Genomic DNA, 57,209 nt, shown 5'->3' with positions numbered 1-57,209 from the left:
TCTCTTCGCGGGACAGCTTCCCGACCACCAGGGCCGAACTCAGCAACGCGTCCTCGCGGGAGAGCAGTTCGCGGGCGCGGGTCACGTTGAGAAGGGAGCGGGCCTGCTTGTCCATCGCCACGCTGTCGATTCCGTCGAGGGAACCCAGCAGGGAGTAGCAGGGGTCGACGAGCCGGTTGTACAGGCCGAGGGCCTGGGAGCGGGTCACCGTTCCGTCCTCGACGCTGCGGCGCAGGGAGTTGATGCCGTCGAAGGCGTCCAGGACGGCGGTGAGGCGCTCGGCGTCGCCCTCGTCCAGCCCGTCGCGGACGTCTGGGTCCTTGGCGTTCTTGCGGATCTCGGCGACGGCGGCGTCGGTGGCGCTCCGCGTTTCCCTCAGTGCGGACAGCGCGTCCGAGGCCCGGCGGTCGGCAAGATAGACGAGGGCCTGGCGGCGTTCCTGCTGCAGGACGCGGACGGCGTCCTCGGTGGAGTAGCCGATCTTCTCGACGAGGGACGACACCGTGAACAGCTGGGCCACACCTCGCCCCGTGAGTACCGTGGCGAAGCCCCAGATCGCAGTCAGGGACACCAGCGGCACGAGAAGCAGCGCCACCATCTTCCGGCGGACGGACTTCCCGCGAAAGCGCATGGCCTCCCCCAGCTCAAACCCCCATGACCCAGGGGGCACACATGTGCGTCAACAATTGGCGCGAGCCTACTACCGACGCACAAGTAACTCGAAGAGCCGTCCGGAACCTGAACTTCCGCACCCGCGACGAGACGTGGGGAGTTGTCCGGCCATTGCGGGAGATTGCCTCCCGTGATCCCGCGCCGCCGTCGAGGAGGGATCCGGCCGGTCTCCCAGGCCAGTTGGCCAGAAATTTATCTTCCTCGGGAATCTTCGGGACGCGCCGTTCGTCCTTCTCTATGGGAAATGGGGGCGGAATGGGCCACAGGAGCCGCATCCAGCCCCCGGGCGGCGTAAAACAGCGCAAGCCGGGCAACCACTGGGGAGCCGCGTCTTCGGACACGGGCACACGGTCTGCTGGCGGTGGGGAGTGACACGGTGATGGGCACGGCGGAGCGGCGCGAGGCGCCCGAGGACGGGGCAGCGGCGCATGTGACGGCGCGGCGCGGCCCCGAAGCGCTGGATCGCGACATTCCGGCGGGGGTACGTCTGGCGACGGGCAACCGCGATGCCGCAGTGGACGCGAGTGCGGTGGCCACGGAGCAGCACGACGTTTCGGTCGGCTCCGGCGGCAAGGCGGCGACGGCCGGGAGCGTGGCCGGGGCAGCCCGCGGCAGGACTGCCCCGGAGTGGTCGGCATACCGGCCGTTGTGGGTCGAGGAGCCCGCCCGGCGGCGCCGGATGCCGGACCCGGTACGGACGGCGTCGGTGCGGGCGGTGCTGATCATCGCGGTGACGCTGATACAGGCGATGGTGGCCTTCCTGTGCACCTTGGCGGGGTCGTGGCTGGCGTTCCCGATGGTGATCAGCAGTGTGGTCAGCACGGTGGTGGCCACCTGGGGGGCTCTCGACGTCTGGGTGACCCGCCAAGTGTGGAAACAGCGCAATGGCGTGATCTCGACGCCGAGCAGCACTGCACGCGCCCTGCGACGCGAGCGGCGTCGGGCCCGACGGCAGACACGGCAGGCCGAGCGCACCCAGGAGCGAATACGCCGGCGGGGCGGCGGAGCCGGCCAGCTGTCGCACTCGTGAGCGTGATGGAACGACCCAGCACCGGAGCCTGAGGAACGGCCCCGAGCAGCCTTACCCAGCCAAGTTCGGGCCGGATCAGGCGCCGAGCCAGGCCCTCGCCGGATGCCAGGCGCCGGAGCCAGGCCGAGTGCCGGTTCCTGGCCGACCCGGGGCGCCGGGTTCCGTTGCTCGGTCCCGCATCGGCGAGCGCGCGACCATCCCGGACGGCCTGCCCTGGTTGGAGTCAGACCACGGCCCGGCCGGGTCCGGTCCGTCCCGCGGACCAGTTCGTGCCGCGCTCGCATGAATGCGCGGGGGCGGTCTACGGAGAGGACGGCGGTCGTCCTGCCGTCGCGTTCGTACATGGCGAGGAACCCGTCCTCGGCCGGTGCGCCGTCGGCGAGTTCGCCATCGGTGATGCGGACCGTGTCTCCGTCCTTGCGTCGGCCCGCGAACTGGATGCGCGCTCCGTCCTGGTCCGACCAGAAGTAGGGCAGGGATCGGGCGGTCTCGGCGCTGCGACCGGCGAGCAGGTTGGCCACGGCGATCCGGGGCTGTTCCGTCACAGAGGTCCAGTGCTCGGCGCGGGAGCCACCGACACGGGCGACATCCCCCACGGCGACGACCTGAGGCAATGCCATGACACAGCCGTCGTCGCACAGGACACCGCCCTGCAAGGCAAGCGTCGAGCCCGTCAGCCAGGCGGTGTTGGGAGTGGCGCCGATGCCGACGATCACAACGTCGGCGGGGAGGGTACGGCCGTCGGCGAGTTCCACACCGGTGGCACCGATCGTGCCGCGCAGTTCGGCGACCGAGGTGCCCGTGACCAGTTTCACCCCGCCACGGCGGTGTAGGGCGGCGCACACGGCGGCCATTTCGGCGCCCAGTTGGGGCACGAGCGGAAGCGGAGCGGCCTCGACAACAGGGACAGTGTGGCCGAGGGCGAGGAGGACGCGGTTTCGGCCCCCTATGAAACCGCCGCCCATGACGACGACTTGGAGCGGGCTACGGGTGAGGTCCGCGCGCAGGGCGCGGGCGTCGTCGAGCGGGCGGAGGGTGTGCACGCCGGCGAGGCCGTGAGCCGGGAGGCGGCGGGCCGAGGCGCCGGTGGCGATGACGACGCCGTCGGTGGAGACGCTGCGGCCGTTGTCGAGGAGGACAGTGCGGCTGCGCGGGTCGAGCCCGCGGGCGCGAGCGCCGAGGAGCCACGCGGCGTCGAGTTCGGCGGTCTCCTCGGCGTCGGTGAGAGCGAGTTGGTCCTCGTCGGCCCGTCCGGTGAGGAAGTCCTTGGAGAGAGGAGGTCGGTCGTAGGGGCGGTGGGGTTCGTCGCCGATGATCACCAGTCGCCCGTCGAAGCCCTGGGCACGCGGCTCACGGGCGGCGTACAGACCGGAGAGAGGCTCCGACGACGGTCACGGTCCTCATGCGGTACGGCTGTTCTCGGGCACGGCAGAGACGGGGCGAGCAAGGGAGGGGTTATGGCCTCGGCTCCACGAGAGCCGGGGTGTGCGGTGCGGCGCGCGGCGGCTTCCCCGGAGCCGGGCACCGGGAAGGGCAGAGGTCGGCGGGAGCCGCGGGCCGGGAGCTCGCGCAGGGCGGGCTCGGCAGAGCGGCAGCCACACAGGACAGCCGAGGGCGGCTCACCGGATCTGCGGCCAGGCAGGTCACTCGGGCGCGACTCACCAGAGCCGCGGGCCGACGCCCCCCCCTGGGCCGACGCACCGCAACTGCCCCCAGCCAACTCACCTCGGCCCGACTCGCCACCGCCACCGCCACCGCCACCGCCACCGCCACCGCCACCGCCACCGCCACCGCCACCGCCACCGCCACCGCCACCGCCACCGCCACCGCCACCGAGAGGATCGCGGCCGTCTCGGTGGGCCGGAGCGCGATTGCCGACCTGAGCCGCTCGGTCCCACCGATCGGCGGGCCGGCAATCCGGTCGGTCCACGCGATCGCGTGGGTCGGCGCGGTCAGGGTGGCCAGTGGCGTGGTCGGCCGCCGGGGTTGCTCGCGCCTCACCGGAAGCGGTGCCATCGACGGAGTGAGCCCGGTCGGTGTGGTCGCGAGGGCCAGCCCCCGGGCCGTCGGTCACGGCCTCCATACGGCGCTGCCCCCTCCGCGGCAAGGTGGACGTGGAGGGCGCCGCGCCGGGGTCGCGAGGGCCCCACTAGGCCCTCGGCGTGTGGCGTTCATGCGGCGGCTCCCCATGCGCAAGGCCATCAGCGGCGTTCACTCGGCGGCCCCCTCCCCTGCAGCAAAGCGGACGCACATGACGCCGCGGCATGGTCGCCAGGGCCGCCACAACGCCATCAGTCACGGCGTTCACGCAGCCCCCCACCCCAAGAGCGTCACCAGCGGCGTTCACGCGGCGGCCCCCTCCTCCACGGCGAGGGGACATGGATGACGCCGTCGTCGACGGTGACCCGGTGTGTGCGGACGGGGTGCGGGCCGGGAGGCAGGTCGTCTCGCCCGTACGGAGGTCGAATGAGGCGGCGTGCAGCGGGCATTCGACCGGACAGCCCTCCAGCCAGCCCTCGGAGAGGGGGGCGTCCTGATGGGTGCAGGTGTCGTCGATGGCGTACAGCCGGCCGTCGTCGGTATGGAACACGGCGACGGGCGGTGTCGTCCCGACGCGGACGGACTCGCCCTCGGGGAGGTCTTCGATGCTGCAGACGGGAATCACGGGCCCCCTCTCGGTCCGGGACGCTCGGTCCGGACCTGTGTGGTGCAGGCGGATCGGAGCGTTCGAAGGCCGGACCGGCGTCGGTCCGGCGAGCAAGGCGGTGACGAGTGCCGGACCGGCGTTGCTCCGGCAGTCGAGGAGTTCCGGACCTTCGAGGGCTCTGGTGGTCAGGGACCGGTTCTTCGTTGGCCCGGGCTGTTCGGCCCCCTTCCGGGGACCGGATCGGCCCCCTTTCGGGGACCGGACGCTTCGGCAACATGATGTTTCACATGGCGCACGATCGAGCACTCTGCGCAACAGAATCCAGTGCGGGACCCCCGTCGCCTCAATGGTTTCCCGCAAATGCGGCCCAAACCGGGCCCCAGCTGGTGAGAGTTGAGCCTTGACCCGCACGCAGAAGCAGTCCGAGCACCCCGCCTCCGTGGTCCTGGGCAAGGAGCCGGTGTGCGTCGACGGCGCCACGGCGGGTTACGCGACCAGCGCGTCGTACGGCTACACACTGGGCCGCTGCGTCGCGTACGCCTGGCTTCCCACCCTGGCCAACGGCACCGGCGTGCACATCGAGTACTTCGGTGAGAAGGTGCCGACGACGGTCGCCGAAGAGCCGCTCTTCGCCCCGAAGATGACCCGCATCCGCCGATAGGAAAGGCACAGGAGAGGCACATGTCCCCCACCTACGACGTGATCGTCATCGGCCTCGGCGGCATGGGCAGCGCCGCCGCCCACCATCTCTGCGCGCGCGGCGCCCGCGTGCTCGGCCTGGAGAAGTTCGGCCCGGTGCACAACCGTGGCTCCAGTCACGGCGGTTCACGCATCACCCGGCAGTCGTACTTCGAGGACCCGGCGTACGTCCCGCTGCTGCTGCGCGCCTACGAGTTGTACGACGAGCTGGAGCGGGCCACCGGCCGGGACATCGCCACCCTCTGCGGCGGCGTCATGGTCGGCCGTCCCGATACGCCGGTCGTCTCCGGCTCGCTGCGCTCGGCCCGGCAATGGGACCTGCCGCACGAGATGCTGGACGCGAAGGAGATCCGCCGCCGCTTCCCGACGCTGGCGCCGCAGGACGACGAGGTGGCGCTGTACGAGCGGAAGGCCGGTTTCCTGCGGCCCGAGAACACCGTCGCCGCGCACCTTCAGCTGGCCACCCGGCACGGCGCCGAACTTCACTTCGACGAGCCGATGACACGCTGGGAACCGTACCGGGACGGAGTTCGCGTCCACACCGCCGAGAACACCTACACCGCCGGCCAGTTGGTGATCTGCCCGGGCGCGTGGGCTCCGCAGTTGCTGACCGACCTCGGGGTGCCGTTCACCATTGAGCGGCAGGCCATGTACTGGTTCCAGCCGAAGCACGGTATTGATCCGTTCCGCCCCGAGAATCAACCCATCTACATCTGGGACGACGCGGCCGGCATCGAGGTGTACGGCTTCCCGGCCATCGACGGCCCCGGTCTTGGTGCCAAGGTCGCCTTCTTCCGCAGGGGCCAGGTCACCACTCCGGAGACCATCGACCGGACGGTCCACGAGGACGAGATCCGGGCTATGGCGGACCACATGTCCGGCTGCGTCCCGGACCTGCCCGGCGCCTTCCTCAAGGCCGCGACCTGCATGTACTCCCTTACCCCCGACGAGCACTTCGTCATCGCCCGCCACCCCGCGCACCCGGAATCGGTCACCGTGGCCTGCGGGTTCTCCGGGCACGGCTTCAAGTTCGTGCCCGTCGTCGGCGAGATCCTCGCCGACCTCGCCCTGACCGGCACCACAGAGCACCCGATCGCCCTGTTCGACCCTGCCCGCCTCGCTGCCGCGCCCGCGTGCGGAGCACGTACGTGACGACGACACCCGTTCCGGAGACTTCGCTCTCCGTGGCCCACCAGATCTCCCCCCAGCCTCATCGCGGCGCTGCCGGGCCGCTACTACACCGACCCCGAGATCTTCCGGCAGGAGCAGGAACACCTCTTCGAGGCGATGTGGTTCTGCGCCGTCCGCAGCACCCAACTTGATCGGTGGCTTCAAGCAGTCCGGCTTCGGACGCGAGCTCGGGCCCTCGGGCCCTCGGGGCTCTCCGAGTACCGCGAGACGAAGCACATCTGGCGCAACACCAATCCCGCTCCGCAAGGGTGGTTCGCCTGACTCCCGGGTAGCAGCACGCTCACCACCGGTCCTTGATCGGCGGTACCCGTCCGAGCCGCTTCAATCCCTTCCCCGGCACACGAGGAGTCCACCCATGTCAACAACGGAGCAGCCAACCAGTCCACACAGTCATGACGACGTCGAACTCGCCGAGTTCGGCTACAAACCCGAACTCAAGCGCAGCCTCGGCAACTTCCACACCTTCGCCGCCGGGATCAGCTACATCTCGATCCTGACCGGCACCTTCCAGCTGTTCTACTTCGGCTACGGCAGCGGCGGCCCCGCCTACTGGTGGTCGTGGCCGATGGTGTTCGTCGGCCAGTTCATGGTCGCCCTGTGCTTCGCTGAGCTGGCCGCCCGCTATCCCGTCGCCGGCTCGGTCTACAACTGGTCGAAGAAGATAGGCAATCCGCATCTGGGCTGGCTCGCCGGCTGGATGATGTTGATCGCGTCCATAGTGTCCATATCGGCCGTGGCGCTGGCCTATCAGTTGACACTCCCTCAGATCTCGTCGGTCTTCCAGATCGTGGGGGACGGCACCGGCAAGTACGACGTGGCGACCAACGCGGTCATCCTGGCCGCGGTGTTGATCCTCTTCACCACCTTGGTGAACGCTTTCGGCGTCAAGTTGATGGCGAGGATCAACACGGCGGGCGTGTTCATCGAGTTGATCGCCACTGTCGTATTGATCGTCCTGTTCGCCGTCCACATCACCCGCGGCCCGCAGGTGGTCATGGAGACGAACGGCACCGGCACGGGCTACGGCGCCGGATACCTGGGCGCGTTCCTGGTGGCGTCGTTGGCTTCCGCGTACGTCATGTACGGCTTCGACACGGCGTCCTCCCTCGGCGAGGAGTGCCTTGACCCGTCCCGCAACGCGCCGCGCGCCATCATCCGCGCGATCGTGGCCTCCTTCATCCTCGGTGGCCTGATCCTGCTGCTCGCGCTGATGAGCGTCTCCAGCCTGAAGGGCGAGAAGCTCTCCACCGACGGCCTGCAGTACGTCGTGCTCGACGTGCTCGGCCCGACGGCCGGCAAGGTGATGCTGTGGTGTGTGCTTATCGCGGTCACGGTGTGCGCCCTGGCGGTCCACACGGCGGCGATCCGGCTGGCGTTCGCGATGGCCCGGGACAACAACCTGCCAGCGTCCTCGCTGCTGGCCCGGGTGAGCCCGCGCTTCCAGACGCCGGTGCTGCCGACCGTGATCATCGGGATCCTGGCCCTGGCGATCCTGGTGGTCAACATCCGTCAGCCTCAGATCTTCACCGTCGTCACCAGCATCGGCATCATCATGATCTACCTCGCCTACCTCGGTGTCACCGCCCCGATGCTGGTGGCGCGGCTGCGCGGCAAGTGGCAACCCGCGGGCGACGGCAAGTTCTCGCTGGGCCGGTGGGGACTGCTGGTCAACATCCTCGCCGTGGTGTGGGGCGCGGGCATGACGCTCAACCTGATCTGGCCGCGCGCCTCGGTCTACAACGCGACGGCTCCGTACCACTGGTATCTGCAGTGGGGCGCGGTGCTGTTCGTCGCCGTCATCGCGGGCGGCGGCTTCGCCTACTACTGGTTCGTCCAGCGGCACCGCACGGGCGTCCTCGCCGAGCACAGCCTGCGGGGCACGGACACACCGGCCAAGGAGGTCGACTCGCGATGAGCATCGACGAGTTCGACTGTGTCGTGGTCGGCGGCGGCACGGCGGGCAACGTCGTGGCGGCCCGGCCGACGGAAGATCCATCGGTCAGGGTGTGCGTGCTGGAGGCGGGGCCGAGCGACGACGACAACGTCCTCAGACTCGAACGCTGGGTGGGTCTGCTGGAGTCCGGTTACGACTGGGACTACCCGGTCGAACCACATGTCACCGGCAACAGCTTCATTCGTCCCGCCCGCGCCAAGGTGCTGGGCGGCTGCTCCTCTCACAACTCCTGCTCCTCTCACGACTCCTGCATCGCCTTCTGGGCCCCGGCCGAGGACCTCGACGACTGGGCGGGCGCGGGCTGTACGGGCTGGAGCGCCGCCGACCTCTTCCCGCTCTACCGGCGGCGGTCATGGACAAACGGCCGAACCTGGAGGTCCGTACGGGCGTACGCGCCAAGAAGCTCGTCCTCGACGGGCGGCGCTGCGTGGGCGCCGAGTATCTGGACACGGACCTGATCCACACAGGGACGGTGCGGGCCCGGCGCGCGGTGATCGTCTCGTGCGGGGCGATCGACTCGCCGAAGCTGCTGATGCTGATGCTGATGCTGTCGGGCATCGGCCCCGCCGAGCATCTGCGTGAAGTCGGCGCCGAGGTCGTCGTCGAGGCGGGAGGCGTGGGCGAGAACCTCCAGGACCACCCCGAGGGCGTGATCATGTGGGAGGCCCGGCAGTCGACGACCACCACGTCCAGCCAGTGCGGGGAGGCCGGCATCTTCTACACCCCGAACCCGGCCTCGACCGGCCGGACCTGATGTTCCACTACGGCTCGGTGCCGTTCGACATGAACACCGCGCACGAGCATGACGTGCGGGTGATGACGTACGGGCTCAAGCTGGTGCGGAAGATCGCCTCGCAACCCGCGCTGAGCGGCTGGGCGGGCGCCGAGCTGGCCCCGGCCCGGAAGTGCGGACCGACGACGAACTGCTCGACTACATCGACAAGACCCACAACACCGTCCACCACCCGTCCTGCACCGTGAAGATGGGCGCGGACGACGACCCCTCCGCCCCGCTCGACGCGCGGCTGCGGGTCAAAGGGATCGAGGGGTCGAGGGGGTCAGGGTCGCGGACGGCTCGGTCATGCCGGATCTGGTAACCGTCAACCCGTGCGTCACCACGATGATGATCGGCGAGAAGTGCGCGAACTTGTTGAAGGAGGAGGATGCGTAGCCGCACCAGGGAGACGGGGAACTGCGCGACCGGCCACCAGCCGGCCCGCAGTTCCCCACCGGCCGCGCCGCTACGGTACATTCACCGCCGGGCGCTTGAACATCCGGGTCGCGGTGATCTCACTGTGCACGGCCTCCCCGGCGGAAGCCTCGCGCGGCAGTCCCGGGCGGAGGTGTTCCTCCACGCTGATGTACTTCAGCCCCGCCCGCAGGTCGGCGTCATTGCGCAGCCGGATGACCAGGGGAAACTCGGCCAGCGCGGTCGTGTCGAACAGGCCCGTGGTGTACAGGAGCTGGACGCCGAGTGCGTCCGACACGGCGCGCTGCAGCTCCAGCAGGTAGGTCGCGTTGGCGCGCCCGATCGGGTTGTCCAGGAACAGCGTGCCGGCGTGCCGGTGCTTGTCCCGACCCCGGTCGTTCGACCGCAGAGCCGCCATCGTGCAGTACAACGCGATGGCCGCCGTCAGCAGCTGACCGCCGGAGAACACGTCGCCCATCTGCCCGACGGGCACGCGCTCCGCGCGCAGTACGGCATCCGGCTTGAGGATCTCGACGGCGACGCCCTTGGGCTGGAGCGCCGCGGCGACACCACGCAGCAGCAGGGACATACCGTCCCGGCGCAGGTCCGAGTTCTTCTTCACGGCCGCCCGGGTCGCCTCGTCGATCACCTCGCCCAGCCGTTCGGTGAGCGTGGCCTGGTCGGGCTCCTCGAAGCGGATGCGCAGGAACTCCTGCCCGGACCACTCGCCGAGCCCCTCGGGCAGCCGGGAGAGCCGCTGGGCGGAGCGCAGGGTGGCCAGCGCCGACTCGACCAGGCCCCGGAGCCGGTCCACGATCGAGTCCCGGTTCCGCTCCAACTGCGCGAGCTCGTCGGTGAGCACGCGGAGCCGGGGCGCGAAGGCGTCCGCCCACTTCTGCGCGTGCTCGGGCAGCGTGGACGCGGGCAGTTCGCGGATCTGCTGGCGAGCGGGGGTGCGGACCTGCTCGTAGCGTGTGGAGTTGGCGTGCCGTACGAGCACGTCACTCGCCTCGCGTACGGCGCCCTCGGCGGCGGAGAGGTCGGCGGCGCAGCCCCGCAGCGAACGGCGGGCCTCCGCAGCGGACTGCCGGGCCTCGTCCAGGCTGCCGGGGTGCGGCTCTGGCTCCCCCTGCTCGTCCTCCGAGGTGTGCTCGCGCAGCAGGTCGCGCAACATCGCGGCGATCTCGTCGAAGCCGCCCGCCGCGTCCTCGGCGGCGCGGTGCGCTTCGAGGAGCTCCGCGTGCGCCTCGCGGGACTGCGTCAACGCCTCGGTGCGGGAGGCGAGTTCGGCGGTGGCCGTGCGCAGCAGTGCCTGCGCGTGCTCGGCGTCGCGCGGCTGGAGTTCCTCGGACAGCTCGGTGTGTGTCTCCCCGTCCTCGGGCGCGTGCCGCTCGGCCTCGCCGCGCAGCCGGCCGAGCTGCTCGCTCGCGCTGGACATACGGGTCTCCAGGAGCTGGACCAGCTCCTCCGCACGTGAGGCGGCCGCCTGCCGGGAGGGGCCGTCGGAGCCGTCGGGCGACTGGAGGAGCTGTTCGGCCCGGGTCCGGACCTTGTTGCTCAGCCGGTCCAGCTCCGCGAGCGCCGCGCTCTCGTCGCTCTCCGCGCGGGCCTGCTCGGCCCGCAGGTCGGCGCCGACGCCGACCTTCTCGTACACCTGGGAGGCCGCCCGGTACGCCTCACGGAGCGCGGGCAGAGACGCCTTCGGGGCGTCCGCGTCGGTGTCCGGTACGTCGTCGGGGGCGCCCGCGATCTCCGAGCGCTCGGCACGCAGGGCACGCGCGGTACGGCGCGCGTCGTCGGCGGCGCGCTGGGCGGCGCGGCGGTCCTCGTCGGCGGCCCGGGCGCGCTCCAGGCAGGCCTGGGCGCGGGCCTCGGACTCGGTGGCCTCGTCGGCGAGTTCGCGCAGCTTGACCTGCCAGCCGGCCCGCTCGCGCAGCCGGAAGGCCAGCCCGGCCAGGGCGTCCGCGGCACGCCGGGCCTTCTGCGCGGCCTCCTGTCGCTCGTCGCGGACCTGGGCGGCCTCGGCGGCGGCTTCGTCGGCCTCGGCCCGCACGGTCCGCGCCTCGGCCAGTTCGGCCTCGGACTCCTCGGCGAACGCGCGCGCTTCCCGGGCCGACTGGGCCAGCTCGACCAGCCGCCCGGCCGGGCAGCCGGTCCGCCACGAGGCGAGCCGCGCCGCCAGCTCCCGGTCCTTGCCGAGCCGCGCGGCGAGGGCACGGATCTCCTCGTCCCGCTCGGTCGCCCGGGCGCGCAGCGCCTGCCGCTCCTCGTCGGCGGCGTGCTCGTCGTGCATGGCGGGGTTCGGCGGTACGAGAAAGACGTCACCGTTCTGGGCATCCGGCGCCGGTGTCGGGGCCAGCAGGGCGGCGGCCGTACCCACGGCCACAGCCGACCGGGGCAGCAGCGCGGCATCACTCAGCACCTCGCGGGCACGCGCGTGCGTGTCCGGGTCGGTGATGATCACGCCGTCGACCAGTTCGGGCCGGGCGGCCAGCACACGCGCGTGGTCGGTGGGGTCGACGGCCTGGGCGAGGTAGCGCCAGCCCGGCAGGGCGGGGATGCCCTGCTCGCCGAGGAACTCCACGGTGGCCAGCACGTCCGGGCCGGGCGGCAGCAGCCCGCCGTCACCGAGCGCGCCGAGGATCCGGGAGTCGTCGGCAGCTGCCGTACGCAGCTCGAAGAGATGACGCTCGGCGCCGGAGACGGCGTCGTCGAGCAGTTCGCGCAACTCGTCGGCGAACCGGTCCAGGTCCTCCGGCGTGAGGGCGCCTTCGGCGAGGGCGCTCGGGGTGAGCGTCGGTGCACCGTCGCGCGCGGCCGTGATGCCCTTGCCGTCGTCACCCGTGCGAGGAGCGGGAACGGTCCCGCGCCTGGCGCCGGACTCGCCGGACAGGCCGAGCAGTTCCGTGAGCCGCTCCTCCGCCGCCAAGCTCTCGGCGAGACGGTGCTCCGCCTCGTACGACCGCTCCGCCGCCGTGGCAGCATCCGCCGCGCGGGCCGCCGTCAGCTCCGCGCGGGACTCGGCCGAGGCCGCCTCGCGCGCGTGCTCCGAGGCTCGCCGGGAGGCCTCGCGCGCGGTGTCCCAGGCGGCGACGGCCGTCTTCTCGGCGTCGCTCGCGGCGAGGGCCGCGCGGGCCGGGTCGGCGTCGGGTGCGCTGTCGTCGAGCCAGCCGGCGCGCACGGCCTCGGCGGTCTCCTGCTCGACCTCGGACAGCCGCTGCCGCAGATGCCCGATCTCACTACGGGCCCGCTGCGCCTCGGTGGCCGCGGCGGTGGAGTCCCGGTACGCGGCCTCGCCGACCTCCTGGAGCGCGGCGGACCGCTCCTCCCCCTCGTTGGCCAGGGCCTCGGCGCTCTCCGCGGCCGCGTGCAGGGCCCGTACGAGATCGACGGCGGCCTTGGCTCGGGCGGCCAGCGCGGGGGCCGCGTCCCGCTCGGCCTCCTGGATCGCGGTGGCCACGCGCGCGACGCGGTCGGCGGCGGCACGGTGCCGCAGGACGGCCTCGGCGGCCTGCCAGGCGGAGTGCAGGGTGCGCGCGTCGGCGAGCTCGCGCTTCTGCGCGGCCGCCGACTTCTCCGCCGCCGCGAGCGCCAACGAAGCGTGCCGATAGGCGAGTTCGGCGGCGATCAGAGCGCTGCGCTCCCGCGCCGCCTCGGTGTGGGTCACGGCGTACGCGGCGGCGGTGACCCGCTGGGCGAGGTCCGCGGCGCGCACCCGCTCCCGGACACCCCGCGCGGTGAGCCGCCGGGCCAGGGTCCGGGTCCGCCGCTCGGCACCGGCATGGATGTCACGCGCACGCGCACGTGCCTCGGCGGCTTCGACGATCCGCCCGAGCAGGTCCACGGACCCGGCGGTGAAGTCCCGTTCGGCGATCAGCTCGGCGCGTCGGCCCAGCTTGTTGCCGAAACCACTGACCAGGTCGGCGAGGCCATCGGTGTCCCGGGTGTCCGTGACGGCCCGCAGCAGCAGGTCGGTGAAGTCGGAGTCCTTCTTGACCGCGAAGAGGCCGGCGGCTTCGCCCTCGTCGGCGTTCATCTCCCGCTGGTAGCGGAAGAGTTCGGGGTCGAGGCCGAGGTCGCCGAGGTGCTCGATCCACCGGTCGTGGATCTCCTCCCAGTGCACCTCCAGATGCGGATACGCCTTGCCCGCCTCCGTGAGGGCGTCCCGGAAGCCCTTCATGGTGCGGCGGCGCCCCTGCGCGCCCGACTGGCCCTCGACGGGCGGTCGTACGGCGGTGGACTCGGCGACGGGCAGGTTGTCCAGGCTCAGCCCGGGACCCGGGCGGAAGGAGTACCAGGCCTCGGCGAACTTCCGCGGGTCGTTGGAGACCTGGCGCCCGCGCCACTCGCTGACCTTGCCGACCACGACGCACTCGCCGGTGAGCGTGTGCTGCCATTCCAGCGCGACATGCCCGCAGTCGTCGGCGAGCAGGAACTTCCGCAGCACACCGGAGCTGGCGCCGCCGAGGGTGTTGCGGTGGCCCGGCAGCATCACGGAGAAGATCAGCTTGAGCAGGACCGACTTGCCGCCGCCGTTCTCCAGGAAGAGCACCCCGGCGGGCGCGGGCCGGCGCGGCGGCCCGACGGGCTCCTCCTCGAAGAACTCCGCCTGCGTCGGCGCGGGGTCGGGCACGGGCTCGCCCACTCCGCGCAGGTCCAGCACGGTGTCGGCGTAGCGCGCACCGGCCGGTCCGATGGAGTAGAGACGGACCCGGGACAGCTCGTACATGGCGGACTCTCGTAAGTCTTCGGCTGAGTCTTTGTCAGATCAGGGACGTTCGGGGCTTCAGGGCGGGCTTCAGGCGGAGTGGAACGGCAGCCCGGCGTCGGCCACCAGCTCCAGGTCGTCCGTGTCCTCGGCGGGCAGCAGGCTCGGCGTACCGTCGGTGACCGGGACCACGCCCAGCTCCAGCAGCTCGGCCATGGCGGCGGTGCCCGCCATGTCACGTACCTGGAGTTGGTAGCGGGCCGTGGTGCGGTACGTGCCGCCGCTGTCGTCGCCGGTGCGCTGCAGGAAGCCGGAGTCGGTGAGGAAGGCGGCCGCCTTGCCGACGATGCCGGTGGTCGAACCGGCCAGTCTGCGCGCGTCCTTGGTGGCGCCGGTCGCGCTGCGTCTCACCCAGATCCGCCAGGCGGCCTCGAGGCCGGGCGCGTCCGTCGCCGGATCGGTGTTCTCGCCCTGCTCCTCGGCCCGCTCCTCCAGCCGTCGGCAGGCCTGGCGTACGAAGGCGTCGACGCCGTTGACCGTCACGCGCCCGATGTAGCCGTCGTCGGCCAGGTCCTCGGGCCGCGGGAACGCCATGGCGGCGATGGCCAGATGGGCCAGCCCGTGCAGGAAGCGGTCGCTGCCGTCGGCGGACGTACGACGCGCGTAGTCACCCATGCGGACGGCGAACACGGAGTCCTCGGCGGCCGTCACGGCCATCCCCGCGCGCGGGGACACCTCCAGCACGACCAGTCCCAGGCCGGCGGCCACCGCGTCCGCGAGCCGGGCGAACGGGGGGTCCTCCCGGTATCGCCGCAGCAGCTCCGTGTACTCCTGGTCCCGTGCGGGCTGCAACTTCGGCTGCAGCCCGAAGGCGACCAGCCGAGCCGCGTCGGCGGCGTCGGCCGGGGTGACGGCGGCGGTCGCCGACGGGGTGGGGACCTCCGTGTCACTCCACTCGACGTGCTCGCTCACGGTCGGGGCTCCTTGCTGCGCTGTCGCTCACTCATGCTGCTTCCGTCCTGTCCGCCGCCATCCCCGCCGCGTCCAGCAGAGCCGTCCCCACGATCAGGTCGGCCCCACCGAACTCGGGGTCGTCCAGCTCCGTCCCGTCGTCCACGGCGAACAGCAGCTTCTGCTCGCCCTGCCGATAGGCGGTACCGACCGGCGGGCTGGCCGCGTGGACGGCCAACAAGGCCACCAGGTACGGCAGCTCGGGATCCTGGCGCCGAGCCTGGACCAACAGCCCGGACAGCCGTCGCGGCGCATCCGCCGGCAGGTCCAGCAGCTCCATGGCCGCGGCCAGCTGCTCCTCGCTGAACCGGCTGTCGTCCGGCGTCGCGATGAGGTCGGGCTCGGGCATCTCGGCGCCGAGGTGCTCCCGCTCCACGGGCGGCGTCAGCAGTATGTCGACGAGATCGCCGACCCGCACGGACACCGGCGTACGCATGCCCGTGCCGCGTGCGAAGAAGGCGTCCGTGACCCGGACGGACTGCTCCAGGGGCAGCGGCAGGACAGGGGCCAGGAGGTGTCCGTACAGGTCTGTCCCCGACGTCGTCATGGGTGTCGCGAAGGCCTGCCGGTCCTGCTCGGCGCGGAACAGCGGTCCGGCCTCCAGGAGCCGGGACTGCAACTGCGTGTGCCGTCGGATGCAGTCCTTGACGATGTCGACGAGCTCGGCGGCGCGGCGCTTGTGCTCCGGGTCCTCGGTCTCGTCGCGCGCTTTGCGGATGTTGGTGAGGATCGCGTTCTCATGGCGGTACCGGTCGGCGACGTGGTCGAGCGCCTCGGCGATCATGTCCGGTACGGCGTTCAGCCAGTCGACCGCCCGGACGTTGCGCCGGGTCGCGTCCAGGGCCCGGCGGAGCGTCTCCGAGTACTGCACGGTCCGGTAGCGGGCCTGCTCGGCGGCCAGCTGCGCGTCGGCGAGCCGACCGCGGTTGATCAGCACCTCCAGCTTGACCTCGGCGGCGATCTGCGCGCTGGTGACGTCGGTGTCGAGGGCGCCGACCAGGACGTTGACCGCCTCGTCGGTCGTACGGAGATACACCGTGCCGCCCGGCCCCGGCACCTCCTCGATCAGCTTGAAGTCGTAGTCACGGCGGACGTAGCTGCCGTCCGGCGCGAACGTGCCGTACACGGCCCGGAAGCCGCGGTCCACACTGCCGACATTGATCAGGTTCTCCAGGACCCAGTGGGCCACCCGCTCGTGTTCGGCGACGGGGCGCTGCGGGGCCTGGGCGGCGATGCGCGGGATGAGGCGGGCGACGATCTGGTCGTGGTCGGCGCCCGTGTCGAAGTCCATGTTCAGTGTGACCAGGTCGATGGCGGCGAGCGCCACCTCCGCCATGCCGTACACCGAGTACTCGCCCGCGAGGTTGGCCTTGCGCGCGTCGAGGTCGTGCAGCGGCGCGGTGCAGGCGAGCGCGCGCAGCCGCCGCGCCAGCCCCTCGTCGGCGGCCGGGCCCGGAGCAGGGCGCGGCCCCGCGCTGAGCTGGGGCGGAACACGGTCCGTCGATGCAGGCGAAGTCACGGTGCACAGACTAGGTCCTAGGTCTGACAACGACCCAAACGAACGCGTACCGCCGGGAGCCGGAAGCGCAGGTCGGCCCGGTCATGCCCCTACGGGGCGCTCACTCGCCGCCGGTAGACCTCCACGACCCGTTCCAGCGAATCGTCGAGATAGACCGCGAGCAGCTTCTCGGCCTCGGCCTTGTCACCCGCCTCCAAGGCCCGGAGGATCTCCCGGTTGCGCGCGAGGTAGGGCTCGTGCAGCCGGTGTGGATCGTCCACCACATGGAAGGCCAGCCTCAGCTCCGCGAAGACGCTGCGCATCAACTCGTCCGTGCGGGCGCTCCCGGCGAGGGAGACCAGCTCCCGATGGAAGTGGATGTTGGCCGTCCCCAGCCCTTTCCAGTCACCTTCGCGCACCGCGCGCTGCCCTTCGGCGACGGCTGCGGCGGGCCCCTCCAGGGGGTACGGCGGTGCGCCGAGCCCGCGGACGACGGCGCACTCGACCAGACGCCGGGTGCGGTAGATGTCCTCGACGTCCTCCACCGCGAGGACCCGTACGAACACGCCCCGGTTCAGCTCGTGCACCAGCAGCCGTTCATGGGTGAGCAGCCGGAACGCCTCGCGCAGTGTGTTGCGGGACACACCGAGCGCCCCTCCGATGCTGTCCTCCGACAGCCGGGTGCCGGGCGGGAAGAAGCCCTCGGCGATGCGGCTCCTGAGGATGTCCGAGACCCGCTCCGCCGTGCTCGTACGCCCCAGGAGGGCACGGTCGTCGGCCAGTCCGCCCAGCTGCTCTGCCATGCCCGGAATTCAACCGCAGACACGAGAACGAAACAACACGGGTATTGAAGGATCGTTCAACGATCCTCTACCTTGCTGCTCACGGTCCCTGCTCACCGTTCAGCACCCCTGCTCACCGTTCAGCTCAGTTCCGCACCCTCCGTCCCCTCTCTGCGAGGTGCCCATGAGCACGACCCCTCCACCGCAGGCTCTGACAGACGCCCACCCCACCACTGCCGAACGCGCCGACGACGACGGCGCGTTCGGCTGGCTGCGCGCCCTGGGGCCGCGCGGCCGCCGCGCCTTCGCGGGCGCTTTCGGCGGCTATGCCCTGGATTCATACGACTACTTCACCCTGCCGCTGAGCATGGTGGCGCTGGCCGCGTACTTCGGCCTGGACAGCGGCCAGACCGGCCTGTTCACCACCGTCACGCTCGTGGTCTCCGCGATCGGCGGCGCCCTCGCGGGCGTGCTGGCCGACCGGATCGGCCGGGTCAAGGCGCTGATGATCACGGTCATCACGTACGCGGTCTTCACCGTCGCCTGCGGTTTCGCGCCCAACTACGAGACGCTGCTGGTCTTCCGCGCCCTCCAGGGCCTCGGCTTCGGCGGCGAGTGGGCGGTCGGCGCGATCCTGGTCGCCGAGTACGCGAGCGCCAAGCACCGTGGCCGCACGCTCGGCGCGATCCAGAGCTCGTGGGCCGTCGGCTGGGCACTGGCCGCGATCATGTACACGCTGGTCTTCTCGTTCGTCGACGACGACCTCGCGTGGCGCGTGATGTTCTGGACCGGCGCGCTTCCCGCGCTGCTCGTCATCTGGATGCGGCGCCGGGTGCACGACGCCCCGGAGGCGGTCGCCGTACGCGAACGAAGCGCGGAGAAGGGCTCGTTCGCGGCCATCTTCAAGCCCGGCCTGCTGCGGACGACGATCTTCGCGGGCCTGCTCTCCACCGGCGTCCAGGGCGGCTACTACACCCTCGCCACCTGGGTGCCGACCTATCTCAAGACCGAGCGCGACCTGTCGGTCGTGGGCACCGGCGGCTATCTGACGTTCCTGATCTCGGGCGCCTTCATCGGCTATCTGACCGGCGGTTACCTCACCGACCGGCTGGGCCGGCGGCGCAACATCTGGCTGTTCGCGCTGCTGTCGGCCGTCTGCATCCTGGCGTACGCGAACATCCCGGACGGCGCCAACACCCTGCTCCTGGTGCTCGGTTTCCCGCTCGGGTTCTGCATGTCGGCGATCTTCAGCGGCTTCGGGTCCTACCTGAGCGAGCTCTACCCGACGGCGGTGCGCGGCACGGGACAGGGCTTCACCTACAACACCGGCCGCGCGGTGGGCGCCGTCTTCCCCACCACGGTCGGCTTCCTGGCCGACAGCTGGGGCGTGGGCGGCGCGCTGGTCTTCGGCGCGATCGGCTACGGCATCGCCGCGCTCGCCCTGCTGGGGCTGCCGGAGACGCGCGGGAAGGAGCTGGTGTGAACCGTACGGAACACCTGGCGCTCACCCTCGTGACCGAAGACCGCCCGCTCACCCTCGTCGACGAGCACGCGCACGCGTGGAGCCCGCAAACGGCACGCACCCGCTTCCGGGAGGGCCTCACGGGCCCCACGGCCGGGGTCGCGGCGGGCCACACCCAGGTCAACCTGATCTCGGTGCCCGCCGACTGGGCGTACGACATGCTGCTGTTCTGCCAGCGCAACCCCAAGCCCTGTCCCGTCCTCGACGTCACGGACGCCGGTTCCTGGACCACCGTCCTCGCCGAAGACGCCGACCTGCGCACCGATCTGCCGCGCTACCGGGTGTGGCGGGACGGCGAGTTGGTGGACGAGCCGACGGACGTGCGCGCGCACTGGCGCGACGACCTGGTGTCGTTCCTGATCGGCTGCAGCTTCACCTTCGAGTGGGCGCTGGCCGAGGCGGGAGTGCCGATCCGCCATGTCGAGCAGGGCCGCAACGTCCCGATGTACGTGACCAGCCGTCAGTGCCGCCCGGCGGGGCGGTTGCACGGCCCGATGGTGGTGTCCATGCGCCCGGTGCCGCCGGTCCACGTGGCGGCGGCGCTGAGGGAGACCGGCCTCCTCCCCGCGGTGCACGGCAGTCCCGTGCACTGCGGTGACCCGTCGGCCCTGGGCATCGCGGACCTCGGCCGCCCCGACTTCGGCGATCCGGTGGACGCCGAGCCGGACGACATCCCCATGTTCTGGGCGTGCGGGGTGACCCCGCAGGCCGCGGTGATGGCCTCGCGCCCGCCGTTCGCCATCACCCACGCGCCAGGCCAGATGTTCCTGACAGACGCCCGCGACGAGCAGTACCGCATCGTCGCCTGACAGAGGAAAGCACGTAACCCATGACCTCGATTGATCTCAACGCCGACCTCGGCGAGGGCTTCGGCCGCTGGCAGCTCACCGACGACGAACGGCTGCTGTCCGTGGTCACCAGCGCCAACGTGGCCTGCGGCTTCCACGCCGGGGACGCGGCCACCATGCGGCGCGTCTGCGAGCAGGCGGCCGAGCGCGGCGTACGGATCGGCGCCCAGGTCTCCTACCGGGACCTGGCGGGGTTCGGGCGGCGCGCGATGGACGTGCCGCCCGCCGAGCTGGCGGCCGAAGTGGCCTACCAGATCGGCGCCCTGGAGGTCTTCGCGCGGGCGGCGGGCACGCGCGTGTCGTACGTCAAGCCGCACGGCGCGCTCTACAACCGTGTCGTGCACGACGAGGAGCAGGCCGGCGCGGTCGTCGACGGGGTGCTCCTCGCGGACGCCGCGCTGCCCGTGCTCGGCCTGCCGGGCTCGCGGCTGCTGGAGCTGGCCGCGAAGGCCGGACTTCCGGCCGTCACGGAGGCCTTCGCCGACCGCGCGTACACCGAGCTGGGCACGCTCGTGCCGCGCGGCCAGGACGGCGCCGTGGTCACCGACCCGGAGGCCGTCGTGGAGCGCTCGGTGGGCCTGGCCCGCTCGGGCGTGGTCACCTCGCACACCGGAGTTCCCGTCGGGGTACGCGCGCGTTCCCTGTGCCTGCACGGGGACACGCCCGGCGCCGTCGAGCTGGCCCGCCGGGTCCGGGCGCGGCTGGAGGAGTCGGGTGTCCGGGTGGAGGCCTTCGTATGAGGGCGCTGCCGGTCGGCGACGACGCCCTGCTCGTCGAGGTGTCCTCGGGCGAGGAGGCCCGGGCGCTGCACGCGGAGTTCCTCCGGCGCCGTACGGAGGGGTCGTTGTCGGTCCGCGAGATCGTCCCCGCCGCCCGGACGGTCCTGCTCGACGGCCTCACCGACCCGGTCCGCCTGGCCCGCGAACTGACCACCGCCGATGTGCCGCCCGCTCCCCCACGCGCGCGTGCGGCCGTCGAACTCCCGGTGCGCTACGACGGCCCGGACCTGGCCGAGGTCGCCGCGCACTGGGGCGTCACCCCGCGCGAGGTGGCGCGCATCCACGCGGGCACCGAATTCAGCGTCGCCTTCTGCGGTTTCGCCCCCGGGTTCGGCTATCTCACCGGCCTGCCGCCGCGCTACGACGTGCCGCGCCGGGCCACTCCGCGCACGGCCGTCCCCGCCGGTGCGGTGGCGCTGGCGGGCCCGTACACGGGCGTGTACCCGCGTTCGTCGCCGGGCGGCTGGCAGCTGATCGGCACCACGGACGCGGTGTTGTGGGACCACACACGCGTGCCGGCCGCGCTGCTGTCACCGGGCACGCGCGTGCGCTTCGTTCCGGTGGGCAGTTCGGCGGGGAGCTCATGACCGACCGCGCGCTCTCCGTCGTTCGCGCCGGCGCGCTCACCACCGTGCAGGACCTCGGCCGTCCCGGGCACGCCCACCTCGGTGTGCCCCGCTCGGGAGCGCTGGACGGGCCCGCGGCAGCGCTCGTCAACCGCTTGGTCGGCAACGCCCCGGAGGCGGCCGTACTGGAGACCACGCTCAACGGCTGTGCGGTGCGGCCCCGTTCGACGGTGACCGTGGCGATCGGCGGCGCGCCCTGCCGCGTCACGGTGGACGGACGCCCGGTCGCCTGGGGCGCTCCGGTGCGCGTCCCCTCCGGTGCGCTCCTGGACGTCGGCGCGGCCACGTCGGGCGTACGGAGCTATCTGGCCGTCTCCGGGGGCATCACCGTCGAGCCGGTCCTCGGCAGCCGCTCCACGGACCTGCTGTCCGGTCTCGGGCCACCGCCCCTCACCGACGGCACAGTGCTGCCCCTCGGCCGGTCGACGCAGTTCCACGCGTGCGTGGACGTCGCCCCGCAGGCGGCGCCGCCCGTCGAACTCGTCCTGCGCGTGACACCCGGCCCGCGCGACGACTGGTTCACGCCGGCGGCCGTGCGCGCCTTCACCTCCCGCACGTACCGCGTCTCCCCCGCGAGCAACCGCATCGGGCTGCGCACCGAGGGTCCCGCCCTGGAACGGGCGATCACCCGTGAACTCCCCAGCGAGGGCGTGGTCCTGGGCGCGGTCCAGGTCCCGCCCGACGGCCGCCCTGTCGTGTTCCTGGCCGACCACCCGACGACCGGCGGCTACCCGGTGATCGCCGTCGTCCGAGCGGCCGACCTCCCGGCCGCCGCCCAGGCGGTACCGGGCACGCCGGTCCGGTTCGTGGCGGTGCGCCGACGCTGACGTCCGTCACGCGCGCGTGCCGCTACGCCGCCTCCGGTTCGGGCTGCTGCTTCGGGACCGAGCGCTGCCCTGGCAGCCACAGTCCCTCCGGCAGCGGAAGCTGACCCGGCACCGACAACCCCTCCGGCAGACACCGGTGCTCCGGGACCGACCGGTACTCCGGGACCGACCGGTACTCCGGCACGGATCGGTGCTCCGGCATGGATCCGTGCTCCGGCAGCGACCGATACTCCAGTACCGGCTCGGGCACCAGCTCCGGCCCCGGCAACGAGGCCAGCGCCATCGACACCGCCTTTGCCGCGCGCAGATCGAGTCGGCCGCACGTGCCCTTCGCGCGGTGCCGCATCTCCGTGGCGGCGAGGCGCAGCAGCTGAGGCAGCAGGTCATTGCAGCGCCGGATCACCCAGGCGGTGCCCGCGGTGGCCAGCCACAGCAGGCTCGCCGACTTGGTGGGCGGCGGGAACTCGGGCTCGGCGGCGGGCGCGGTCCCGGTCGTCACGCCGGCGTCCGCCAGCATCTCGTGGAACCGTATGGCCAGTTGCCGGTGCCCCCGCTCCCCGGGGTGCAGCCGGTCCGCGCTCCACATCGCCCGGTCGTCGACCCAGTCGCCCTCGGCCGCGTGCAGGTGCAGGGCGCCGTACCGCTCGGAGAGCGCGTGCACCACGGTGTTGACCGCCCGCTGCCGCCGGGCGAGCGGGCTGCCCAGCACTCCGGGCAGTCCGAGCATCGAGCCGGGGTCGGGCAGGCACGCGGTGAGCACGGCGGTGCCCTGCCGGGTGAGGGCGGCGTAGACCTTGTCGAGGCGTTCGGCGATGTGGTGGATGTCGAACGTGCGGCGCAGGGTGTCGTTGACGCCGACGAGGACGGAGGCGACGTCCGGGCGCAGGGCCAGCGCGGCGGGCAGCTGGGTCTCCAGCACGTCCCGCGTCTGGGCCCCGCTGACCGCCAGGTTGGTGAACTCGGCGGGCGGTTCGGACAGTCCGCCGGCGAGCAGCGCGGCCCAGCCGCGCCACCCGTTCCCCACGGGATCGCCCACCCCCTCGGTCAGCGAGTCCCCGAGGGCGACGAACCGGAGCGGTCTCATGCCGCGCCCTCCGCACGCGAGAAGGGACGCACCGGCACGGCCGCGTCGTGCGCGGCGAGGAAGGCGTCCACCGCCGTGCCCCACCCGAAGCACTCCGCACGCGCGCGTGCCGCCTCCCGGCGCTCGCGCTCGGGACGGTCGAGCAGCATCTCCACGGCGTCCGCGAAGGCGTCACCGTTGTCCGCGGCGGTGGCCCCGGCGGCACCGATCACCTCCGGCAGCGCGGACGACGCGCTCGCCACGACGGGCGTACCGCAGGCCATGGCCTCCAGTGCGGCGAGCCCGAACGTCTCGGCGGGCCCGGGTGCCAGGCAGATGTCGGCGGAGGCCTGGAGCGCGCCTAGCAGGCTGCGGTCGGCGACATGACCGAGGAAGGTCACCGGCAGGTCGCGCTCCTGCGCCCGCTGTTCGAGCCGCGCCCGCAGGGGGCCGTTTCCGGCCACCACGAGCACCGCCCGCACACCGCGTGCGCGCAGCGACTCCAGGGCGTCCAGCGCGGTGCCGGGCCGCTTCTCCACGGAGAGCCGGGAGCACATCACGAGCAGCTTCTCGTCGGCACGCGCGTGTGTCTCGCGCAGCGCCGCGTCACGCAGGGTGGGACGGCGGTTCATCAGGTCGACGCCCAGCGGAGCCCGTACGACGTTGCGGGCGCCGATCCGCACGAACTCCCGCTCGGCGAACTCGGTGGTGCACACGACCTTCGCGTACGTGTGGGCCGTACGGACGTTGAGGGCGTCCGCGGCACGCCGGGACAGGTTCTCCGACAGCCCCCAGGTGCGCAGCACGCCGTCGGCGGTCTCGTGGGAGACCATCACGGCGGGGACCCGGGCACGGCGGGCCCACCTGCCGGTCCAGCGCAGCGTCGTACGGTCGGAGACCTCCAGGCGGTCGGGGGCGAGCTCCTCCAGGAGGGCCGCGACCCGCCGCTTGTCGATGAGCACCCGGTAGCCGCCGGTGCCGGGCAGCATCGGGCCGGGCAGGGTGATCACGCGGCCCTGCTCGGTCTCGCAGTCGCTGTACTTCTCGCCCGGCACGACGAGGACGGGATCGTGGCCCGCCAGCTTGAAGCCCTTGCCCAGCTCCCGCAGCGCGGTGCGCAGCCCTCCGGAGGCGGGGGCGACGAAGTTCGCCAGCCGGACGATGCGCAGCGAGGTGTTCATACCGTTGCGAGGCGCCGTGTTCATACCGCCACCGCCGGCCTCCGTGCCTTGAGCACGGCCTCGTAGTGGTCGATGAGCTGGTCGCCGATGGCCGCCCAGGTGCGTCCCTCGACCGTGGCACGCGCGGCGGCCCCGTACGCGGCACGCAGCGCGGGATCGGCCGCCAGGACCCGCACGGCGTTCCGTACGGCGTCGGCGTCGCGCGGGGGCACCAGGAGCCCGGTGCGGCCGTGGTCGACCAGGTCCAGCGGACCGCCGGCGGCGGGCGCGACGACGGGCACGCCGCTCGCCATGGCCTCCTGCACGGTCTGGCAGAAGGTCTCGAAGGGACCGGTGTGGGCGAAGACGTCGAACGAGGCGAAGATCCGGGCGAGGTCGTCCCCGCCACGGCGGCCCAGGAAGACCGCGCCGGGCAGCGCCTCGGTGAGCGCCGGCTGGCTCGGCCCGTCGCCGACGATCACGACCTTCACGCCGTCCAGACCGCACACGCCGGAGAGCAGCTCGATGTGCTTCTCGGGGGCGAGCCGCCCGACGTAGCCGACGATGAGCTCGCCGTTCGGGGCGAGTTCGCGGCGCAGGGCCTCGTCGCGGAGTTCGGGTCGGAAGCGTGCGGTGTCCACGCCCCGGGCCCACAGCTTGAGCCGGGGCACCTCGTGGGTCTCGAGATCGCGCAGGGACGCGCTGGACGGGACGAGGGTGAGGTCGGCGGCGGAGTGGACGGACCGTATGCGCCGCCAGGCCGCGGCCTCGCCGGCGCCCATGTAGGTGCGGGCGTATCCGGCCAGGTCGGTCTGGTAGACGGCGACGGCGGGGATGCCGAGCCGGGCGGCGGCGGCCATGCCTCGGACGCCGAGGACGAAGGGGCTGGCCAGGTGCACGATGTCGGGCTGGTGCTGGATCAGCGCTGCGGCGAGGCGCCGGCTGGGGAGCGCGACCCTGACCTGGGGATAGCCGGGGAGCGGGAGGGAGGGGACATGGACGACGGGGCAGGGCGCCAGCGAGGCGGCTGCCTTGTTCCCGGGAGCGGGGGCCGGGGCGACGACGATGGGGGCGTGACCGCGGTCGACGAGGTGTCGGGCGGTCTGGAGCGCGCAGTGGGCCACGCCGTTCACATCGGGGGGAAAGGATTCGGTCACGATGACGACACGCATACCGGTGTTGTCGCCGTGCTGGACGTGGCCGCGTCAAAGTGGATCTTTCCGAACGACAAACGTCCCATGAGCGTTCCGCTGCGCCCCCGAGCGGGTCAGGCCACGTCCATGCGCACCTGACCCGCAGGTCACCCGGAGTTCACCCGGCGAGCGGATCTCCGCGAGATTCACAGGGCGGACACATGCCCGCCCGATGATCAGTCGGCGGTCGCGTCGGGCCCGATCCGGCTGCGTACGGCCGTCTGGACCTCGTCCTCCTCGGCGGGGTCGGCGGCGAGCCGGCGCAGTCGCTCGACCACACGCGCGTCACCGGTCTCGGCGTGCCGGGCGGCGATCTCGCGGGTGGACTCCTCGCAGTCCCAGAGGCATTCGACGGCGAAGCCGGACGCGAAGGAGGGGTCGGTCGCGGCCAGGGCACGGGCGGTGCGGCCGCGCAGATGCGAGGAGGCGGTCTCGCGGTAGATATGGCGCAGTACGGGGGCGGCGCAGGCGATGCCGAGCCGTCCGGTGCCGTCGACGAGGGTCCACAGGGTCGGCGCGTCGGGGCCTTCGCCGCGTACGGCCTCTCGTAGGGCGGCGAGGACGAGGTCCTTGTCCCCGGCTCCGCCCCGGCAGGCGAGCATGCGTCCGGCGGCGGCGCCCAGCGGGTCGGGCCGTCGGGCCCAGCCACGCGCCCGGTCGACGGCGGCGATGCTGCGCATCCGTTCGAAGGCGTCGAGGGCGGCCTCCACGACGGGCGCCGGTCCGGCGATCACGGCCGCCTCGATCAGGTCGAGGGCGTCCGGATCATTGCTGTCGGCGAGGTAGCGCAGGGCGGTGCAGCGGGCTCCGTCGGTGCCGTCCTTGGCGGCGGCGACGATCTCGGGCCGGTCCTCGGGGCCCGCGACGGCGCTGAGGCACCGAGCGGCGGGCACATGGAGCGCGGCTCCGCGCTCGATGCCCTGCTGGGCCCACTCGAAGACCGCCTGCACGCTCCACCCCGGACGGGGCCCGGTAGGTCGCATCTGCCGCTGCCAGCGGTCGAAACAGCCGGTCTCCTGAGCGGCACGCACGCGTGTGGCGATCGATTCACGCGGATCCTCGGCCCACAGCCGCCACGGCCGTGGCTCAAAAGCATCGCGTACGACGACGGCCAGCTCGGCCTCGCCCTCGGGATCGGCCGGGAAACGCGCCAGGACGGGCGCGGCGAGGGCACGCAGGCCCGCGTCGTCGTCCCTGAGTGCCAGCTCGTCCAGGGCCCAGGCCCAGTTGGAGCCCGTGGCGGCATACCTGCGCAGCAGCTCCAGGGCGTCCCGCCTGCCGTAGGAGGCGAGGTGGCCGAGGACGGCCAGGGCCAGCCCCGTGCGTGACTCCTCGGTGTCGAGGGCGTCCTCGACGTCGAAGAGGTGGGCCTCGATCTCGTCCAGCTCGCCGTTCAGGTCGAGGTAGAGACGGGCGTAGTACAGGGAGCGGTTCTCCACCTGCCAGTCGTGGCGGGGGTCCCGCAGCACACAGTGGTTCAGCGCCGCGAGCGCCTCGGCGCGTGGGGCGGTGAGCGCGTGCAGTGTGCCGTCGCCGCGGCCCCGCTGGAGCAGGCCGAGCAGCGTACCGCTGGGCGCTATGACCGGTTCGAACATGGGAAACAGCCTCACATCAAGCGTCGACGCAACCGGGGATCTTGCTTCACCTGGCCGCGTGACAACACGTCGGGGCGCCCGCCGTTTCCTGCTTGCTGTAGACCATCTTCCTCTGCCTCTCGTCAGTGGCCCTCGCGGACCGCATCACGGCCCGCGCGGTGCGGCAACACCTGCCCAGCCATCGCGTCCGTGAATCACGACGTCATGATGACTCGGCACTTACATCTGCCGCGACCGAAATTTCGGCGGCCCGGTACCGCCTCCCCCGTTTTCCGTGTTTTCGCTGGTCAGAAAGGGCTGCTCAGTTCACGCCGAACAGTTCGAGCAGTTCCCTCTTGTCGAACATGCGGGCGGTGTCGACGGCTGACGGAGTGCCCGCGGCCGGGTCGGCGCCGGCCTCCAGCAGTGCCTTGATCACTTCCGTCTCACCCTTGAAGACGGCACCGGCGAGTGGCGTCTGGCCCAGGTCGTTGACACGGCCGGCCTCGGCACCCCGGGCGAGCAGGGCCCGCACCGTGCCGGCGTGGCCGTGGTAGGCGGCGAGCATCACGAGGGAGTCGCCGCGGTCGTTGGTGAGGTCGGCCGGGACACCCGCGTCGACATACGCCACGAGCGCCTCGGTCTGCCCCTGCCGGGCCAGATCGAAGATCTTGGTCGCCAGCTCCACGACCTCGGGGTCGGGGGCTTCAGTCATCGGCCGGACCGCCTCTCACTACGAACACGGGGACTGCGGGAACTGCGGGGAGCACGGGTTCGGCCGACGAGCGGTGTCGGCCGTACGAGTGATTCGCCAGGGTACTGGCTCGCGCCGTACATGACCCGATGCGTCCGAGGCAAAGATCATCGCAGACACGGCCGGACGCAACAGTCCTGCTCATCCGCATCGCGACACTCCGCCACTCGAAGGAAATCCGCCGAATTTCACCCAGTTGCACCTTTTATCGTATGGATACATCCTGTGAGCCTGGAAGTACTCATGGTGACTGTCCCCACCAACCAGGAGCGCTCACATGATCCTCTCCATCTCAGGCGTCGTTCTGCTCGGCATCGTCGTCTTCATCTTCTTCCGCAAGGACGGGCTGAAGGCGTCCCACGCCCTGATCTCGGCCCTGTTCGGCTTCTACCTGGCAAGCACGGCCATCGCCCCGAGCATCAAGGCCGGCGGCGAGAGCCTGGCAAGCCTCCTGGGCGGCATCCAGTTCTGACGCCGTCCCTCCCGCCCGTACGCACCACCAGGAGACAGCAGTGGCCCGCCGCCCCCTCCCCCGCATCCTGAGCACAGGCAGCGCGCAGATCGCCCGGAACCGGGAGCTGGCCCGGGCGCAGATCGCCCGAAGCCGGGAGTTGGCCCGGACGGCGGCCGACAGCGCCTCCGACGTCCTCCACCCGTTGATCACGATCACCCGCGGACTGCGCCGGCTGGCCTCGGCCGGGCGGCGCAGGTGGGCCGAGACCCCCAAGGACAGGCGCGGACCGCTGCTGTTCCTGGTGGCTTCGGTGATCCTGGTCGTGGCACTGGTGCCGTACGGGCCGCTGCTCGCCGTCATCACCCTGATGGCGGCGGCAGCCTGGCAGGGCCGCGACCGGGCGCCGTCGACACCCGACGGGCCCGACGAGTCGCAGACGGAGCGGCTGAGGTCGCTGTACGAGGCGCTGGTCCCGTACTTCTCCGCCGCCGATGACCCGGCACCGCTCTACGCCCACGGCGGCGAGTGGGAGAAGGCCTTCCCGGAGTACGAGTTCGACGGCACGGGACGCGTCAGCAGTCTCCTGATCCGCTACCCGGCCTACTTCACCGACGGCGAGGCCCAGGCCCGCGCGCGGATCGAGCATCTGCTGACCGCGAAGTCCGGCCGTGGCCGCGAGTACCACTTCACGTGGGACGAGGAGGGCAACGAGCTCACGGTCACCGTGCTCGCCCCGCTGCCCACCGGCATCGCCGCCCAGCGCTTCGTCACGAGCCCCGGCGAAACGGTCCTCGGCTTCACCGACCCCACCCAGGTCCAGCGCACGCTCCCCCTCACCTACGGCGACCAGCAGCGCGACGTTCCGCCGGTCGTCTGGCGCACCGGCATCCGCTCCACCGAGCCCCACCTGCTGGCCGTCGGCCAGCCCGGCAGTGGCACCTCGACCCTGCTGCGCTCGATCGCCCTGCAGGCCCTGCAGTACGGCGACATCGTCATCGTCGAGGGCGGCAGCACCGGCGAGTACGCCTGTCTGATCGGGCGGGACGGCGTCCTGGCCGTCGAGTGCGGGCTGGCCGGCGCGCTGGCGAGCCTGGAGTGGGCGGCCACCGAGACGGAGCGGCGCCTGATCGCCACGAACCGGGCCCGCCAGACGGGCAACCCTCCGCCTGAGGACACCAAGCGCCCGCTGTGGATCCTGCTGGACCGCCCGACCGTGTTCTCCCACCTGGCCGCCGCGGACGACCGCAAGGATCCGCAGTCCCTGCTCCAAGTGCCCCTGCGGCACGGCCGCGCGGCCAACGTCACGGTGGTCGTGGCCGAGCAGTGGGACGCCCTGGACGCGCTGAGCGACGCCGTACGGCAGCACACACGCGCGCGTGTCGTGCTCGGCCCCGCGACGGCGCAGCAACTGGAGACCGTGCTGGGCGCGCCCCCGCACACCACCCCGGTCGCCGACGTCCCACCCGGCCGCGGCTACGCCCGCCTGGGCACGGGCCAGGTCCATCGCCTCCAGGTCCCGGCGACCCCGGACCCGTACGACGACGCCACCAGCGAGGCCCACCGACAGGCGGTGCTGGACCTGTTGCCGGCGCGGACGACGCCGGTGGAGGCGGAATCGCTGGGCCGGCTGGAGAAGGCGGAACAGGAACCGGAGCCGGTACCGGCGGAAGCCGTGGTGGCGGAGACGTCGTAGTCGCCCGTGCCGCCGCTCACGCCACGAACGGCCGCGCCGACTCCCCTGCCCCGCTCCCCCCGCTCTCCACCAACCGCGCCGCCGCAGCCAACCTCACGGCGGCCTCCTCGGCCACCGCGCCCCCCACGGTGAACGGCAACCGCACATACCCCTCGAAGGCCCCGTCCACCCCGAACCGAGGCCCGGACGGCACCCGGACCCCCACCCGCTCCCCCGCTTCCGCGAGCCGGGACCCCGACAGGCCCCCCGTGCGCACCCACAGCGTGAGCCCGCCCCTCGGCACCTCGAACTCCCACTCGGGCAGCTCCCGCCGCACGGCCCTGACAAGGGCGTCCCGGTTCTCCCGGGCCTGCCCGCGCCGCAGCTCCACCGCCTGCTCCCAACCCCCCGTGCCGAACAGCCAGTTCACGGCCAGCTGCTCCAGCACAGGCGTCCCCAGGTCGGCGTACGCGCGAGCGGCCACGAGAGAGCGGATCACGTCCGGGGCCGCCCGCACCCAGCCGATCCGCATCCCGGCCCAGAAGGCCTTGCTGGCCGACCCGACGGTGATGACGGTCGACCCCGCGGGGTCGAAGGCACACACCGGCCTCGGCATCTCCAGATCCGGTTCGAGCCACAGCTCGCTCATCGTCTCGTCGGCGACCAGCACCGTCCCCGCCGACCGCGCCGCGTCCACCAGCCGCCGCCGCTGGTCCTCGTCGGCCAGCGCCCCGGTCGGGTTGTGGAAGTCGGCGACGACATAGGCGAGTCGGGGCGCGGCCTCCCGCAGCACCTGCCGCCAGCGGTCCACGTCCCAACCGGCCAGCCCCTCGGCCATGGCGACGGGCACCAGCCGGGCGCCCGCCTCCCGCATCAGCTGGAGGATGTTGGCGTACGACGGGGACTCGACCGCGATCCGCTCACCGCGCCCCGCGAACAGATGGCAGATCGCGTCCATGGCGCCCATCGCCCCGGTCGTCACCATGATCTGCTCGGGCATGGTCGGAATCCCGCGCGCCGTGTACCGGTCGGCGATCATCGCGCGCAGCGCGGGCAGCCCGGCCGGATAGTCGCCGTGGGTGTGGGCGTACGGCGGCAGTTCCTCCAGGGCGCCCTGGACGGCACGCGTCAGCCACGGCTCGGGCGCGGGCAGTGCCGCGGTGCCCAGGTCGATCACCGAGCCGAGCGCCTCGGGCGGCAGGGGCTCCAGGCCCCGGGCGGGCAGCGGATTGCCGGCCGGTACGGCCGTCCAGCTCCCGGCCCCGCGCCGCGACTCCAGGAACCCTTCGCTGCGCAGCGCCTCGTAGGCCGCGGCCACGGTCGTCCGGCTCACCGACAGCGCGAGGGCCAGCTCACGCTCGGCGGGCAGCCGCGCGGCGACCGGGACACGGCCCTCCAGGACCAGCAGCCGGATGCCGTCGGCCAGCGCGCGGTAGGCGGGCGGGCGCTTGCTGCCCGGGCCGGCGGGGCGGTCCTGCTGGGAGGTGAGGAGCCGGGCGAGCTGCGCGGCTCCCACCGCGGAAGTCCACTGCGCCATCTTTCCAGTCCACCTTCCTCGAATTGGCCATGGAGGGCGTTGCTTCCCAAGCCACAGGGTGTCATGCATCAGTCCACTACCACCACAGGGGGGCACACCTTGTCGACGCAGGGGCATCCCGCACAGCGGCTCACGCAAGGGCATCTCATACGGCGGCTGGCACAGCTCTACGTCGGGCTCGCGCTGTACGGCGCGAGCTCGGCGCTGCTCGTGGAGGCGGGCCTGGGCCTGGAGCCCTGGGGTGTGCTGCACCAGGGCCTCGCCGAACGCACCGGCCTGACGATCGGTGTCGTGTCGATCGTCGTCGGCGCGGCCGTACTGCTCCTGTGGATCCCGCTGCGCCAGCGCCCCGGTCTCGGCACCGTCTCCAACGTCTTCGTGGTCGGCATCGCCATGGACGGCACACTCGCCCTGGTTCCCGAGGCGCACACCCTGGCCGTACGCATCCCCCTTCTGCTGGCCGGCATTCTGCTCAACGGCGTGGCCACCGGCCTCTACATCGCCGCCCGCTTCGGCCCCGGACCCCGCGACGGCTTGATGACCGGCCTGCACCGGCGCACCGGCCGCTCGATCCGCCTGATGCGCACGGCCGTCGAGATCGCGGTCGTCGTGACCGGCTTCGCCCTGGGCGGCACCGTCGGCGCCGGCACCCTCCTCTACGCGCTGTCCATCGGCCCGCTCGCCCAGCTCTTCCTGCGTGTGTTCGCCGTCCCCCCGGCACCGGACAGCAGCACGGTCGTTGCCACCGGGCAACCCCGGCGCGCGATACTGCGTCCGTGAGCACCACGCGGATACGCCACCCCTACCTCGACCACCCCGGCCCGATCCCCTTCGCCCACCGGGGCGGGGCGGCCGACGGCCTGGAGAACACCGTGCTGCAGTTCCGGCGCGCGGTCGAGATGGGCTACCGGTACATCGAGACCGACGTCCACACCACCCGCGACGGCAAGCTCGTCGCCTTCCACGACTCGACGCTGGACCGGGTGACGGACGGGGCGGGCCGGATCGCCGACCTGCCGTGGGACGACGTACGGCACGCGCGCGTGGCGGGCAAGGAGCCGGTGCCCCTCTTCGAAGAGCTCCTGGAGGCCTTCCCCGACGTGCGCTGGAACGTCGACCTCAAGGCGGAGCCGGCACTCCACCCCTTCCTGGAGCTGATCGAGCGCACCGGCGCCTGGGACCGCGTCTGCGCCGGCTCATTCTCCGAGGCCCGCGTGATCCGCGCCCAGCACCTGGCCGGACCACGCCTGGCCACGTCGTACGGCACCCGGGGCGTCCTCAACCTGCGGCTGCGCTCCTGGGGGGTGCCAGCCGCGCTGCGCCGCTCGGCGGTCGCCGCCCAGGTCCCCGAGGCGCAGTCCGGCATCCAGGTGGTGGACCACCGCTTCGTAGGGGCCGCCCACGCGCGTGGGCTCCAGGTGCACGTGTGGACCATCAACGATCCCGATGCGATGCACCGGCTCCTGGATCTGGGAGTCGATGGCATCATGACCGATCACATCGACACATTGCGCAAGGTCATGGAGGACCGCGGCGTCTGGGTCTGACCCGTACGGTCTTAGCCCGCGCGCGGGATCATCACGGGGAAGCGAGGGCGCGGGGTGGGCACCGATACCGTGCGGACCGAGGCGGACGACGACGCCGCCGGGCGGCGACGCGAGCAGCGCGGCTGGTACTTCTACGACTGGGCGTGCTCCGTCTATTCGACGAGCGTGCTCACCGTGTTCCTCGGCCCCTATCTGACGTCGGTCGCCGAGGCGGCGGCGGACGCGGACGGGTTCGTCCACCCCTTGGGCATCCCGGTGCGGGCCGGATCCTTCTTCGCCTACTCGGTGTCCCTGTCGGTGATCGTCGCCGTCCTGGTGATGCCCCTGGTGGGCGCGGCCGCCGACCGCACCGGCCGCAAGAAGCCGCTCCTCGCGCTCGCGGCCTATACCGGGGCCACGGCCACGACGGCCATGTTCTTCCTGGGCGGCGACCGCTATCTGCTGGGCGGCGTCCTGCTGATCGTCGCGAATGCCGCGCAGTCGGTCGCGATGATGCTCTACAACTCCTACCTGCCGCAGATCGCCCCACCCGAGGAACGCGACGCCGTCTCCTCCCGGGGCTGGGCCTTCGGCTACGCGTCGGGCTCGCTGATGCTGATCGTGAACCTGGTCCTGTATCTGGCCCACGACTCCTTCGGCGTCTCCGAGAGCACGGCCGTCCGCATCTGTCTGGCGTCGGCGGGCGTGTGGTGGGGCGCCTTCGCGCTCATCCCGCTGCGACGACTGCGCGACCGCAGGTCCGCCAAGGAGACGAAAGACACGAATGACACGGCCGACGCGAGCGGCACGGACGAGGCGACGGCGAGGAAACCGATCGCCCCCGGCTTCCGGCAACTCGCGGCGACCGTCCGCGACATGCGCCGCCACCCCCTGACCCTCGCCTTCCTCCTGGCCTACCTGATCTACAACGACGGCATCCAGACCGTGATCTCCCAGGCGTCGGTCTACGGCTCCGAGGAACTGGGCCTGGAGCAGTCGACGCTCATCGGCGCCGTGCTGCTGGTGCAGGTGCTGGCGGTGGTCGGCGCGCTGGCGATGGGGCGGCTGGCCCGGATCTACGGCGCGAAGCGGACGATCCTCGGCTCGCTGGTCGCGTGGACGGTGACGCTGGCGGCCGGGTACTTCCTGCCGGCCGGGGCGCCGGTGTGGTTCTTCGTGCTGGCGGCCGGCATCGGGCTGGTCCTGGGCGGCAGCCAGGCCCTGTCCCGGTCCCTGTTCTCCCATCTCGTCCCGCCCGGCAAGGAGGCCGAATACTTCGCGGCGTACGAGATGAGCGACCGCGGCATGAGCTGGCTCGGCCCGCTCCTGTTCGGTCTCACCTACCAGCTGACCGGAAGTTATCGGGACGCGATCATCTCCCTGGTTGCCTTCTTCGTCATCGGATTCGCCCTGCTCGCGAGGGTTCCCGTACGCCGGGCGATCAGCGACGCGGGCAATCCGGTGCCGACCACGATTTAGCGTTCCGAGTGAAAGGGCGGTAGTGTACGCGTTTGGCCTGCCAGGCGTACCGTTACTGCGCGTCAAAGATGCCGAAACGCTGGGTTACATCTGCTAGCAGATGTGACAAACCGGGCGCCGGTGGGTACGACATTGGTCAGCAAGGCTGCGGCTACGACGGCGACGCATCACCCGGAACGGGACACGGAACGGGAATCTTTACCGCCGACCGGACGTTGACCGGATGACGACGACAGCGACACCTGTCCTGTGGGCGACAAGCCCGGGAGGCACGATTCATGAGTGAGCGAGCTCTTCGCGGCACGCGCCTCGTGGTGACCAGCTACGAGACGGACCGCGGCATCGACCTGGCCCCGCGCCAGGCCGTGGAGTACGCATGCGAGAAGGGGCACCGGTTCGAGATGCCCTTCTCGGTAGAGGCGGAGATCCCGCCGGAGTGGGAGTGCAAGGTCTGCGGGGCCCAGGCACTCCTCGTGGATGGCGACGGTCCTGAGGAGAAGAAGGCCAAGCCCGCGCGTACGCATTGGGACATGCTGATGGAGCGGCGTACCCGTGAGGAACTCGAAGAGGTCCTCGAGGAGCGCCTTGCTGTTCTGCGCTCCGGGGCGATGAACATCGCGGTTCATCCCCGGGACAGCCGCAAGTCGGCCTAGCCCACCAGGCACCCGGATAACCGCGGGCGCCGTACGTGAAGGTGACGTACGACGCCCGCGGTTTGGTGTGCCCGAAAAGAAGCCCGGCGCTCAGTGAGCGCCGGGCTCTCGGCGTGTCAGCGCGTCAGCGGCGGCTTCGGCCCCTCCTGGGCATCCCCCGGCTCGTCCCTGATGACCTCGCCCTGGACGACCTTGCCGTCGGGACGGTGCATACGGGCCTGCTGGAAGGCGTCGCCGAACGAACCCGGGGTCGCCTCGCGCAGCTTCCGCTCGAACGTACGCTCCGCATGCCAGCTCAGGGCCTTCTGGACCGGCGGGATCAGCAGGAGCAGCCCCACCGCGTCCGAGATCAGGCCCGGCAGCATGATCAGCAGGCCGCCCAGCATCATCAGGCCGTTGCCACCGCCGCTCGCCGGGGCGCCACCGCGTTGCAGCGCCTCGTTCAGGGCCTGGAAGGCACGTCGGCCCGCCCGCTTGATGACCACCGAGCCGAGCACGAGGCCGGCGAGCAGCAGCACGAACACCAAGAGCCCGCTCGCCGCGTCCGCGACCACGGTCAACAGCCAGATCTCCAGCACCAGCCACGCCGCGATGCCCAGCGGCAGAAAAGTCCGCAGCCGGGAGCGCCGGGGCCGGGCGGGATAGGTGGGGGTCGGTGCGCCAGTCGTCATGCGTCCAGTGTGCCTGGGCCCGGCTCAGAGCGGGATAAGGGGACGTCCTACGGCCCCTGTGCGGTCGTAGGTGACGGCTGTGACAACCGTGACGACCGCCGCGTCATGGGCCGATGGCCGTGATGACGGGTCGTGGGTCGACGCCGTGACCGCCGGGCCGCAGGTTACGGCTGTGCCGGCCGCGAGGGCGACGACGGCTTCGTGCGGCCCATCAGCTTGCCCACCCGCTCCCGCGCTCCCCACGACGTGACCCGCCACAGGGCCTCGACCAGGATGTCGCGGCTCATCTTCGAGTCACCGAGCTCACGCTCGACGAAGGTGATCGGCACCTCGACGACTTGGAAGCCGGCCTTGACGGCGCGGCGGGCGAGGTCGACCTGGAAGCAGTAGCCCTGGGAGGCGACGTCGTCCAGGCCGAGGCCCTCCAGGGTCTCGCGGCGGAAGGCGCGGTAGCCGCCGGTGATGTCGCGCAGGGGCAGGTCCAGGGCGAGGCGGGAGTAGAGGCTGCCGCCGCGGGAGATGAACTCGCGGGACTTGGGCCAGTTCACGACCCGGCCGCCCGGTACCCAGCGGGAGCCGAGGACCAGGTCGGCGCCCTTGAGGGCGGTCAGCAGGCGGGGCAGTTCCTCGGGCTGGTGGGAGCCGTCGGCGTCCATCTCGATCAGGACGCCGTAGCCGTTCTCGATGCCCCAGCGGAAACCGGCGAGGTAGGCGGCGCCGAGGCCCTCCTTGCCCTTGCGGTGCAGGACCTGGACGTGGTCGTCCTCGACGGCCAGTTCGTCCGCGAGCTTGCCGGTGCCGTCGGGGCTGTTGTCGTCGGCCACCAGCACGTGCGCCTCGGGGACCGCCTTGCGGACCCGGCCGACGATGCTCTTGATGTTCTCCGCCTCGTTGTAGGTCGGAATGATCACCAACGCCGTGCCGAGCGGCCCGAACCGCCTCCCCCGGTCCTGTGCCGCGAGGGTCCCGTCGCCGTCGTTCACTGCTGCCCCTTCATGTCCGTACGCAGACGTCCACCATAGTCGTCGCGGCCTGCGCTGACGTGACAGCACGTTCGAATGGTGGTGTCGATTCCACAAGAGCGGGGTAAGTACAGGTTTTTGTGCGGCTGTGCGGGGACTCGCGCCTTCTGCTGCGGATGGGGGCCCGGCGCCCTTCGGGCCGACCTGGGACCCGCTGGCTGCGGGTCGACCGAAAGCCGTTGTCTACTGAGCGCCCGGGCCCCACCCGGGTCACACCTCCCCGACCGGCCGGAACGTTCCGTCGTCGCCGCGCGAGCGCTGAGCCTGGCTCCCAGTGGCGGTGCCCCGGTGCGGCACACCGTCCCTGACCCAGCGGCGTTGCGACGGGTTCGGGGAAGTTCCGCGGTTCCCCGGTCGGGCGTCCGGTGGTGGACTCGGCCGAACCTATCGGCCCCGGGCCTCCGCCTGTCAACAGCCGTTTGACCTGCGGTTCTTTGCTCAATCCCCTGGTCAGCGCGGAGGATGCGCAGGTCGCACGACGGGGTGGTGCGGACCGATCGGGTTCGCGCCACCCCGGGAGATCACTCGCCCGGCCGTACGAAGACCGTTCGTCCGCCCACCACCGTGCGCAGGCAGACCGGAAGCGCGCGGCCCGGGGTCAGGTCGGGCAGGCCGGGGGTGCCGGAGCGGGGGTCGGTGGACCAGCGTGCGACCCGGTCGTCGGGGGCCTGGACCACCAGTTCCTCGGTGCGCCAGACCGCGTAGTCGGCGGGCGCTCCGGGCACCAGGACGCCCGCGTCGTCGCGCCCGATGGCCCGCCAGCCGCCCCGCGTGTGCGCCGTGAACGCGGCGCGCGCGGAGATACGGTGCTCCGGCGTGCGGTGGAAGGCCGCGGCGCGGACCGTGCCCCAGGGGTCGAGGGGCGTGACGGGGCTGTCGGAGCCGAAGGCGAGCGGGACTCCGACGCGCAGCAGGGCCGCGAAGGGGTTGAGGGAGCGAGCGCGCTCGGCACCGAGGCGCTGGACGTACATGCCGTCCTCGCCGCCCCACAGCGCGTCGAAGGCGGGCTGGACGGAGGCGGTCAGGCCCAGCTCGGCGAAGGCCGCGATCGTCTCGGGGGTGAGCATCTCGGCGTGCTCGACGCGATGGCGGGCGGCGCGGATGCGGGCGAGGCCGAGCTTCTCGGCGGCGGCGCGCACGCCCTCCACGACGGCGGTCACGGCGGCGTCGCCGATCGCGTGGAAGCCCGCCTGGACACCGGCCTCGGTGCAGGCGGTGACGTGGGCGGCGACGGCGGCCGCGTCCAGGTAGGCGGTGCCGGTGTGGGCGGCGTCGGCGTACGGCTGGTGCAGGCAGGCGGTGTGGGAGCCGAGAGCGCCGTCGACGAAGAGGTCACCGGCCGCGCCGATCGCGCCCAGCTCCCGCGCCTTCGCGATCCCCTCCTCGCCCTGTTCCGCCCAGTAGCCGACGACCCGGGGCCCGGCCTCCTCGGCGGCGAGCCTCAGCAGTCCGGCGAAGTCGTCCTCTGCGGAGATGTCGGGCCCGCCGCACTCGTGAACGGTGCCGATGCCGAGGGAAGCGGCGTGTGCGAGGGCGGCGCGCTGGGCCTCGATGCGCTGAGCGGGGGTGATCGCGTCCAGCGCGGTGGCGCGCACGGCGTGGTGGGCGTCGGCGACGAGCGGGGCGTCCCCCGCGTCGAGGGCTCCCGGCGTCATGTCCAGCAGGGCCGTGGTGACGACCGCCGAGTGGACGTCGATGCGGGAGAGGTAGAGAGGGCGCCCCCCGGTGGCCTCGTCGAGTTCGGCGCGCGTCGGGGGGCGGCCGCCGGGCCAGCGGGAGGCGTCCCAGCCGTGGCCGAGCAGGACGCGGTCGTGCGGGCGTGCGGCGGCGAAGTCCCGTACGAGAGCGAGGGCCGCCTGGAGGGAGGGGGCGTCGGACAGGTCGAGGCCGGTCAGGGCGAGGCCCGTGGCGGTGGTGTGCACATGCGCGTCGGTGAACGCCGGCGTGACCAGGGCACCGTCCAGGTCGACGACCTCGTCCACACCGTCCGCGAAGGCGTCGGCGGCCCCCTCGGACCCGACCCAGGCCACCTGGCCGCGCTCCACGACCATCGCGGTGGCGAAGGGGTCGGCGGGGCTGTGCACCTCTCCGCGACGGAGCAGGACGGTCTTCGGCTGGGTGGTGGGCTCACTCATGGGGAACAGTCTCGCGCCTGGCGTGAGCCCCCCGGCACGCAGGTCGGTCAGATCCGCGGTGGCCGTGCCTCGTACGGCGTCGACAACACCACCGTCGTCCGCGTCGACACGCCCGCCAGCGACCGGAGCCGGGCCAACAGCTCCTCCAGCTCGTGCGGCGTGGCCACCCGGACCTTGAGGATGTAGTTCTCGTCCCCGGCGACGCTGTGGCAGGCCTCGATCTCCGGCACCCCGGCCAGCCGCTCCGCGATGTCGTCAGGTGCGCTGGGGTCGAACGGTTTCACCGAGATGAACGCGGTCATGGGCAGCCCCACGGCCTCGGGGTCGACGACCGCGGCGTAGCCGCGGATGACGCCGCGCTGCTCCAGCCGTCGCACCCGCTGGTGCACGGCCGATGTGGACAGACCCGTGGCCTTGCCCAGGTCGGTGTAACTCATCCGCCCGTCCTTGACGAGCAGCTGCACGATTTGCCGGTCCAGCTCCTCCATGACGCAGAACCTACAGTGCGGTTGATCTCCTCGGATACCTGAGCAGCCCAGGTCATGCCCGGTTTGTGATGTGACCGAGAGCCGTCTGTGGGCCGGCTGAGGGACAAACCGGCCGCGCCGGGCACCTGCGAGCGGCATGTGACGAACGCCACAGGCCTCGAACAGGCTCCGTGATGTTCTCGTGATTACCGCCGAGACCGGACGGGAAGTGCTTGCTGTGGTCGAGGCCGCAGCGCCTTCACGGCCCAGCCCGAGGGGGAGAAATCCATGCAGAGTCTTAAGCGCCCTGGTCGTACCGCACCCAAGCGGCTCCAGCCGGTCGTCGAGCCCGCTCCGGAGGGCGTCGAACCCGACGCCTTCGACGAGGAAGAGCTCGACGCGTACGACACCTTCGAGATGTACCGGGTGATCTGCCCGGACTGCGCGCAGCCCATCGCCCTGCTGGCGGACGAGGAGGTCCTGCCGGAGCACGCGCTGTGCGCCTCGCCGTGGAACCCGTTCGGCCTCACGGTCTGTGCCGGTACAGGTCGCGCGGCCGCCGAGGCCCGCTCGGCGGACGAGTCGACGGAACCGCAGGAGCAGGACACCGCCCTCCTGTTGACGCTTCCTCAGGGACTGGACTGGCGGACCCAGCCCTTCTCGCACGTCGGCGGCCCGGGCTCGCGCCCCATCAGGGTCCCGGTCATGCGGCGCCACGCCGCCTGAGCGCACACCGCCACCGTCACGTCGCTCGATCCCAGTAGCTGCCCTGCACCATGGCTCGCAGGCTGCCGTGGTGCAGGATCAGTGTGTCCGGATCCGCCGGTACGGCGACTTCACCGAAGTGGGCCTGGCGGTAGGCGATGCGCAGCATGACGACGGCGTGCCTCAGCGCGGCGTAGAGCGTGTAGAAGTCCATGTCACGCGGGGTGTGGCCGGTGAGGTCGGCATAGCGGGCCTCGATCCGGTCACGGCGCAGGAACCCCGGCAGCCCGCGCTGTCCGAAGGCGACCGTCAGGTCCTGGAAGAAGCGGTGCAGATAGACGGTCCAGCCGAGGTCGACCTCGCGCGGGGCGAGTGCCGCCATCTCCCAGTCGAGGACGGCCACGGGTTCGAACCCGTCGTAGATGACGTTCCCGATGCGCGCGTCGCCCCAGTTGAGCACCGGCGGGCCCGGATCTCGGGGCCAGAGCTCCTCCAGACGGGCGAACGCGTCCTCGATGAGCGGTGAACGGGCGAGCCCGTCAACCACCCATTCGTAGTACGCACGTTGGGCCGTGACATGGCGACGCAGTGCGTCACCTTCACCCGGAAGGGCGAGGAACTGCGCTTCCTCCAGCGGCACTTGGTCGTGGAGCCGGGCGAGCATCCCGATCGTCGCCGCCTCGAGCCGCTCGCGTTCCTCGTCGCTCGCCGCGTGCAGCCAGTTGCCCTCGTAGGTGTACGGCATGACGTCCGGCGGCACGCGCCCCGCGACGCGCTCCATGACGAAGAAGGGCGCCCCCAGCGGGCCGGAATCCTCCTCCAGCCACAGCACCTTCGGCACGGGGAGGTCGGACCGGTCGGCCACCAGCCGCATCGTGCGGAACTGACGGACCATGTCGTACACCGGGAACACCGTGTACGCCGCCGGATCCGCCGCGAGCCGCAACGCGCAGGCACGGATGGGCGGTTCGAGGTTCCCGGCACCCGGGACCGCAGCGCCTTCCGGCTGCTCGACGTCGAAGAGCAGGGTCTCGCTGGACATGCCGTTCGACGCGGGGACGGTGACGTCGACCGCCCTGGCGCCGGGCAGCCGTGTGCCGAGCCAGGCGGTGAGGCGGTGGGCGAGTTCGTCGGGGTCGCGTGTGGTCGTGCGGGGGCGGGGTGCCGTGGTCATGGGGTCAACTCCCTTACGACGCGACCGAGTCGAAGCCGGTGAACCCGCTCGGATCATGCCGCCCGAACGAGCCGTGCTCGAAGATGCCGTGGCCGACCCGGCCGTCCAGCCGGAAACGCGCGGCGTGGTCGGTCACTCCGTATGCGGCGAGGGGGTGGGCGGCGGGGTCGGAGAGGTCGTAGGTACGGCGGTCGGTCCAGCCGCGCCCCCGCCAGGTGCCGTGCTGCCAGTCGTCGGCGGGCGGGTAGCCGGCGCCGACGGCGAGGGGGGACGAGGTCAGGATCTCCACCTCCAGCTCCCTCGGCTTGCGTACGTCGCCGAGGTGGATGAGGGCGCGTTCGGGGTGGCGGGTGCCGGAGCGGTACGCGATCTCCGTCTGGGGCCAGCCGAGTTGGCGGTCACGGTAACCGGGGCGGACCATCGTCGCCTCGCTGAGCGAGCGGTATCCGTCCGCGTCCTCCTGGACGATCACCATCACGAACCGGTCCTCGAAGCGCACCGGGCACCAGATCCAGTGGAAGCCCTCGGTCGGACGCTCCTCGGCGAACCGCCCGCCCTCCTCCCCCGGTATGGGCCGCACACCCCAGCTGCGGTCGCGAGTGCCGGTCCACCCGGCAGGGTCGACGCGGAACTCCGCACCGCCCGCCCTCACGACGCCCGTCACGCCCCCCGCCTGCGCGAAGCGGCGCCCTTCGAGACTGAGCCGGTCACCGCGTCGCTGCAGGTGGTGGGGCTCCCAGAGGGCGGGGAAGTCGGCGGTCCAGGTGATGTCGTACGACAACTCCTCGTCGTCGCACGTCAGGCGCAGCCGCCGCAGCGGCTCCCCGACTTCGATGCTCAATGGCCCGACGGCCAGCCGCATCCGGTCCTCGCCGAGCGCGTCCGACGCCCGTACGGCGTGCAGGGTGTCCCCGACCCGCAGCGTCGCGTACGCGTCGATCACTCCGACGTTCGGGTACACCCCGAGGCCGAGGATCAGCAGGGCGCGCCCCTGATGGTCGAGGACGTGGAAGATGCAGCGGTCGTAGGCGTTGCGGTCGCTGGTCGCGACGTACCTCATGGACAGGGGGACCTGGTGCACCGGGTACTCGTCGAGCGGTACCGGGCGGTCGTCGTCGGCCACGGCAAACCTCCCTGGAGGCGGGTGGCCTGACGGTACGTCAGGCGGCGTCACCTGACCAGAGAGGGAGCCGGACGTCCGTGAACTCACGCCCGATTCCGGCGAGCGGTGACTTGTCCCCCCGGCTCCGCGTTGCCCTGGTATGCCCCCCACGTATTCGGCGACCGGGCCTCAGCGCCGCATCTTCGTTCCACGCCTCGCAGGGACGCTTCCGCCGGCGCCTCCGCAGCAGCCGGATCCGCCCATCTACCGCGAGCTCATGCGCACCTGGGCCGACCGTGGCCGCACCCTGCCCGGCCGCCACGACCCGGAGTGGATCCGGCTCGCGGCGCCGACGGTCAAGCACGGTCAGTTCAGCGTCCCTCGGGACCTGCTAGGTGACGGGCGATGACCATCCGCTGAATCTGGTTCGTGCCCTCGACGATCTGCAGGACCTTCGCCTCGCGCATGAAGCGCTCGGCCGGGAAGTCCGCGGTGTAGCCGTACCCGCCGAGGATCTGGACGGCATCGGTGGTGACCCTCATCGCCGTGTCGGTGCAGTGCAGCTTGGCCATGGCCGCCTGCTTGGCGAACGGACGGCCCGCGTCGCGCAGCCGCGCCGCCGCCAGGTACAGCGCGCGGCCCGCCTCGATCTGGGTCGCCATGTCGGCGAGCATGAAGCGCAGGCCCTGGAAGTCGACGATGGGCTTGCCGAACTGCCGTCGCTCGGTCGCGTACGCCACCGCCTCGTCCAGCGCGGCCTGCGCCACGCCGATCGCGCAGGCCGCGATGCCCAGCCGGCCGGAGTCGAGCGCGGACAGGGCGATCGCGAAGCCCTGGCCCTCGTCGCCGATACGCCGCTCGTCGCCGACCCGGACGCCGTCGAAGTGGACCTGGGCCGTGGGCGAACCCTTCATGCCCATCTTCTTCTCGGGCGCGGCCGCGCTCAGCCCCGCCGCGTCACCGGGGACCAGGAACGCGGTGATCCCGCGCGGCCCCTCCTCGCCGGTGCGTGCCATGACCGTGTAGAAGTCGGCGATGCCGCCATGGGTGATCCAGGCCTTGGTGCCGGTGATCACCCAGCCGTCGCCGTCCCGGACCGCCTTGGTCCGCAGCGATGCCGCGTCCGAGCCCGACGACGGCTCGGACAGGCAGTACGCGCCGAGCAGCCCGCCGCCGAGCATCGCGGGCAGGTGCTCGACCTGCTGCTGCTTGGTGCCGTAGGTGGCGAGGGAGTAACAGGCCAGGGAGTGCACGCTGACGCCGAGGCCGACGGTGAGGCGGGCCGCGGCGAGCTCTTCGAGGACCTGGAGGTAGACCTCGTACGGCTGATCGCCGCCGCCGTACTCGGAGTCGTACGGCAGGCCGAGCAGTCCGGATTCGGAGAGCAGGGTGAAGACCTCGCGCGGGAAGCGTCCGGCGTCCTCCTCCTCGGCCGCCTTCGGGGCGATCTCGCGCTGCGCGATGTCGCGGACGAGCGAGATCAGATCCCGGGCCTCGTCCGTGGGCAGTTGACGGTCCACCGGCTGCGGGGCGCGGTCGGGCATGGCGACGCTCTCCTCCCTTTCGGGAAAGTCGGCGGTCGCACGCCTTGGGTGGGGCGGCTCCGCCTAGTGGCTCGGATGCCGGCCGGTACTCCGCCCCCGGGTCGCGGAAGCTGCTGACCAGCGGCTCTGCGGTGAGTATGCCCGATCGGGGACATCGAGTCACTAGTTAACGACCGCTTACTCCAGGAAACTTTTCACCCTCCGCGCGCCGCGTCAGTCCTCCCGGCGCGCGGGCCCCGGGGCCGGGTAGGAGGGGTCCATCTCCTCGATGGCGCGCATGGCGCCGCCCAGCGTCTTCACCAGCAGCTCACGCATGGTGTCGCGGCTCAGTTCGGGGTGGTCCATCCAGTCCAGGGTGGCACCCTCGACGCTGCACACCCAGGCGAGCAGGCCCATACGGGCGAGCGGGGCGATGTCGGTGCGTCCGTACGCCCCATCGGCGAGGGTCGCGACGATCGCCTCACGCACACCGTCCCGGATGGCGTGCACCTCGGTGTCGAAGCCGACGCCGCCGCTGACGATGGTGCGGTAGGCGGACTGGTTGTGCTCGGCGTAGCGCAGGTAGCTGTCGATGGTGCGGTGGACCCGGTCCACCGGCTGGAGTTCGAGCCCGCTCGCGGCGAAGGTGACCAGGTCGGCGACGGAGTCCTGGATGATCGCCAGGTAGTACCCGCGCTTGGACTGGAAGTAGTAGTAGATGAGCCCCTTGGCGACACGAGCCTGCCGGGCGATGTCGTCCATGGAGAGGGCGTCGTACGACGTGTCGGCGAACAACTTCCGCCCGATGGTGATGAGTTCGGCACGGCGCGCCATCGAGCGCTCGGTGCCGCGGGCCCGGGGACGGGCCGCGTCACGCTGTTGACTAATATTCAATTTAGACCCTGGATTTCCGACGGGCGGCGGGACATCGGCAGTATGGCAGACGTACACCAGCTGGTCGTTCGAGTCTGATCGACTTTGGTGGAGTCGCCGCACGACGCGGTCGACATATGTCCGGTCAAAGCGCCCGGTGTGTGTCAGGTCACAGCAGGCCGAGCTGGGTGACCAGCATCGCGACGGCCACCACGAGGATCCAGCCCATGACGTGCTCGACGACCTTCGGGCCGTCATCCTTGGGGCCGCCGGTGCGGACACGGGTGGCGGTGACTGAGTGCGCGGTCATATGCCCACCTTGCCATCGGGAACGGCTTTTGCCGCAGAGAGGTTGCTCACAGCACAAAGGCCCCGGTTTCCCGGGGCCCTCCGTGCGGGCGATCGCTCAGCGCACGCCCACCGCGGCGAGCGCGGCGCGCTGGCGCGGCGTCGGAGTCGCCGGGAAGTAGAGGTAACAGACGCCACCCGTGCCGGAGACCACCTTGCCGCTGGCGTCGTACCGCTTGGTCCGCAGCCAGATGTTCTCCCATTCGCGCCGCTTGTAGACGCGCCGCACCGCCTCGTTGCTCGGTGAGTTCGGGTCGTTGGCGATCACGTCGCCCTGGGCGGTGAAGCCGATGACGGTCATCAGATGCCCGGCGGTGCCGTACCCCGCCCCGGTCAGCTCCCCCGCCAGGAAGGACTGGGACGTTATGGCCGGGATGCCGGCCGCGATCAGCGTCGCCAGATCGGTGAGCGAGCCGAGCCGGGTGACGACGCCCTGGAGGCCCTTGAAGGTGGCCGCGTAGGCGGCGTTGAACGGCCAGTTCCCGCAGCCGTCGTACTGGTAGTCGAAGGTGTACCGGGCCGCGTGGCAGACCTGCGGGTCGGCGTACGCGGGATCGACCCAGGCCAGCTGCTCCGGGGTGAGGCGCCCGCCCCAGTACTCGATGATCATCTGCGAGGAGGTGGGGCTGCACCAGGCCTCGCCGCCGTTGTCGTACTCCGGGTACTGGCCCACGTGGGTCTCCTGCGAGTAGCGCGGGACGGCCAGCTCGTGGGCGAGGCCGGGGGCGGAGGCCGGGACGGTGAAGCGGTCGGGGACGTCGGAGCCCATCGCACCGACCCGCCAGACGGTGGGGGTCAGCTTCGTGCCGGGCTTGCGGTAGAGGGTCAGCCGCAGCCGGTACGAGGTGAGGCGCAGCCCGGTGGCCGGGTCGTCGAGGGCGAGGGTGTCCGTCCAGACGCTGCTCTTGCCGTCGCTCTGGTCGTCGACCGAGGTCCGCCGGATGTCCTGGTCACCGGCGGCCCAGCGGCCCAGCACGTACCAGGGAGTGGTGGTGCCGTCGGAGTAGGTTCCCTTGAGCTCGATCTGGAGCCAGGTGCCCGCCGGGGTGTGCGCGTTCCAGGAGGCGATCACCTCGGTCGCGGGGACCGAGAGCCGGTGGACGGGGGAGGTCCAGGTCGCGTACTCCCAGCGGGCCCTCCTGCCGGTGTGCGGGTCCGTGTAGTCGGTGGTGCCGGCGGGGGTGGCGATCACGATGCCGGGGCGGGCGCCCGCGACGGCGCGGGTGCCCTCGGCGGCGCCGCCGCGCCAGTCGGTGTACGTGGTCCAGGCACGGTTGTCGACGGTGCGGGCCGGGGCCTGCGCGGGCTCCACGCCCTCGGCGGTGGTGTCGGCGGAGGCCGCCGGACCTGAACTGGCACCACCGGCGACGGCTGCGGCGACCGCGGCGGCCAGAACGGTTCTGCGGGACGGCTGTTCGGCTCTGCTCATGGGCGGAAGACCCCCAGGTGTCCGAGTCGGGCGGGTCCAGTGCACGGCTGTCCGCCAACTATGGCCGCAGGCGGCGGCGTCTGCCAGCACTCGCGTCCCTGGCGCGCCTACGAATATTGGTGTCGACCACTGGCACGACCCCGGGCGGCCGCCCGCGCGCCGAAGCCACCCAACCTCCGTGCACGCGGGGCGAGATGGGTGAGCCGGGGTCTCGGCGTATACCGCCGCGACGGTGTACGCCGAGACCGTGACGGCCCTTCCTGTGACGCCTCGTCAGACGAGGTCCATGGCCGCGACCTCATCCGGGCGGCCGTAACTGACCGGGCCGTGGAAGCGGCGGCGGGCGGCGGCGAACCACCACACCGTGGCCACGGCCAGGACCACGCCCAGGGCGATCGGCGCGTAGTTGAAGGAGTGGGCGGTGATCGGCGAGGCCTGCGGCAGCATGAACAGAACGCTGCTGAACAGGATCCAGGTCACCGCGACGACCCCGACCGGCCGCCCCCACCGGCCCAGGTGCCAGGGCCCTGGCTGGAACTCGTCGCCCAGTCGCAGCCGGAGCAGGATCGGCACGGCGTACGCGAGGAAGAGTCCGACCACGTTGACGCTGACGATGGCGGTGAACGCCGTGTGCGACCACCAGCCGGGCAGCACGAGTGCCAGCGAGCAGGCCACCGCCAGCCACACCGCCTTGACGGGCGTGCGGGTGCGCGGCGAGACCGAGTGCCACCAGCGGGAGCCGGGCATCGCGCCGTCCCGGGAGAAGGCGAAGATCTGCCGGGTGTTGCTGGTGAGGTTGGCGAGCCCGCAGAAGAGCATGGCGCCGATGACGATCAGCAGCACCACCTTGGCGGTTCCCAGGCCGAGCCCGTCGATCAGGATCTGCACGGGAGGCGCGTCGGCGCTCGCCACACGGTCGTAGTCACGAATGCTGTAGACCAATGCGAGCATCAGCAGCAGTCCGGCGATCGCCGAGTATCCGATCGCCCGTGTGATCCCCTTCGGCGCGTTGACCGTCGCCCGGACCGTTTCCTCGGACATGTGGAAGCTGCCGTCGAAGCCGGTGAAGGTCCAGCTGGTCACCAGCAGTCCGAGCATCCCGCCGTAAAGCGCGCTCGTGAAACCGGTGTTGTTCGCGAAATGCGTGACGAACGAGGCCGACTGATGGTGTTCGGGCATGACGATCAGGGCGCTCACGATAACCACGAGTCCGCTCAGCAACCACCACACGGAGATCCGGTTCAGTACGGCCACCAGGTGCACGGTGTAGGTGTTGGCGAGCCCCTGGATCACGATGATCAGGGCCGTGATCAGCACCGTCCGGTGCGGCGTCGGCTCGTACGAGGGCCACTGCAGGGCGATGAAGGCCTGGAGGAAGGTGGCGGCGGCGTACCCGGTGGCGGCCGTGCCGCCGACCTGGCCCACGAAGTTCAGCCAGCCCGTGTACCAGGACCACGCGCCCTTGTGCCGTTTGGCGAGCTTTCCCGCCGAGAAATACAGCGCGCCGCTCGTCGGATAGGCGGAGGCGACTTCCGCCATCGATGCTCCCACGAAGAGCACCATGACGGAGACGCCGATCCAGCCGAAGACGAGAACACTCGGACCGCCCGCGTTCAGGCCGAATCCGAAGCCCGAGAAGATACCCGAGATAATGTTGATGATGGTGAATGAGATGGCGAAATTGTCGAATGCCTGAAAGCGGCGCGTGAGTTTCCTCGGATAACCCATCGCATGCAGGGTCGCGTCGTCGTCGAGCGCGATCGGAACCGCTCCCCCGCGCGCTTTGGCACGCGGCGGCGATATCCCTTCTGACACGGGTCGGACCTTTCTCTTGGTGGGGGGTTGCGGTACGTCAGTCGCCCGGCACGGGCAGTCCGCAGGCGCGGCGCGCCCGGGAGAGCTGCTCGGCCGGATCGCCGAAGACGGACCAGGGCATGCGGGAGGCGTACGGCCCCATCGCCGCGAAGACGGCGCGTGCCTGCTCCTCCCGCCGGGCCATGACCAGGGCGTGTGCGAGGTAGGCCAGGTCGAGGACCGGGGTGAAGCGGTATTCGGCCACCGTGGGCAGCCAGTCCCGGTGGATCGCCAGGGCGGTCGAGCGCCACTGCGGCTGCTCCCAGACGCGGTCGGCGAGCAGTTGGGTCGGGTCGTAGCTCGCCACCAGGGCGACCAGGGGGAGCAGACGCAGCGGCGAGTCGTCGGGCGCGCGCTGGCCGAGGAAGGCGGCGACGTCCCAGGCGGCGGTCACGGAGCCGCCGTGCCGGGTGAAGAAGCAGGCCAGGAAGCGGTGATGGGCCTCGCGGTGCCAGGGGTCGAGGGAGAGGATGTGCGCGAACAGACGCCACGGCCCGGGCGGTGCGGTGAGCAGCCCGCGCGGCGCCTGGTCGCGCAGCCGGTGCAGCCGGGCCATCGCCAGCTTGGCCACCCAGGGCGTGGGGTCGGCGGGGTCGGCCGTCGCGGCCCGCTCGCACGCGGCCAGCGCTATCCGCTCCAGCGCCTCGGCCCGCGGGTCACGCACGTCGGCCGCGCGCAGCGCCCGCAGCACCGCCACCCGGGCCCACAGCAGCGCCGCCTCGGGGCCGGGCTCCTCGGCGAGCCAGCGCTCGACGAGGTCGGAGTCGGCGGCCTCGGAGGCGAGGACGAGCGAGCGGTGGGCGCGCAGGGCGAAGTCGCCGTGGGTTTCGGCCAGCGCGTCGCGGGCGCTCAGACAACGGCCGGCACGGACATCGACGCATACGCTCGCGAGCAAGCGGTCGTCGGCCGCCGGATGCCACACATACTGCCCTTCGAATAACCCCGCGGCCATCTGTCCCAGCCCATCCCCCGTTACGGCACCTCACAGTTGCGCACCAGGCACCTTACTCAGCAGGGGACTCAACCGGAACGCACATTTCGCTGTGGCGGCCGGAGTTTTTCGGTGGCATTGCGGAGCTCCGGCAGCTAGTTCAAAGCGACACCTTTTCTCATCCGCCCTACCACCCGCTTTCACCCGCTACTAGAATGTTCCAACGAAATATGCCCACCCTCGTCACACTTCAGGAAAAACGATTCACGACCTCGCCATGCGGCTCCGCCGTCTCCCCCCGTCCTGCGGCCCGGTCCGCCTCGTCGGTGTGGACGGGCACGCCGGCTCCGGAAAGTCCACGTTCGCCGGGCAGTTGGCCCGCGCGCTCGGCGACGCCCCGGTACTGCACCTCGACGACATCGCCAGCCACGACGAGCTGTTCGAGTGGACCGGGCGACTGCTGGCCCAGGTGATCGAACCGCTCGCCCATGGCGAGACCGCGCACTACACCCCCTACGACTGGCGGACCCGCCACTTCGGAGCTCCCGTCGCCCTGCCGCCCGCCCCGGTGATCTTCATCGAGGGCGTCGGCGCCGGCCGCCGGGCCCTGCGTCCGTATCTCGCCCGGCTGCTGTGGATGGAGCTGGCGCACGAGGAGTCGTGGAGCCGGGGGCGCTCGCGGGACGGGGAGGAGCAGCGGGAGTTCTGGGACGGGTGGGTCGGGGCGGAGCGCAAGCACTTCGCCGATGACCCCTCGCGGCCGTTCGCCGATCTTCTGGTTCGGCAGTGCGGCAAGGGATATGAGGTGGTTCCTGGGCCTGCAGGGACCGTTGGACCGGACCAGATCATCACGCACGGTGACGGACCATCGGCAATGTGCTGAACTTGTGAAGAGCCTTGCGGGAGAACTTCTCAGGGTGCTTCAACTCGGCTTGACCCGGGGGCCGTACAGGACTTACGTTCTCAATGTGCGGCCATTCGAAGCCGCCCACACACGCGAAGCCCCCGGTTGTTCCCCCGTGATCGGGGGCTTCGTTCTGCCCTCACCCCCTTCTCGCGGACGCCGAGAGGCGCGATTCGCTCACCCTCGGTCACCGAGCACGGTGGGCCCGATCTGCTCCCACCTCGCCAAACGGCCCGTGCGGCACCCTGGGGCGGGCCACACCCTCGCAGGTACGATGCCCTCGGTGCGCCCTACGGACGGCTGCTCTGCGCACCGTTGCAACTCCGGTCCGCGGTACGGCGGTTCGATTCTGGCGGTCGACACGCGACCTGTCGGCCAACCGACGGGGGCACGGTTTGTGGGGGGACGTGATGGACTTCGGCACGCAGGGCCCCGAGGCCCCGGCCGACCTCGCTTGGCTGCGAGGCGTGGATGCCTACACGATGGGGGCGTATCCGCAGGCGGAGGAGGAGTTCCGTACCGCGGTGCGGATCGATCCCGGGATGGCCGACGGCTGGCTGGGACTGCACGCGCTGCGCGTGGACACGACGACCGCGCTGCTGCGGATGTTCCGGCACCGGGAGCGCTTCGGGGAACAGCGCACCCGGCATCGGCGGACGCTCAACTCCTGGTACTGGCTGGGATGGTGGGTGCAGCCGGTCCTGGAGAGCCCGCGCGATCTGCTGCTGGCACACGCCTCGCACTGGCTGGACGGCCGGCACGTCCCGGAGCTGGACCGCGCGCTCGCCGGGCTGCCGCCCGTGGACACCGACCACCAGGTCCGCTTCCTGCACGCCTGCCGCGCCTACCTGGTCAAGGACTGGGAGCAGCTCGTCCGGCACACCGACCCGCTGCTCGACGACCCGCTGCTCGGCATCGAGGCCGGCCTGTTCGGCGGTATGGCACGGGTACGGCTGGAGACGTACGGACAGGCCGAGCCGCTGTTGTCGGCCGCGCTGATGCGCTGCCGCAGCGAGCAGCCGCAGCGCAAGGAGCTGCGGTACTGGCTGGCCCGGGCGCATGAGGGCACGGGCCGGTCCGCGGCCGCCCTCCCGCTCTACCGTGCCGTGCACCGCGTCGACCCCGCCTTCATGGACACCTCGGCCCGGCTCGCGGCGATCGCCGAGGGCGACGGCTACGACGACACCGCCGACCTCGCGGCGATCACGCTCACCGGGGTCGGACAGGACATGGCCGACGGTCCCGACGGGCTCGACCCGCTCTTCGGCCTCGAGGGACGGGACCTGCGACTTCCCGACCCCGACCTGCCGCCGGCCGTACCGCTGCCGTCGGTGGCGGATCCGGCGGTGCGCGAGAAGACGACCGTGCCGGGGCAGCCGATCCCCGCCGGGCCCACCGACCCCGGGTTACTCGAGGAGGCGCTCGCCGAGCTCGAGCGCATGGTGGGGCTGGAGCCCGTCAAGCGCCAGGTCAAGGCGCTGTCCGCCCAGTTGAACATGGCCCGGCTGCGCACCGGGCAGGGCCTGCCGGTGCAGCCGCCCAAACGGCACTTCGTCTTCTCCGGCCCCTCCGGCACCGGCAAGACCACGGTCGCCCGCATCCTGGGCCGGGTCTTCTACGCCCTCGGACTCCTCGGCGGCGACCATCTCGTGGAGGCCCAGCGAGCCGATCTGGTCGGCGAGTATCTGGGCCAGACGGCCGTGAAGGCCAACGAACTCATCGACTCCGCGCTCGGCGGTGTCCTGTTCGTGGACGAGGCGTACTCCCTCTCCAACTCCGGCTACGGCAAGGGCGACGCCTACGGCGACGAGGCCCTGCAAGTGCTGCTGAAGCGGGCGGAGGACAACCGGGACCACCTGGTGGTGATCCTCGCCGGCTATCCGGAGGGCATGGACCGTCTGCTGGCCGCCAATCCGGGACTGTCCTCGCGCTTCACGACCCGCGTCGACTTCCCCTCCTACCGTCCCCTCGAACTCACCTCGATCGGCGAGGTGCTCGCCGCGGAGAACGGGGACGTGTGGGACGAGGAGGCGCTGGATGAGCTGCGGTCCATCGCCGGGCACGTGGTCGACCAGGGGTGGATCGACGAGTTGGGCAACGGGCGGTTCCTGCGGACGCTGTACGAGAAGAGCTGTGCGTACCGGGATCTGCGGTTGACGACCTATCCGGGGGCACTGACGAGGGACGACCTGTCGACGCTCCGGTTGCCCGATCTGATGCAGGCGTACGGGGAAGTGCTGTCGGGGCGCGGGCCGCAGGATCCGTCGGCCATGTGACGGACGTGTGCAGTGCCCGGTGCTGTGGTGGCCACCGGGGGTCACGCTCGCCACGCCAGCGGGTGCCGCCCTCTTGGGATCGGTAGCCGCCTCGTCGGCACGAATGCCCGCCGGACGGACGAAATACAAGCACCGCTCTCGACCACCCCCAACGGCACGACCGCCCGCAAGCCCCCACGGGTGAGCGCCGCCAGGCGGGAATGGCCCCGCGACGCGACCGCCCACCGGTAGGGCGGCATACGGCGGCCACTGCCAGCCACCACCCGGGGCACGCCTGCCCGCAGGCTGGGCACGGATGAGCACCGGCAGGTAGGCAGCTCGCCCCAGCGACACGGCCGCGCGCATGCGGGGCGGGCGCAGCGCCTCCCCACGGGCACCGCCCCGGCGGCCGCGTCCTGATTCCGGTTGCAGCGCGCGGGTGCGTCGTCTCAAGCGAGCTCGAGCACGGCGCGAGGCCGGCGCGGATCCTGGTGGCCCGAGGCGAGTCCGGAGCGTTCGCGCCGGCGCCGGCCACAACAGGCCGCGCGGTCCCCGAAAAAGTTCGCGGCCGCCCCGGCCACACGGCCGTCCCTGGGATGCGCGGGATGCAGGCACCGCCGAGTCGGCGCCGCCTGCGCGGCATGACTGCCACGGGGCGGCGCCCATCAGCCAGCCGGGGCCCCTCGGCTCGTCGCTCCTCAGAGGCGGCGTCCCTGCGGCGCGCCACTCCTCAAAAGCGGCATTCCCCAGCCGACCGGCCCTCTGGCGCGCGCCCTCGAAGGCGGCGTCCCTCAGCCGGCCAGCACCCCCTCCGGCTCCCCGCTGTTCAGCCTCGGCCCCGTGACCCGCACCTCCGGCAGCTCCCGGTGCGCCGGGTCGCGTACCTCGCCGACCAGTAGCTCCAGTACGTCCTCCAGCGCGACGAGGCCGAGGACCTTGCCGGAGGCGTCGGCCACCTGGGCCAGGTGGGTCGCGGCACGGCGCATCACCGTCAGGGCGTCGTCCAGCGGCAGTTCCGAACGCAGTGTCGTCATCGGGTGCCACACGTGCTGCGGCACGGCCCGTTCCGACTGCTCCAGATCCAGTACGTCCTTCACATGGAGGTAGCCCATGAAGGCGCCGTTCTCCGCCGCCACCGGGAACCGGGAGTACCCCGTGCGGGCGGTGAGCGCGACGATCTGGCCGGGGGTGACGGACGGGCTGACCGTGACGAGGGACTCGCGCTTGAGGAGCACGTCCGTCACCGGGCGGGAGCCCAGTTCCAGCGCGTCCTCCAAACGTTCCTGCTCCTCGGGGTCGAGCAGCCCGGCCTGGCCGGAGTCCTCGACCAGGCGGTTCAGCTGCTCGCTGGTGAACACCGCCTCGACCTCGTCCTTCGGCTCGACGCGGAAGAGCCGCAGGATGGCCTGCGCGACGGCGCCGAGGGCCACGGTGATCGGCCGGCAGAACCGGGCGAAGTAGACCAGACCCGGGCTGAGCCAGAGCGCGACCTTCTCCGGAGCCGCCATCGCCAGGTTCTTCGGCAGCATCTCGCCGATGACCAGGTGGAAGAAGACGACGGCGGCGAGCGCGATGACGTAGGTGAGCGGGTGGATCATGCCGTGCGGCAGGTGGATCCATTCGAACACCGGCTCCAGCAGATGTGCCACCGTCGGTTCGGCGACCGCGCCGAGCGTCAGTGAGCAGACGGTGATGCCGAACTGGGCCGCCGCCATCATCTGCGGCAGCCGCTCCAGGCCGTACAGAACCTGGCGGGCCCGTGCCGTGCCCAGCGGTTCGATCTGGCTGCGGCGGACCGAGACCAGGGCGAACTCGGCGCCGACGAAGAAGCCGTTGGCGAGGACGAGCAGCGCGGCGAAGAGGAGTTGGAGCACGCTCATCGGGCGACCTCCACCACGGACCCCGTCCGGACCAGCCGGACGCGCTCGGCGCGGTAGTGGCCGACCCGGCGCACCGACAGCCGCCAGCCCGGCAGTTCCGCCTTGTCACCGACGGCCGGAATGCGCCCGAGCAGGTCGGCGACGAGTCCGGCGACGGTCTCGTACGGCCCCTCGGGCACATCGAGTCCTATGCGCTGGAGGATGTCGACGCGGCAGCTGCCGTCGGCGTCCCAGGCGGGCCGGCCGTCCTCCGGCGGGGCGGCGGCGAGTTCGGGCAGGTCCTGGCCGTCGTGCTCGTCGCGGACCTCGCCGACGATCTCCTCGACGATGTCCTCCAAAGTGACCACCCCGGCCGTGCCGCCGTACTCGTCGACGACGACGGCGATGGGCTGCTCGCTGCGCAGCTGGGCGAGGAGGGGCTGGACCGGCAGGGTCTCGGGGACCAGCAGCGCCGGGCGGGCGATACGGCCGACCGGGGTGCGCAGGCGTTCACTCGAACGGATCGCCAGGGCGTCCTTCAGATGGGCCATGCCGACGATCTCGTCGATCTTCTCCCGGTAGACCGGGAAGCGGGACAGGCCCGTGGCGCGGGTCAGGTTCACCACGTCCTCGGCGGTCGCCGACGACTGGAGCGCGCTGACCTTCACGCGCGGCGTCATGACGTGCTGAGCGGTCAGCTCGCCGAGCGACAACGTCCGGACGAACAGATCCGCGGTGTCCTGTTCCAGGGCACCGGCCTGCGCGGAGTGCCGGGCCAGGGAGACGAGTTCGCCGGGGGTGCGGGCGGAGGCCAGCTCCTCGGTCGGCTCGATGCCCAGCGCGCGCACGAGACGGTTGGCGACGGAGTTCAGCGCGGCGATCACCGGGCGGAACAGACGTGCGAACACATGCTGCGGGCCGGCGACGAAGCGCGCGACCTGCATCGGCCGGGACACCGCCCAGTTCTTGGGCACGAGCTCGCCGATCACCATCTGCACGGCCGAGGCCAGCAGCATGCCGACGACCACGGCCACGCCGGACACCGCGCCCTCGGGGACGCCGATCGCGGTGAAGGGGCCGCCCAGCAGCTCCGCGAGCGCCGGTTCGGCGAGCATGCCGACGACGAGGGAGGTGATGGTGATGCCGAGCTGGGTGCCGGAGAGCTGGAAGGACAGCTCCTTCAGCGACTCGGCGACCCTGCGGGCCCGTCGGTCGCCCTCGGCGGCGGCCTTCTCGGCGTCCGTCGCCTCGACGGTGACCAGGCCGAACTCGGCGGCCACGAAGAAGCCGTTGGCGAGAATCAGGAGGAACGCGGCTGCCAGAAGCAGCAAGGGGGTGCTCATGATGCCGCCGCCCCGGTATGTCGGGAGGGGGCGGCGCAGGTACTACAGGACGATCCGTCCATCGCTGGAGGGAATCACTCCTCGGGTAGCAGGGGGCCTCTGAAGTCCGGATGGAACATCAGGGGCGGAGGCGCCAGAAAACGCCTCCGCCAACAGATTAATCAAGACATGGGGATTTACGGCAGGGTGAACGTCCCGGAGTCAGCCCCGATGGCCCTCGGACTCAGCCCTGATGCTCCTCGGGGTCCTTGACGGCGCGGGCCTCGACGAGCGCCCGCAGAGCACGCGCGTCGGCGATGGCACGCTGCTTGGCGATGCCCGGCTGGATGCCGAGCGCGGGCAGGCTGGTGCCGTCACTGAGGTTGAGGAACACCCAGGGATCACCCGGGCGGAGGTTCACCTGGACGATCTCGGCCCACTCCAGACGGCGCCTGCCGGCGATGTTCACCACGGTGACGCCGGACTCTTCGGCGACGACCTTGACGCGCGCCAGCATGGCCAGCACGCCGCACATCAGGGCGCCGGTGAAGATGAAGCTGAGGCGCTCCCCCGGGCCGAGCTTCTCCAGCAGCAGCGCGACCGCCGTGATGACGACGAAGATCGCGACGCCCGCGGTGAGCAGGACGGCCCGGGTGCGGCCCGGCCGGAACGTGACGGGCAGGGTGGGCAGTTCGGAGGACATCGGTGTACGGTCCCTCGACTCAGAGTCGGCAGGCGTGGATGGCCGTCGTCAGGATGGCCCGGGCGCCGATGTCGTACAGGTCGTCCATGATGCGCTGGGCCTCCTTGGCCGGAACCATGGCCCGGACGGCGACCCAGCCCTCGTTGTGCAGCGGGGAGACGGTCGGGGACTCCAGGCCCGGGGTGAGGGCGACGGCCTTCTCGAGCTGCTCGACGCGGCAGTCGTAGTCCATCATCACGTACGTCCGTGCGACCAGGACGCCCTGGAGGCGGCGCAGGAACTGCTGCACCTTGGGGTCCTCGCCGTCCGCGCCGGTGCGGCGGATGACGACGGCCTCGGACTTCATGATCGGCTCGCCGAAGACCTCCAGGCCCGCGTTGCGCAGGCTGGTGCCGGTCTCGACGACATCCGCGATGACCTCGGCGACGCCCAGCTCGATGGCGGTCTCGACAGCACCGTCGAGGTGGACGACGGAGGCGTCGATGCCGCTGTCGGCGAGGTGCCCCGCGACGATGCCCTCGTAGGAGGTGGCGACCGTCTTGCCCGTCAGGTCCTCGACGCCCTTCGCGACGCCCGGCTTGGAGGCGAAGCGGAAGGTGGAGCGGGCGAAGCCCAGCGGCAGGATCTCCTCGGCGTTGGCGCCGGAGTCGATCAGCAGGTCACGGCCGGTGATGCCGATGTCGAGCTGTCCGGAGGAGACGTAGATCGCGATGTCGCGGGGGCGGAGGTAGAAGAACTCGACGTCGTTGGCCGGGTCGACGATCCGCAGTTCCTTGGACTCGCGGCGCTGCTGGTAGCCGGCCTCATGCAGCATCTCCGCCGCAGGGCCGGACAGGGAACCCTTGTTGGGGACGGCGATGCGCAGCATGAGGTCGGCTTCCTTC

Annotated in this window: 45 protein-coding genes and 6 pseudogenes (1 of these 51 cut by a window edge); 21 read left to right on the top strand and 30 right to left on the bottom strand. The window is 71.6% G+C overall.

Annotated elements, in window-relative coordinates:
* A protein-coding gene (locus tag ACIREI_RS26290) for a nitrate- and nitrite sensing domain-containing protein (RefSeq protein WP_403337354.1) crosses the window boundary here: on the bottom strand, positions 1-631 show its 5' end (the start). Its footprint begins 2,210 nt before the window's first position; the window shows 631 of its 2,841 coding nt (coding positions 1-631); the start codon lies at positions 629-631; its stop codon lies off the left edge, out of view.
* A gap of 420 nt (positions 632-1,051) precedes the next feature.
* Between ACIREI_RS26290 and ACIREI_RS26285 the strand changes: the two genes are divergently transcribed.
* Positions 1,052-1,702 carry a hypothetical protein gene (locus ACIREI_RS26285; RefSeq protein WP_403337432.1) on the top strand — a complete coding sequence of 217 codons (651 nt, stop codon included), beginning with the start codon at positions 1,052-1,054 and terminating at the stop codon, positions 1,700-1,702.
* A 239-nt stretch (positions 1,703-1,941) separates the two neighbouring features.
* Here the strand turns inward: ACIREI_RS26285 and ACIREI_RS26280 are convergent.
* The 3 genes and pseudogenes from ACIREI_RS26280 to ACIREI_RS26270 form a co-directional block, all read right to left on the bottom strand.
* A pseudogene (locus tag ACIREI_RS26280) lies at positions 1,942-3,106 on the bottom strand (NAD(P)/FAD-dependent oxidoreductase); the annotation flags it as partial.
* 51 nt (positions 3,107-3,157) lie between these two features.
* A complete protein-coding gene (locus tag ACIREI_RS26275; RefSeq protein ID WP_403337351.1) occupies positions 3,158-3,718 on the bottom strand; it encodes a hypothetical protein in 561 nt (186 codons plus the stop codon).
* Positions 3,719-4,045: 327 nt separating this feature from the next.
* Positions 4,046-4,367, bottom strand: a pseudogene (locus ACIREI_RS26270) (bifunctional 3-phenylpropionate/cinnamic acid dioxygenase ferredoxin subunit).
* 406 nt (positions 4,368-4,773) lie between these two features.
* Between ACIREI_RS26270 and ACIREI_RS26265 the strand changes: the two are divergent.
* The 5 genes and pseudogenes from ACIREI_RS26265 to ACIREI_RS26245 form a co-directional block, all read left to right on the top strand.
* Positions 4,774-5,010, top strand: a pseudogene (locus tag ACIREI_RS26265) (glycine cleavage T C-terminal barrel domain-containing protein); the annotation flags it as partial.
* Between the two features lie 20 nt (positions 5,011-5,030).
* Positions 5,031-6,200 carry an N-methyl-L-tryptophan oxidase gene (gene solA, locus ACIREI_RS26260; RefSeq protein ID WP_403337348.1) on the top strand — a complete coding sequence of 390 codons (1,170 nt, stop codon included), beginning with the start codon at positions 5,031-5,033 and terminating at the stop codon, positions 6,198-6,200.
* A gap of 60 nt (positions 6,201-6,260) precedes the next feature.
* Positions 6,261-6,374 (top strand): annotated as a pseudogene (locus ACIREI_RS26255) (aromatic ring-hydroxylating dioxygenase subunit alpha); the annotation flags it as partial.
* 220 nt (positions 6,375-6,594) lie between these two features.
* Positions 6,595-8,154 carry an APC family permease gene (locus ACIREI_RS26250; protein WP_403337345.1) on the top strand — a complete coding sequence of 520 codons (1,560 nt, stop codon included), beginning with the start codon at positions 6,595-6,597 and terminating at the stop codon, positions 8,152-8,154.
* Positions 8,151-9,364: pseudogene (locus ACIREI_RS26245) on the top strand (GMC family oxidoreductase). Before ACIREI_RS26250 ends, ACIREI_RS26245 begins: the two are co-directional and overlap by 4 nt.
* A gap of 70 nt (positions 9,365-9,434) precedes the next feature.
* On the opposite strand, the gene ACIREI_RS26240 reads toward ACIREI_RS26245, so the two are convergent.
* The 4 genes from ACIREI_RS26240 to ACIREI_RS26225 all read right to left on the bottom strand — a co-directional run bounded on the left by ACIREI_RS26240 (position 9,435) and on the right by ACIREI_RS26225 (position 17,402).
* The gene (locus tag ACIREI_RS26240; protein ID WP_403337343.1) at positions 9,435-14,111 is read right to left on the bottom strand and encodes a hypothetical protein; all 4,677 of its coding nucleotides are present in this window, start codon (positions 14,109-14,111) and stop codon (positions 9,435-9,437) included.
* A gap of 69 nt (positions 14,112-14,180) precedes the next feature.
* Positions 14,181-15,062, bottom strand: a complete 882-nt coding sequence (locus tag ACIREI_RS26235) for a hypothetical protein (RefSeq protein ID WP_403337340.1) — start codon at positions 15,060-15,062, stop codon at positions 14,181-14,183.
* Between the two features lie 31 nt (positions 15,063-15,093).
* The gene (locus ACIREI_RS26230; RefSeq protein ID WP_403337337.1) at positions 15,094-16,620 is read right to left on the bottom strand and encodes a hypothetical protein; all 1,527 of its coding nucleotides are present in this window, start codon (positions 16,618-16,620) and stop codon (positions 15,094-15,096) included.
* Positions 16,621-16,709: 89 nt separating this feature from the next.
* Positions 16,710-17,402 (bottom strand): GntR family transcriptional regulator, encoded by a 693-nt coding sequence (locus tag ACIREI_RS26225; protein WP_403337335.1) that lies wholly within the window; start codon positions 17,400-17,402, stop codon positions 16,710-16,712.
* Between the two features lie 163 nt (positions 17,403-17,565).
* Between ACIREI_RS26225 and ACIREI_RS26220 the strand changes: the two genes are divergently transcribed.
* Genes ACIREI_RS26220 through ACIREI_RS26200 form a run of 5 tightly spaced genes read left to right on the top strand, consistent with a single transcriptional unit; the run spans position 17,566 to position 21,983 of the window.
* Positions 17,566-18,864 carry an MFS transporter gene (locus ACIREI_RS26220; protein ID WP_403337332.1) on the top strand — a complete coding sequence of 433 codons (1,299 nt, stop codon included), beginning with the start codon at positions 17,566-17,568 and terminating at the stop codon, positions 18,862-18,864.
* A gap of 14 nt (positions 18,865-18,878) precedes the next feature.
* Entirely contained in the window at positions 18,879-19,712 is an 834-nt protein-coding gene (locus ACIREI_RS26215; RefSeq protein ID WP_403337429.1) for a putative hydro-lyase, read from the top strand.
* A 20-nt stretch (positions 19,713-19,732) separates the two neighbouring features.
* On the top strand, positions 19,733-20,491 hold the full coding sequence (locus tag ACIREI_RS26210) for a LamB/YcsF family protein (RefSeq protein ID WP_403337329.1): 759 nt from the start codon (positions 19,733-19,735) through the stop codon (positions 20,489-20,491).
* A complete protein-coding gene (locus ACIREI_RS26205; protein ID WP_403337326.1) occupies positions 20,488-21,117 on the top strand; it encodes an allophanate hydrolase subunit 1 in 630 nt (209 codons plus the stop codon). Before ACIREI_RS26210 ends, ACIREI_RS26205 begins: the two co-directional genes overlap by 4 nt.
* On the top strand, positions 21,114-21,983 hold the full coding sequence (locus ACIREI_RS26200; RefSeq protein WP_403337323.1) for a biotin-dependent carboxyltransferase family protein: 870 nt from the start codon (positions 21,114-21,116) through the stop codon (positions 21,981-21,983). The genes ACIREI_RS26205 and ACIREI_RS26200 overlap by 4 nt, the downstream gene beginning before the upstream one ends.
* Positions 21,984-22,224: 241 nt before the next feature.
* Here ACIREI_RS26200 and ACIREI_RS26195 read toward each other — a convergent pair.
* The 5 genes and pseudogenes from ACIREI_RS26195 to ACIREI_RS26175 form a co-directional block, all read right to left on the bottom strand.
* Positions 22,225-23,067: pseudogene (locus tag ACIREI_RS26195) on the bottom strand (SGNH/GDSL hydrolase family protein); the annotation flags it as partial.
* Positions 23,064-24,227 (bottom strand): glycosyltransferase, encoded by a 1,164-nt coding sequence (locus tag ACIREI_RS26190; RefSeq protein ID WP_403337426.1) that lies wholly within the window; start codon positions 24,225-24,227, stop codon positions 23,064-23,066. The pseudogene ACIREI_RS26195 and the gene ACIREI_RS26190, both read right to left, overlap by 4 nt.
* 20 nt (positions 24,228-24,247) lie before the next feature.
* A complete protein-coding gene (locus ACIREI_RS26185; RefSeq protein WP_403337321.1) occupies positions 24,248-25,378 on the bottom strand; it encodes a glycosyltransferase family 4 protein in 1,131 nt (376 codons plus the stop codon).
* Between the two features lie 197 nt (positions 25,379-25,575).
* Positions 25,576-26,994: a HEAT repeat domain-containing protein gene (locus ACIREI_RS26180; RefSeq protein ID WP_403337318.1), complete on the bottom strand. Its 1,419-nt coding sequence runs from the start codon at positions 26,992-26,994 to the stop codon at positions 25,576-25,578.
* A gap of 301 nt (positions 26,995-27,295) precedes the next feature.
* Positions 27,296-27,688, bottom strand: a complete 393-nt coding sequence (locus ACIREI_RS26175; protein ID WP_403337315.1) for an ankyrin repeat domain-containing protein — start codon at positions 27,686-27,688, stop codon at positions 27,296-27,298.
* 316 nt (positions 27,689-28,004) lie between these two features.
* On the opposite strand from ACIREI_RS26175, the gene ACIREI_RS26170 reads away from it, so the two are divergent.
* Both ACIREI_RS26170 and ACIREI_RS26165 read left to right on the top strand, forming a co-directional pair.
* Positions 28,005-28,199, top strand: coding sequence for a hypothetical protein (locus tag ACIREI_RS26170; RefSeq protein WP_004002760.1), 195 nt, complete (start codon positions 28,005-28,007; stop codon positions 28,197-28,199).
* A gap of 40 nt (positions 28,200-28,239) precedes the next feature.
* Positions 28,240-29,874 (top strand): hypothetical protein, encoded by a 1,635-nt coding sequence (locus tag ACIREI_RS26165; protein WP_403337310.1) that lies wholly within the window; start codon positions 28,240-28,242, stop codon positions 29,872-29,874.
* Positions 29,875-29,890: 16 nt separating this feature from the next.
* Here ACIREI_RS26165 and ACIREI_RS26160 read toward each other — a convergent pair whose 3' ends face one another.
* Positions 29,891-31,390: a PLP-dependent aminotransferase family protein gene (locus ACIREI_RS26160; protein WP_403337308.1), complete on the bottom strand. Its 1,500-nt coding sequence runs from the start codon at positions 31,388-31,390 to the stop codon at positions 29,891-29,893.
* A 63-nt stretch (positions 31,391-31,453) separates the two neighbouring features.
* Between ACIREI_RS26160 and ACIREI_RS26155 the strand changes: the two genes are divergently transcribed.
* From ACIREI_RS26155 to ACIREI_RS26140, 4 genes are all read left to right on the top strand, one after another.
* Positions 31,454-32,170: a YitT family protein gene (locus ACIREI_RS26155; protein WP_403337305.1), complete on the top strand. Its 717-nt coding sequence runs from the start codon at positions 31,454-31,456 to the stop codon at positions 32,168-32,170.
* Entirely contained in the window at positions 32,167-32,937 is a 771-nt protein-coding gene (locus ACIREI_RS26150) for a glycerophosphodiester phosphodiesterase (RefSeq protein WP_403337302.1), read from the top strand. Before ACIREI_RS26155 ends, ACIREI_RS26150 begins: the two co-directional genes overlap by 4 nt.
* A gap of 54 nt (positions 32,938-32,991) precedes the next feature.
* Positions 32,992-34,395: an MFS transporter gene (locus tag ACIREI_RS26145; RefSeq protein ID WP_403337299.1), complete on the top strand. Its 1,404-nt coding sequence runs from the start codon at positions 32,992-32,994 to the stop codon at positions 34,393-34,395.
* A gap of 278 nt (positions 34,396-34,673) precedes the next feature.
* The gene (locus tag ACIREI_RS26140; protein ID WP_003977404.1) at positions 34,674-35,048 is read left to right on the top strand and encodes an RNA polymerase-binding protein RbpA; all 375 of its coding nucleotides are present in this window, start codon (positions 34,674-34,676) and stop codon (positions 35,046-35,048) included.
* A 116-nt stretch (positions 35,049-35,164) separates the two neighbouring features.
* Here ACIREI_RS26140 and fxsA read toward each other — a convergent pair whose 3' ends face one another.
* From fxsA to ACIREI_RS26120, 4 genes are all read right to left on the bottom strand, one after another.
* Positions 35,165-35,719 (bottom strand): FxsA family membrane protein, encoded by a 555-nt coding sequence (gene fxsA / locus ACIREI_RS26135; RefSeq protein WP_403337296.1) that lies wholly within the window; start codon positions 35,717-35,719, stop codon positions 35,165-35,167.
* Positions 35,720-35,883: 164 nt separating this feature from the next.
* A complete protein-coding gene (locus ACIREI_RS26130) occupies positions 35,884-36,702 on the bottom strand; it encodes a polyprenol monophosphomannose synthase (RefSeq protein ID WP_403337293.1) in 819 nt (272 codons plus the stop codon).
* Between the two features lie 560 nt (positions 36,703-37,262).
* Complete coding sequence (locus ACIREI_RS26125; RefSeq protein WP_403337290.1) at positions 37,263-38,876, bottom strand: amidohydrolase; 1,614 nt, start codon at positions 38,874-38,876, stop codon at positions 37,263-37,265.
* A 47-nt stretch (positions 38,877-38,923) separates the two neighbouring features.
* Positions 38,924-39,364 carry an Lrp/AsnC family transcriptional regulator gene (locus ACIREI_RS26120; protein ID WP_030677853.1) on the bottom strand — a complete coding sequence of 147 codons (441 nt, stop codon included), beginning with the start codon at positions 39,362-39,364 and terminating at the stop codon, positions 38,924-38,926.
* Positions 39,365-39,631: 267 nt separating this feature from the next.
* On the opposite strand from ACIREI_RS26120, the gene ACIREI_RS26115 reads away from it, so the two are divergent.
* A complete protein-coding gene (locus tag ACIREI_RS26115) occupies positions 39,632-40,069 on the top strand; it encodes a hypothetical protein (RefSeq protein WP_403337287.1) in 438 nt (145 codons plus the stop codon).
* Positions 40,070-40,085: 16 nt separating this feature from the next.
* Here the strand turns inward: ACIREI_RS26115 and ACIREI_RS26110 are convergent, their stop codons facing one another.
* Together ACIREI_RS26110 and ACIREI_RS26105 are read right to left on the bottom strand one after the other, a co-directional pair.
* On the bottom strand, positions 40,086-41,222 hold the full coding sequence (locus ACIREI_RS26110) for a phosphotransferase family protein (protein ID WP_403337284.1): 1,137 nt from the start codon (positions 41,220-41,222) through the stop codon (positions 40,086-40,088).
* A 13-nt stretch (positions 41,223-41,235) separates the two neighbouring features.
* Positions 41,236-42,282, bottom strand: a complete 1,047-nt coding sequence (locus ACIREI_RS26105) for a hypothetical protein (protein ID WP_403337423.1) — start codon at positions 42,280-42,282, stop codon at positions 41,236-41,238.
* Positions 42,283-42,484: 202 nt separating this feature from the next.
* On the opposite strand from ACIREI_RS26105, the gene ACIREI_RS26100 reads away from it, so the two are divergent.
* Complete coding sequence (locus ACIREI_RS26100; protein ID WP_403337281.1) at positions 42,485-42,733, top strand: hypothetical protein; 249 nt, start codon at positions 42,485-42,487, stop codon at positions 42,731-42,733.
* Here the strand turns inward: ACIREI_RS26100 and ACIREI_RS26095 are convergent.
* The 6 genes from ACIREI_RS26095 to ACIREI_RS26070 form a co-directional block, all read right to left on the bottom strand.
* Positions 42,696-43,868 carry an acyl-CoA dehydrogenase family protein gene (locus ACIREI_RS26095; RefSeq protein ID WP_403337279.1) on the bottom strand — a complete coding sequence of 391 codons (1,173 nt, stop codon included), beginning with the start codon at positions 43,866-43,868 and terminating at the stop codon, positions 42,696-42,698. The two genes, ACIREI_RS26100 and ACIREI_RS26095, sit on opposite strands and share 38 nt — an antisense overlap.
* 213 nt (positions 43,869-44,081) lie before the next feature.
* Positions 44,082-44,741 carry a TetR/AcrR family transcriptional regulator gene (locus ACIREI_RS26090; protein ID WP_403337276.1) on the bottom strand — a complete coding sequence of 220 codons (660 nt, stop codon included), beginning with the start codon at positions 44,739-44,741 and terminating at the stop codon, positions 44,082-44,084.
* A gap of 148 nt (positions 44,742-44,889) precedes the next feature.
* Positions 44,890-45,030: an SCO1431 family membrane protein gene (locus tag ACIREI_RS26085; protein ID WP_403337273.1), complete on the bottom strand. Its 141-nt coding sequence runs from the start codon at positions 45,028-45,030 to the stop codon at positions 44,890-44,892.
* Between the two features lie 96 nt (positions 45,031-45,126).
* Positions 45,127-46,497 carry a peptidase C39 family protein gene (locus ACIREI_RS26080; protein ID WP_403337270.1) on the bottom strand — a complete coding sequence of 457 codons (1,371 nt, stop codon included), beginning with the start codon at positions 46,495-46,497 and terminating at the stop codon, positions 45,127-45,129.
* Positions 46,498-46,770: 273 nt separating this feature from the next.
* Positions 46,771-48,312, bottom strand: coding sequence for an amino acid permease (locus ACIREI_RS26075; RefSeq protein ID WP_403337267.1), 1,542 nt, complete (start codon positions 48,310-48,312; stop codon positions 46,771-46,773).
* A gap of 37 nt (positions 48,313-48,349) precedes the next feature.
* Positions 48,350-49,303: a hypothetical protein gene (locus ACIREI_RS26070; RefSeq protein ID WP_403337264.1), complete on the bottom strand. Its 954-nt coding sequence runs from the start codon at positions 49,301-49,303 to the stop codon at positions 48,350-48,352.
* A 256-nt stretch (positions 49,304-49,559) separates the two neighbouring features.
* Between ACIREI_RS26070 and ACIREI_RS26065 the strand changes: the two genes are divergently transcribed.
* Together ACIREI_RS26065 and ACIREI_RS26060 are read left to right on the top strand one after the other, a co-directional pair.
* Positions 49,560-50,165, top strand: a complete 606-nt coding sequence (locus ACIREI_RS26065) for a uridine kinase (protein ID WP_403337261.1) — start codon at positions 49,560-49,562, stop codon at positions 50,163-50,165.
* 431 nt (positions 50,166-50,596) lie between these two features.
* Positions 50,597-52,462 carry an AAA family ATPase gene (locus ACIREI_RS26060; RefSeq protein ID WP_403337258.1) on the top strand — a complete coding sequence of 622 codons (1,866 nt, stop codon included), beginning with the start codon at positions 50,597-50,599 and terminating at the stop codon, positions 52,460-52,462.
* A 770-nt stretch (positions 52,463-53,232) separates the two neighbouring features.
* Here the strand turns inward: ACIREI_RS26060 and ACIREI_RS26055 are convergent.
* The 4 genes from ACIREI_RS26055 to hisG form a co-directional block, all read right to left on the bottom strand.
* Positions 53,233-54,321, bottom strand: a complete 1,089-nt coding sequence (locus tag ACIREI_RS26055) for a hemolysin family protein (RefSeq protein ID WP_403337255.1) — start codon at positions 54,319-54,321, stop codon at positions 53,233-53,235.
* Complete coding sequence (locus ACIREI_RS26050) at positions 54,318-55,643, bottom strand: hemolysin family protein (RefSeq protein WP_403337252.1); 1,326 nt, start codon at positions 55,641-55,643, stop codon at positions 54,318-54,320. Before ACIREI_RS26050 ends, ACIREI_RS26055 begins: the two co-directional genes overlap by 4 nt.
* A 223-nt stretch (positions 55,644-55,866) precedes the next feature.
* Positions 55,867-56,325: a PH domain-containing protein gene (locus tag ACIREI_RS26045; protein ID WP_403337249.1), complete on the bottom strand. Its 459-nt coding sequence runs from the start codon at positions 56,323-56,325 to the stop codon at positions 55,867-55,869.
* A gap of 19 nt (positions 56,326-56,344) precedes the next feature.
* Positions 56,345-57,193, bottom strand: coding sequence for an ATP phosphoribosyltransferase (gene hisG, locus ACIREI_RS26040; RefSeq protein WP_403337246.1), 849 nt, complete (start codon positions 57,191-57,193; stop codon positions 56,345-56,347).
* Between the last annotated feature and the right edge of the window lie 16 nt (positions 57,194-57,209).

The organism is Streptomyces sp. NPDC093591 (genome assembly GCF_044764885.1).
Classification (GTDB): domain Bacteria; phylum Actinomycetota; class Actinomycetes; order Streptomycetales; family Streptomycetaceae; genus Streptomyces.
This window is presented reverse-complemented; position numbering and strand designations above follow the sequence as displayed.

Coding starts and splice junctions, on each gene's coding strand:
- ACIREI_RS26125 (WP_403337290.1), bottom strand. CDS start 38,876: ATGAGTGAGCCCACCACCCAGCCGAAGACCGTCCTGCTCCGTCGCGGA.
- ACIREI_RS26050 (WP_403337252.1), bottom strand. CDS start 55,643: ATGAGCACCCCCTTGCTGCTTCTGGCAGCCGCGTTCCTCCTGATTCTC.
- ACIREI_RS26105 (WP_403337423.1), bottom strand. CDS start 42,282: ATGAGGTACGTCGCGACCAGCGACCGCAACGCCTACGACCGCTGCATC.
- ACIREI_RS26200 (WP_403337323.1), top strand. CDS start 21,114: ATGACCGACCGCGCGCTCTCCGTCGTTCGCGCCGGCGCGCTCACCACC.
- ACIREI_RS26045 (WP_403337249.1), bottom strand. CDS start 56,325: ATGTCCTCCGAACTGCCCACCCTGCCCGTCACGTTCCGGCCGGGCCGC.
- ACIREI_RS26140 (WP_003977404.1), top strand. CDS start 34,674: ATGAGTGAGCGAGCTCTTCGCGGCACGCGCCTCGTGGTGACCAGCTAC.
- ACIREI_RS26175 (WP_403337315.1), bottom strand. CDS start 27,688: ATGACTGAAGCCCCCGACCCCGAGGTCGTGGAGCTGGCGACCAAGATC.
- ACIREI_RS26285 (WP_403337432.1), top strand. CDS start 1,052: ATGGGCACGGCGGAGCGGCGCGAGGCGCCCGAGGACGGGGCAGCGGCG.
- ACIREI_RS26120 (WP_030677853.1), bottom strand. CDS start 39,364: ATGGAGGAGCTGGACCGGCAAATCGTGCAGCTGCTCGTCAAGGACGGG.
- ACIREI_RS26180 (WP_403337318.1), bottom strand. CDS start 26,994: ATGTTCGAACCGGTCATAGCGCCCAGCGGTACGCTGCTCGGCCTGCTC.
- ACIREI_RS26115 (WP_403337287.1), top strand. CDS start 39,632: ATGCAGAGTCTTAAGCGCCCTGGTCGTACCGCACCCAAGCGGCTCCAG.
- ACIREI_RS26190 (WP_403337426.1), bottom strand. CDS start 24,227: ATGAACACCTCGCTGCGCATCGTCCGGCTGGCGAACTTCGTCGCCCCC.
- ACIREI_RS26225 (WP_403337335.1), bottom strand. CDS start 17,402: ATGGCAGAGCAGCTGGGCGGACTGGCCGACGACCGTGCCCTCCTGGGG.
- ACIREI_RS26085 (WP_403337273.1), bottom strand. CDS start 45,030: ATGACCGCGCACTCAGTCACCGCCACCCGTGTCCGCACCGGCGGCCCC.
- ACIREI_RS26160 (WP_403337308.1), bottom strand. CDS start 31,390: ATGGCGCAGTGGACTTCCGCGGTGGGAGCCGCGCAGCTCGCCCGGCTC.
- ACIREI_RS26170 (WP_004002760.1), top strand. CDS start 28,005: ATGATCCTCTCCATCTCAGGCGTCGTTCTGCTCGGCATCGTCGTCTTC.
- ACIREI_RS26070 (WP_403337264.1), bottom strand. CDS start 49,303: ATGGCCGCGGGGTTATTCGAAGGGCAGTATGTGTGGCATCCGGCGGCC.
- ACIREI_RS26210 (WP_403337329.1), top strand. CDS start 19,733: ATGACCTCGATTGATCTCAACGCCGACCTCGGCGAGGGCTTCGGCCGC.
- ACIREI_RS26080 (WP_403337270.1), bottom strand. CDS start 46,497: ATGAGCAGAGCCGAACAGCCGTCCCGCAGAACCGTTCTGGCCGCCGCG.
- ACIREI_RS26110 (WP_403337284.1), bottom strand. CDS start 41,222: ATGACCACGGCACCCCGCCCCCGCACGACCACACGCGACCCCGACGAA.
- ACIREI_RS26250 (WP_403337345.1), top strand. CDS start 6,595: ATGTCAACAACGGAGCAGCCAACCAGTCCACACAGTCATGACGACGTC.
- ACIREI_RS26095 (WP_403337279.1), bottom strand. CDS start 43,868: ATGCCCGACCGCGCCCCGCAGCCGGTGGACCGTCAACTGCCCACGGAC.
- ACIREI_RS26205 (WP_403337326.1), top strand. CDS start 20,488: ATGAGGGCGCTGCCGGTCGGCGACGACGCCCTGCTCGTCGAGGTGTCC.
- solA (WP_403337348.1), top strand. CDS start 5,031: ATGTCCCCCACCTACGACGTGATCGTCATCGGCCTCGGCGGCATGGGC.
- fxsA (WP_403337296.1), bottom strand. CDS start 35,719: ATGACGACTGGCGCACCGACCCCCACCTATCCCGCCCGGCCCCGGCGC.
- ACIREI_RS26100 (WP_403337281.1), top strand. CDS start 42,485: ATGCCCCCCACGTATTCGGCGACCGGGCCTCAGCGCCGCATCTTCGTT.
- ACIREI_RS26060 (WP_403337258.1), top strand. CDS start 50,597: ATGGACTTCGGCACGCAGGGCCCCGAGGCCCCGGCCGACCTCGCTTGG.
- ACIREI_RS26055 (WP_403337255.1), bottom strand. CDS start 54,321: ATGAGCGTGCTCCAACTCCTCTTCGCCGCGCTGCTCGTCCTCGCCAAC.
- ACIREI_RS26275 (WP_403337351.1), bottom strand. CDS start 3,718: ATGGCACCGCTTCCGGTGAGGCGCGAGCAACCCCGGCGGCCGACCACG.
- ACIREI_RS26220 (WP_403337332.1), top strand. CDS start 17,566: ATGAGCACGACCCCTCCACCGCAGGCTCTGACAGACGCCCACCCCACC.
- ACIREI_RS26065 (WP_403337261.1), top strand. CDS start 49,560: ATGCGGCTCCGCCGTCTCCCCCCGTCCTGCGGCCCGGTCCGCCTCGTC.
- ACIREI_RS26155 (WP_403337305.1), top strand. CDS start 31,454: ATGCATCAGTCCACTACCACCACAGGGGGGCACACCTTGTCGACGCAG.
- ACIREI_RS26185 (WP_403337321.1), bottom strand. CDS start 25,378: ATGCGTGTCGTCATCGTGACCGAATCCTTTCCCCCCGATGTGAACGGC.
- ACIREI_RS26240 (WP_403337343.1), bottom strand. CDS start 14,111: ATGTACGAGCTGTCCCGGGTCCGTCTCTACTCCATCGGACCGGCCGGT.
- hisG (WP_403337246.1), bottom strand. CDS start 57,193: ATGCTGCGCATCGCCGTCCCCAACAAGGGTTCCCTGTCCGGCCCTGCG.